Origin of the sequence: Rhodococcus sp. NPDC059179 (assembly GCF_042754885.1) — a bacterium.
In the GTDB taxonomy this organism is placed as follows: Bacteria; Actinomycetota; Actinomycetes; order Mycobacteriales; family Mycobacteriaceae; genus Rhodococcus_G.
Genome location: NZ_JBHZBV010000014.1, coordinates 1 through 55932, shown reverse-complemented (window position 1 = coordinate 55932; position 55932 = coordinate 1). Strand labels below are relative to the sequence as shown.

At 69.8% G+C, this 55932-nt stretch carries 53 protein-coding genes (1 of these 53 only partly in view); 27 read left to right on the top strand and 26 right to left on the bottom strand.

Annotation, left to right across the window (positions count from 1 at the left end):
- The 3 genes in view from ACFXMV_RS20625 to ACFXMV_RS20615 are tightly spaced (at most 21 nt apart) and all read right to left on the bottom strand, a layout consistent with a single transcriptional unit that may run on beyond the window.
- On the bottom strand, positions 1-527 hold the 5' portion of the coding sequence (locus tag ACFXMV_RS20625; RefSeq protein ID WP_378499266.1) for an alpha/beta fold hydrolase. It extends 109 nt beyond the left edge of the window; the window shows 527 of its 636 coding nt (coding positions 1-527); the start codon lies at positions 525-527; the stop codon falls past the left edge of the window.
- Positions 528-548: 21 nt separating this feature from the next.
- The gene (locus tag ACFXMV_RS20620; RefSeq protein WP_378503503.1) at positions 549-1424 is read right to left on the bottom strand and encodes a DUF4873 domain-containing protein; all 876 of its coding nucleotides are present in this window, start codon (positions 1422-1424) and stop codon (positions 549-551) included.
- Positions 1424-2320 carry a diiron oxygenase gene (locus ACFXMV_RS20615; protein WP_378503519.1) on the bottom strand — a complete coding sequence of 299 codons (897 nt, stop codon included), beginning with the start codon at positions 2318-2320 and terminating at the stop codon, positions 1424-1426. The genes ACFXMV_RS20620 and ACFXMV_RS20615 overlap by 1 nt, the downstream gene beginning before the upstream one ends.
- 205 nt (positions 2321-2525) lie before the next feature.
- On the opposite strand from ACFXMV_RS20615, the gene ACFXMV_RS20610 reads away from it, so the two are divergent.
- Positions 2526-3155 carry a TetR/AcrR family transcriptional regulator gene (locus ACFXMV_RS20610; RefSeq protein ID WP_378501912.1) on the top strand — a complete coding sequence of 210 codons (630 nt, stop codon included), beginning with the start codon at positions 2526-2528 and terminating at the stop codon, positions 3153-3155.
- A 19-nt stretch (positions 3156-3174) separates the two neighbouring features.
- Here ACFXMV_RS20610 and ACFXMV_RS20605 read toward each other — a convergent pair whose 3' ends face one another.
- The 3 genes from ACFXMV_RS20605 to ACFXMV_RS20595 all read right to left on the bottom strand — a co-directional run bounded on the left by ACFXMV_RS20605 (position 3175) and on the right by ACFXMV_RS20595 (position 4838).
- Entirely contained in the window at positions 3175-3507 is a 333-nt protein-coding gene (locus tag ACFXMV_RS20605; protein WP_378501911.1) for a cupin domain-containing protein, read from the bottom strand.
- Between the two features lie 87 nt (positions 3508-3594).
- Positions 3595-4080: a dihydrofolate reductase gene (locus ACFXMV_RS20600; RefSeq protein WP_378501910.1), complete on the bottom strand. Its 486-nt coding sequence runs from the start codon at positions 4078-4080 to the stop codon at positions 3595-3597.
- Positions 4080-4838 carry a thymidylate synthase gene (locus ACFXMV_RS20595; protein WP_378503518.1) on the bottom strand — a complete coding sequence of 253 codons (759 nt, stop codon included), beginning with the start codon at positions 4836-4838 and terminating at the stop codon, positions 4080-4082. The genes ACFXMV_RS20600 and ACFXMV_RS20595 overlap by 1 nt, the downstream gene beginning before the upstream one ends.
- 123 nt (positions 4839-4961) lie before the next feature.
- On the opposite strand from ACFXMV_RS20595, the gene cobF reads away from it, so the two are divergent.
- A complete protein-coding gene (cobF, locus tag ACFXMV_RS20590) occupies positions 4962-5702 on the top strand; it encodes a precorrin-6A synthase (deacetylating) (protein WP_378502504.1) in 741 nt (246 codons plus the stop codon).
- Positions 5703-5795: 93 nt separating this feature from the next.
- Positions 5796-6674, top strand: coding sequence for an Fpg/Nei family DNA glycosylase (locus tag ACFXMV_RS20585; RefSeq protein WP_378501411.1), 879 nt, complete (start codon positions 5796-5798; stop codon positions 6672-6674).
- 90 nt (positions 6675-6764) lie between these two features.
- On the opposite strand, the gene ACFXMV_RS20580 is transcribed toward ACFXMV_RS20585, so the two are convergent.
- On the bottom strand, positions 6765-8255 hold the full coding sequence (locus tag ACFXMV_RS20580) for a carboxylesterase/lipase family protein (protein ID WP_378503502.1): 1491 nt from the start codon (positions 8253-8255) through the stop codon (positions 6765-6767).
- The gene (locus tag ACFXMV_RS20575; protein WP_378501410.1) at positions 8248-9720 is read right to left on the bottom strand and encodes a dihydrolipoyl dehydrogenase family protein; all 1473 of its coding nucleotides are present in this window, start codon (positions 9718-9720) and stop codon (positions 8248-8250) included. Before ACFXMV_RS20575 ends, ACFXMV_RS20580 begins: the two co-directional genes overlap by 8 nt.
- 139 nt (positions 9721-9859) lie before the next feature.
- Here ACFXMV_RS20575 and ACFXMV_RS20570 point away from each other — a divergent pair, with 139 nt between their 5' ends.
- Together ACFXMV_RS20570 and ACFXMV_RS20565 are read left to right on the top strand one after the other, a co-directional pair.
- Positions 9860-10321 (top strand): nuclear transport factor 2 family protein, encoded by a 462-nt coding sequence (locus ACFXMV_RS20570; RefSeq protein ID WP_378503501.1) that lies wholly within the window; start codon positions 9860-9862, stop codon positions 10319-10321.
- Positions 10322-10381: 60 nt separating this feature from the next.
- On the top strand, positions 10382-11116 hold the full coding sequence (locus ACFXMV_RS20565; protein WP_378503500.1) for a Clp protease N-terminal domain-containing protein: 735 nt from the start codon (positions 10382-10384) through the stop codon (positions 11114-11116).
- Between the two features lie 15 nt (positions 11117-11131).
- Here ACFXMV_RS20565 and ACFXMV_RS20560 read toward each other — a convergent pair whose 3' ends face one another.
- Positions 11132-12103 carry an NAD(P)/FAD-dependent oxidoreductase gene (locus tag ACFXMV_RS20560; protein ID WP_378498740.1) on the bottom strand — a complete coding sequence of 324 codons (972 nt, stop codon included), beginning with the start codon at positions 12101-12103 and terminating at the stop codon, positions 11132-11134.
- Between the two features lie 95 nt (positions 12104-12198).
- Between ACFXMV_RS20560 and ACFXMV_RS20555 the strand changes: the two genes are divergently transcribed.
- Both ACFXMV_RS20555 and ACFXMV_RS20550 read left to right on the top strand, forming a co-directional pair.
- Positions 12199-12783 carry a helix-turn-helix domain-containing protein gene (locus ACFXMV_RS20555; RefSeq protein WP_378498741.1) on the top strand — a complete coding sequence of 195 codons (585 nt, stop codon included), beginning with the start codon at positions 12199-12201 and terminating at the stop codon, positions 12781-12783.
- 17 nt (positions 12784-12800) lie between these two features.
- The gene (locus tag ACFXMV_RS20550) at positions 12801-13565 is read left to right on the top strand and encodes an SDR family oxidoreductase (RefSeq protein ID WP_378498742.1); all 765 of its coding nucleotides are present in this window, start codon (positions 12801-12803) and stop codon (positions 13563-13565) included.
- Between the two features lie 91 nt (positions 13566-13656).
- Here the strand turns inward: ACFXMV_RS20550 and ACFXMV_RS20545 are convergent, their stop codons facing one another.
- Positions 13657-15417, bottom strand: coding sequence for an FAD-dependent oxidoreductase (locus ACFXMV_RS20545; RefSeq protein ID WP_378498743.1), 1761 nt, complete (start codon positions 15415-15417; stop codon positions 13657-13659).
- Positions 15418-15447: 30 nt separating this feature from the next.
- Entirely contained in the window at positions 15448-16434 is a 987-nt protein-coding gene (locus tag ACFXMV_RS20540) for a diiron oxygenase (RefSeq protein WP_378498744.1), read from the bottom strand.
- A gap of 273 nt (positions 16435-16707) precedes the next feature.
- On the opposite strand from ACFXMV_RS20540, the gene ACFXMV_RS20535 reads away from it, so the two are divergent.
- The gene (locus ACFXMV_RS20535; protein WP_378498745.1) at positions 16708-17517 is read left to right on the top strand and encodes an FAD:protein FMN transferase; all 810 of its coding nucleotides are present in this window, start codon (positions 16708-16710) and stop codon (positions 17515-17517) included.
- A gap of 1 nt (position 17518) precedes the next feature.
- On the opposite strand, the gene pgi is transcribed toward ACFXMV_RS20535, so the two are convergent.
- Positions 17519-19168 carry a glucose-6-phosphate isomerase gene (gene pgi / locus ACFXMV_RS20530; RefSeq protein ID WP_378498746.1) on the bottom strand — a complete coding sequence of 550 codons (1650 nt, stop codon included), beginning with the start codon at positions 19166-19168 and terminating at the stop codon, positions 17519-17521.
- Positions 19169-19397: 229 nt separating this feature from the next.
- Between pgi and ACFXMV_RS20525 the strand changes: the two genes are divergently transcribed.
- On the top strand, positions 19398-20849 hold the full coding sequence (locus ACFXMV_RS20525; RefSeq protein WP_378498747.1) for an NAD-dependent succinate-semialdehyde dehydrogenase: 1452 nt from the start codon (positions 19398-19400) through the stop codon (positions 20847-20849).
- Positions 20850-20967: 118 nt separating this feature from the next.
- Entirely contained in the window at positions 20968-21918 is a 951-nt protein-coding gene (locus ACFXMV_RS20520; RefSeq protein WP_378498748.1) for an esterase/lipase family protein, read from the top strand.
- A 32-nt stretch (positions 21919-21950) separates the two neighbouring features.
- On the opposite strand, the gene ACFXMV_RS20515 is transcribed toward ACFXMV_RS20520, so the two are convergent.
- Positions 21951-22844: a hypothetical protein gene (locus tag ACFXMV_RS20515; protein ID WP_378498749.1), complete on the bottom strand. Its 894-nt coding sequence runs from the start codon at positions 22842-22844 to the stop codon at positions 21951-21953.
- A gap of 32 nt (positions 22845-22876) precedes the next feature.
- Complete coding sequence (locus ACFXMV_RS20510; protein WP_378498750.1) at positions 22877-23170, bottom strand: chorismate mutase; 294 nt, start codon at positions 23168-23170, stop codon at positions 22877-22879.
- Positions 23171-23297: 127 nt separating this feature from the next.
- Between ACFXMV_RS20510 and ACFXMV_RS20505 the strand changes: the two genes are divergently transcribed.
- Positions 23298-25790 carry a UvrD-helicase domain-containing protein gene (locus ACFXMV_RS20505; protein ID WP_378498751.1) on the top strand — a complete coding sequence of 831 codons (2493 nt, stop codon included), beginning with the start codon at positions 23298-23300 and terminating at the stop codon, positions 25788-25790.
- Between the two features lie 53 nt (positions 25791-25843).
- Here ACFXMV_RS20505 and ACFXMV_RS20500 read toward each other — a convergent pair whose 3' ends face one another.
- Complete coding sequence (locus ACFXMV_RS20500; RefSeq protein WP_378498752.1) at positions 25844-26521, bottom strand: response regulator; 678 nt, start codon at positions 26519-26521, stop codon at positions 25844-25846.
- Positions 26518-27711 (bottom strand): sensor histidine kinase, encoded by a 1194-nt coding sequence (locus tag ACFXMV_RS20495; protein ID WP_378498755.1) that lies wholly within the window; start codon positions 27709-27711, stop codon positions 26518-26520. Before ACFXMV_RS20495 ends, ACFXMV_RS20500 begins: the two co-directional genes overlap by 4 nt.
- A gap of 183 nt (positions 27712-27894) precedes the next feature.
- Between ACFXMV_RS20495 and ACFXMV_RS20490 the strand changes: the two genes are divergently transcribed.
- Genes ACFXMV_RS20490 through ACFXMV_RS20475 form a run of 4 tightly spaced genes read left to right on the top strand, consistent with a single transcriptional unit; the run spans position 27895 to position 31822 of the window.
- A complete protein-coding gene (locus ACFXMV_RS20490) occupies positions 27895-28314 on the top strand; it encodes a hypothetical protein (RefSeq protein WP_378498753.1) in 420 nt (139 codons plus the stop codon).
- Positions 28311-29048, top strand: coding sequence for an ABC transporter ATP-binding protein (locus ACFXMV_RS20485; RefSeq protein WP_378503499.1), 738 nt, complete (start codon positions 28311-28313; stop codon positions 29046-29048). The genes ACFXMV_RS20490 and ACFXMV_RS20485 overlap by 4 nt, the downstream gene beginning before the upstream one ends.
- Positions 29045-31537 carry an ABC transporter permease gene (locus ACFXMV_RS20480; protein WP_378502104.1) on the top strand — a complete coding sequence of 831 codons (2493 nt, stop codon included), beginning with the start codon at positions 29045-29047 and terminating at the stop codon, positions 31535-31537. The genes ACFXMV_RS20485 and ACFXMV_RS20480 overlap by 4 nt, the downstream gene beginning before the upstream one ends.
- Positions 31538-31582: 45 nt before the next feature.
- Positions 31583-31822 carry a hypothetical protein gene (locus tag ACFXMV_RS20475; protein WP_378501100.1) on the top strand — a complete coding sequence of 80 codons (240 nt, stop codon included), beginning with the start codon at positions 31583-31585 and terminating at the stop codon, positions 31820-31822.
- On the opposite strand, the gene ACFXMV_RS20470 is transcribed toward ACFXMV_RS20475, so the two are convergent.
- Positions 31797-32870 (bottom strand): M23 family metallopeptidase, encoded by a 1074-nt coding sequence (locus tag ACFXMV_RS20470; protein WP_378501101.1) that lies wholly within the window; start codon positions 32868-32870, stop codon positions 31797-31799. The two genes, ACFXMV_RS20475 and ACFXMV_RS20470, sit on opposite strands and share 26 nt — an antisense overlap.
- A 231-nt stretch (positions 32871-33101) precedes the next feature.
- On the opposite strand from ACFXMV_RS20470, the gene ACFXMV_RS20465 reads away from it, so the two are divergent.
- The 7 genes from ACFXMV_RS20465 (at position 33102) to purH (ending at position 42227) form a co-directional block, all read left to right on the top strand.
- Positions 33102-35009 carry a hypothetical protein gene (locus ACFXMV_RS20465; RefSeq protein WP_378501102.1) on the top strand — a complete coding sequence of 636 codons (1908 nt, stop codon included), beginning with the start codon at positions 33102-33104 and terminating at the stop codon, positions 35007-35009.
- 145 nt (positions 35010-35154) lie between these two features.
- Positions 35155-36324: an ADP-forming succinate--CoA ligase subunit beta gene (gene sucC / locus ACFXMV_RS20460; RefSeq protein ID WP_378501103.1), complete on the top strand. Its 1170-nt coding sequence runs from the start codon at positions 35155-35157 to the stop codon at positions 36322-36324.
- A gap of 13 nt (positions 36325-36337) precedes the next feature.
- Positions 36338-37252 carry a succinate--CoA ligase subunit alpha gene (sucD, locus tag ACFXMV_RS20455; protein ID WP_378503498.1) on the top strand — a complete coding sequence of 305 codons (915 nt, stop codon included), beginning with the start codon at positions 36338-36340 and terminating at the stop codon, positions 37250-37252.
- Between the two features lie 213 nt (positions 37253-37465).
- Complete coding sequence (locus ACFXMV_RS20450) at positions 37466-38356, top strand: DUF5336 domain-containing protein (RefSeq protein WP_378498720.1); 891 nt, start codon at positions 37466-37468, stop codon at positions 38354-38356.
- Between the two features lie 102 nt (positions 38357-38458).
- Positions 38459-39976, top strand: a complete 1518-nt coding sequence (locus tag ACFXMV_RS20445) for a DUF6350 family protein (protein WP_378498719.1) — start codon at positions 38459-38461, stop codon at positions 39974-39976.
- A 56-nt stretch (positions 39977-40032) separates the two neighbouring features.
- Positions 40033-40674, top strand: coding sequence for a phosphoribosylglycinamide formyltransferase (gene purN, locus ACFXMV_RS20440; RefSeq protein WP_378498721.1), 642 nt, complete (start codon positions 40033-40035; stop codon positions 40672-40674).
- Positions 40671-42227 carry a bifunctional phosphoribosylaminoimidazolecarboxamide formyltransferase/IMP cyclohydrolase gene (gene purH, locus ACFXMV_RS20435; RefSeq protein WP_378498718.1) on the top strand — a complete coding sequence of 519 codons (1557 nt, stop codon included), beginning with the start codon at positions 40671-40673 and terminating at the stop codon, positions 42225-42227. The genes purN and purH overlap by 4 nt, the downstream gene beginning before the upstream one ends.
- A gap of 137 nt (positions 42228-42364) precedes the next feature.
- On the opposite strand, the gene ACFXMV_RS20430 is transcribed toward purH, so the two are convergent.
- The 6 genes from ACFXMV_RS20430 to ACFXMV_RS20405 all read right to left on the bottom strand — a co-directional run bounded on the left by ACFXMV_RS20430 (position 42365) and on the right by ACFXMV_RS20405 (position 47678).
- On the bottom strand, positions 42365-42556 hold the full coding sequence (locus ACFXMV_RS20430; RefSeq protein WP_378404093.1) for a hypothetical protein: 192 nt from the start codon (positions 42554-42556) through the stop codon (positions 42365-42367).
- Between the two features lie 426 nt (positions 42557-42982).
- Positions 42983-43852, bottom strand: a complete 870-nt coding sequence (locus ACFXMV_RS20425; RefSeq protein WP_378498717.1) for an endonuclease domain-containing protein — start codon at positions 43850-43852, stop codon at positions 42983-42985.
- A gap of 153 nt (positions 43853-44005) precedes the next feature.
- Entirely contained in the window at positions 44006-44971 is a 966-nt protein-coding gene (locus tag ACFXMV_RS20420; RefSeq protein ID WP_378498716.1) for an alpha/beta hydrolase family protein, read from the bottom strand.
- A gap of 116 nt (positions 44972-45087) precedes the next feature.
- Positions 45088-45657 carry a DUF4126 domain-containing protein gene (locus tag ACFXMV_RS20415; RefSeq protein ID WP_378498715.1) on the bottom strand — a complete coding sequence of 190 codons (570 nt, stop codon included), beginning with the start codon at positions 45655-45657 and terminating at the stop codon, positions 45088-45090.
- Positions 45658-45711: 54 nt separating this feature from the next.
- Positions 45712-47391 (bottom strand): monocarboxylate uptake permease MctP, encoded by a 1680-nt coding sequence (gene mctP / locus ACFXMV_RS20410; RefSeq protein WP_378498714.1) that lies wholly within the window; start codon positions 47389-47391, stop codon positions 45712-45714.
- A complete protein-coding gene (locus ACFXMV_RS20405; RefSeq protein ID WP_378498713.1) occupies positions 47388-47678 on the bottom strand; it encodes a DUF3311 domain-containing protein in 291 nt (96 codons plus the stop codon). The genes mctP and ACFXMV_RS20405 overlap by 4 nt, the downstream gene beginning before the upstream one ends.
- A 183-nt stretch (positions 47679-47861) precedes the next feature.
- On the opposite strand from ACFXMV_RS20405, the gene ACFXMV_RS20400 reads away from it, so the two are divergent.
- Together ACFXMV_RS20400 and ACFXMV_RS20395 are read left to right on the top strand one after the other, a co-directional pair.
- Positions 47862-49259, top strand: a complete 1398-nt coding sequence (locus ACFXMV_RS20400; protein ID WP_378498712.1) for a sigma 54-interacting transcriptional regulator — start codon at positions 47862-47864, stop codon at positions 49257-49259.
- Positions 49256-51268 carry a VWA domain-containing protein gene (locus ACFXMV_RS20395; RefSeq protein ID WP_378498711.1) on the top strand — a complete coding sequence of 671 codons (2013 nt, stop codon included), beginning with the start codon at positions 49256-49258 and terminating at the stop codon, positions 51266-51268. The genes ACFXMV_RS20400 and ACFXMV_RS20395 overlap by 4 nt, the downstream gene beginning before the upstream one ends.
- Positions 51269-51287: 19 nt before the next feature.
- Here ACFXMV_RS20395 and ACFXMV_RS20390 read toward each other — a convergent pair whose 3' ends face one another.
- Positions 51288-52331, bottom strand: coding sequence for a helix-turn-helix transcriptional regulator (locus ACFXMV_RS20390; protein WP_378498710.1), 1044 nt, complete (start codon positions 52329-52331; stop codon positions 51288-51290).
- 86 nt (positions 52332-52417) lie between these two features.
- Between ACFXMV_RS20390 and ACFXMV_RS20385 the strand changes: the two genes are divergently transcribed.
- Both ACFXMV_RS20385 and ACFXMV_RS20380 read left to right on the top strand, forming a co-directional pair.
- Positions 52418-52876: a hypothetical protein gene (locus ACFXMV_RS20385; protein ID WP_378498709.1), complete on the top strand. Its 459-nt coding sequence runs from the start codon at positions 52418-52420 to the stop codon at positions 52874-52876.
- Positions 52873-53277: a DUF1304 domain-containing protein gene (locus tag ACFXMV_RS20380; RefSeq protein ID WP_378498708.1), complete on the top strand. Its 405-nt coding sequence runs from the start codon at positions 52873-52875 to the stop codon at positions 53275-53277. Before ACFXMV_RS20385 ends, ACFXMV_RS20380 begins: the two co-directional genes overlap by 4 nt.
- Before the next feature lie 9 nt (positions 53278-53286).
- On the opposite strand, the gene ACFXMV_RS20375 is transcribed toward ACFXMV_RS20380, so the two are convergent.
- Positions 53287-53757 (bottom strand): hypothetical protein, encoded by a 471-nt coding sequence (locus ACFXMV_RS20375; protein ID WP_378498707.1) that lies wholly within the window; start codon positions 53755-53757, stop codon positions 53287-53289.
- 212 nt (positions 53758-53969) lie between these two features.
- Positions 53970-54896: an AEC family transporter gene (locus tag ACFXMV_RS20370; protein ID WP_378498706.1), complete on the bottom strand. Its 927-nt coding sequence runs from the start codon at positions 54894-54896 to the stop codon at positions 53970-53972.
- A 123-nt stretch (positions 54897-55019) separates the two neighbouring features.
- Here ACFXMV_RS20370 and ACFXMV_RS20365 point away from each other — a divergent pair, with 123 nt between their 5' ends.
- Positions 55020-55808 (top strand): RsiV family protein, encoded by a 789-nt coding sequence (locus ACFXMV_RS20365; RefSeq protein WP_378498705.1) that lies wholly within the window; start codon positions 55020-55022, stop codon positions 55806-55808.
- The last annotated feature ends 124 nt before the right edge of the window (positions 55809-55932 follow it).

The following is a 55932-nucleotide window of genomic DNA, read 5'->3' as shown; positions in this document are numbered from 1 at the left end:
GCGGTGACGAGTGCGAGGGCGGCCCGCATCTCGTCCGGGGTGCCGAACGGATCCCGGGTGCCGTGCACGAACACGCAGGGCACGCGCAGATCCGGCAGGTGCGCGGTCCTGGCCTTCTCCGGCTTGCCCGGCGGGTGCAGCGGATACGAGAACAGCACCAGCCCGTCGCAGACCAGGGGCTGCTCGGCGGCGAGCATGCTGGACTGGCGTCCTCCGTACGAGTGTCCGCCGAGAATCACTGGGCCCGAGGCGAGTTCGCGCATCGCCTCCGCCGCGGCTGCGATGCCCCGGCGATCCTGATCCGCGGTGGACGGGCTCGGGGGACCCTTCGGTCGACGCTGGCGGAACGGCAGGTCGTAGCGGAGGACGAGCAGCCCGCGCTCCGCGAATTCCGTTGCCGCCCGCTGCAACATCTTGGCGTCGCGGTTGCCGCCCGCGCCGTGCGCGAGAAGCAGGGCGCCCGCAGGACCCCCGGCCGGCCGATGCAGTACGCCGCTCACGCCCTCGCGTTCGAACAGCTCAGTCATGACCCTGAACCTAACGCTGTGTCAATTCGCCCGAGTACCCGAGGTCGACCGGGCCACGACCTCCACCCGCTCGAGCGGGAACGGGGGCGCGCCAACCCCGGTGATCCGGTAGTTGCCCCAGGGATCCTGCTCGCCCAGGGTCGCGGCCGTCTCGGGTCCACCAGGGATGGTGAGGTGGAGCGCGGAGCGGCCGCGCCGCTTCAGCTCGGTCAGGCCGTCGCCCGCGACCCGGCCGTACCAGTGGTAGTTCCCGTCGAGCGGCTCGAAGTGCCCGCTCAGATGGACCTCCACCGCCAGGGCCAGCTCAGTCGTCGACAGCCTCGCGGCGCCCGCGTAGGCGGCGTCATCCTCGCGCTCCTCGAGATTGCTGAGTTCGAAGGCGTTCCGCCGGGGGCCGTGGACGGCGCGGCGTCTCGACCTCCACAGCGAGCCAACGGGTGTGCGATTGATGATCCTGTTGAAGTCCCGCTGCGCGCCCGCCCGCACCTCGATCCGGGTCGCCGCCTCGGAGTCCATCATTTTCAGGCAGGCGAGGATGTGGTGCGCCGCCTGGCCGGCGTTCCGGTCGGTGATGAGGAAGAAGTTGGGGAACCCGGCCAGCGAGACCCCGAGGTACGCGACCGCGTCCCGCATGGACTCCTCGAGGCTCACCCCGCCTCGGCCCAGCGCCGGGACGGCGAGTCCCGCCGCCACGATGCGCGGGCGGTGGACGTCGCCCGATGCGGTCCGCACCCGCCATCGGTCGGCCGCCTCGTCGAACTCGCAGGAGGTGACCGCAGCCCGGTCCGACTCGTCGACCACGACGACGACGCCGTGCCGTCCGGAGTGCTCGAGCAGGCGCGCGATGCGCGGTCCGGTCGATCCGGCGCCGACGATGAGCACCTCGGTCCCGGGCATCACAGGAACCCGCCGCGCCGCCACATCGCGCGGGAACTCGACCGCATCAACCCGTTCTCGTCGAGGAACGCGGCCAACGACTCGAACCCCCGGCGTTGGGTCTCCCTGAAGTGCGGGTTCGTCCGCGCCTGCCTGACCGCCTCCTTCGGATCGAGCCCGACCCGCGCGTACATCGCCGGGTTGGTGAACAGTCGCTGGAACAGCGGCCCGCCGATGCCCTGCACCGATCCGACCCACAGTTTGTCGATCCGATGGCTCTCCGCGACGCGGCGACGCACCCCCTCGCGGGCGAAGCGGATGTGTCGCGACTCCTCGGTGACGTGGATCTGCATCAGGCGCGAGATCATCGGCTGCAGCTGCGGATCGTCGAGTACGCGGCGCTGGGTGGCGTCGAAGATCTCCTCGCCGATCAGGGCGGCCACCCAGAGCATGGTGCCGCGGAAGGTCTTGGGCAGCAGGTTGACCACGACGGCCTGGTGTCGGCGCAGCTGGAACGGCTTGGCGCCCATCTTCTCGATCGCGCGGCCGAACATGGTCATGTGTCTGCACTCGTCGCCCATCTCGGTGAGCATGTAGCGCGAGTGCAGCGAGCTCGGGTCGTTGTGCAGCAGGGCGCGCAGGAGGGCCTGGTTGAGGATGTTCTCGAACCAGATCCCGACGCTGAGGATGTTCGCGGACTCCTGTCGGGAGAGTTCGATCCGCTGCGCCTCGCTCATCGACTCCCACATCGGCGTGCGGTACAGGGAGAGCACCTGCGGGGGCAGGAAGTACTTGTCCTTCGCCAGTGGCGCGTCCCAGTCGATGTCCACGATGGGGGCATAGGAGCGCTTGACCGATCCGGCCAGTAGGCGGCCGGCGACGGTTTCCCGGCCCGTCGGGGTGGTGGCATGCGACATCGCATCTCCTTGATCGAGCTCGAGCCCGCCACGGCCGATCCCGGTTGCGGTGCCGGGCATTTCACGTGCATGTTTTCGTTCTCACTAAAAACGTAAACCGCTCGGAGGGTGGGGTCAATAGATACCTGTGAACTGAATTCACACTGGAGCTCGCTCCAGTGCAGTCGGCGCCGCGGCGTGGAGGTGTCGCCATAGACTCGGGCCGGTGAGGCCTTCAGCGAGACCAGCGGATCCGGACGCAATTCGGGAGCAGATCCTGGATGCGGCGAAGGAGTGCGTGATCGAGTTGGGGTACACCAGCAGGCTGCACGCGGCGATCGCGCAACGCGCGGGTCTGTCCCGGCCGACCGTGTACAAGTACGTCGGGGATCAGAACGCGATCTTCGGGGCACTGTTCCAGCGGGAGATCACGCAGTTCTTCGTGGTGCTCGATCCGGTGCTGCGGGGGCAAGAGCGGGATCTGCGGGTCGGGTTCGTCGACGCCATCGTGTTCGCCGTGCAGTACGCCCGCGCGCACCCGTTGCTGCAGAAGGGGCTGCGCGACGACCCGGACGTGGTCCTGCCGTGGTTCACGGTGCGGGCCAAGCCCTTCGTCGAACTCGGCGCGAACCTGCTCACCCCGCATTTTCAGCGACTGTTCTCGCCCGAGCAGCTCGCAGAGGTCAGTCCGAATGCCATCTCCGAGTGGGCCTTTCGGATCATCGGGTCACTCATCGTCACCGAGGGGATCGTGGACACCACGCAGGAGAAGTCGCTGCGCGAGTTCGTCAGCTCACTGCTGTCCATCGCGTTCATACCCGCGCCGGACCCGGAGCTGGTGCGAGGGGCTCGGTGATTCCTGCTCGTCGGGACCGCTACTTGGATACGGCCACGGTGAGCAGGAAGGCCACGTCCTCGAGTGCCTCGACGCTGTGTCTGGCCGCCGGGATGACCAGCATGTCGCCGGTCGAGCCCTTCCAGGAGTCCTCGCCGCTGATCAGCGCCAGCTTGCCGCTGAGCACCAGCAGGGTGGCCTCGCCCGGACTGTCGTGTTCGGCCATCACCTCGCCCGCGCTCAGTCCGACGACCGTCTGACGGAGGCTGCGCTGATGGCCCCCGTAGATGGTCTGCGAGCTGCGGCCGCTGGTGGCCGCGGCCGCCAGCTTGAGCTGCTGCCGTGCGACTGCTGTCAATGACTTCTTGTCCATGAAGCGCCTCTCCTTGGGCTGGGGGAAAGACCTGCCCTTGGAGTATGACGCACCGCCACACCGGTGGGGCGTTACTGGCCGAACCGATCAGTCGCGGATGTAGGTGCGGAACCGGAACCGCAGTCCGTCCCGCTCGGAGGCCTGCCAGTCCCCGGTGGTCGCAGGCGTCCACTCGGTGCTGATCGTCGGCGCGTAGGCGTCGCCCTCGACGTCCACATCCACCTCGGTCACCAGCAGCCGGTCGGCGAGCGGCATTGCGACGGCATAGATTTGGCCGCCGCCGATCACCCAGGTCTCGGCCGGGCCCGTCATGGCAAGTGCGGCCTCGACCGAGTTCGCGGTCTCGGCGCCCGCTGCCCGCCAGTTCGCGTCGCGGGTCACCACGATATTCCGCCGGTCCGTCAGCGGCCGGAACCGCGGCGGCAGCGAATCCCAGGTCTTGCGGCCCATCACCACCGGATGGCCCGTAGTCGCGTCCTTGAAGTAGGCCATGTCTTCGGGGATCCGCCACGGGATCGTCCCGTCCTTCCCGATGACTCCGGTCCTGCTCTGCGCCCAGATGAGTCCGATCATCAGATCGCCACCGGCGCCTTGATGGCGGGGTGGTGGCGGTAGTCGACGATCTCGATGTCCTCGAACTCGTAGTCGAAGATGGAGTCGCGGGGCGCCAGTACCAGCTTCGGGTACTCGTAGGGTTGACGGCCGAGCTGCTCGGTGACCTGATCCACGTGGTTGTCGTAGATGTGGCAGTCGCCGCCGGTCCAGATGAAATCGCCGACCTCGAGGCCCGTCTGCGCCGCGACCATGTGGGTGAGCAGCGCGTAGCTGGCGATGTTGAACGGCACACCGAGGAACAGGTCGGCGCTGCGCTGGTAGAGCTGGCAGCTGAGCTTGCCGTCGGCCACGTAGAACTGGAAGAAGGCGTGGCACGGCGCGAGCGCCATCTGCGGGATCTCGCCGACGTTCCACGCCGAGACGATCATCCTGCGCGAATCGGGGTTGGTCTTGAGGGTCTCGACGACCTGGGCGATCTGGTCGATGTGCTCGCCGCTCGGGGTGGGCCAGTTTCGCCACTGCACGCCGTAGACCGGGCCGAGTTCACCGTCGGGCGAGGCCCACTCGTCCCAGATGGTGACGCCGCGATCCTGCAGCCACTTGACGTTCGACTCGCCGCGCAGGAACCACAGCAGCTCGTAGACGATGGACTTGAGGTGCACCTTCTTGGTGGTGATCAGCGGGAAGCCCTCGGACAGGTCGAAGCGCATCTGGTGGCCGAACACGCTGCGGGTGCCGGTGCCGGTGCGGTCCGCCTTCGGGGTGCCGGTCTCCATGACGAGTCGCAGGAGGTCTTCGTAGGGCGTGTGCACGGCCGCCAGTTTAGGCGGCTCCGCCGCCGGTGAGTCCTTTCGGCCCCGTGGCGGACCAGAAGGACTCACGGGCGATAGCCTCGCGGCATGCGTGAACTCCTCGTGATCGGCATCGGCGCCGGCGACCCCGACCAGGTGACCGTGCAGGCGATCAAGGCCATGAACCGCGCCGAGGTGTTCTTCGTGATCGGCAAGGGCGCCGAGAAGCAGGACCTCGTCGACCTGCGCACCGGCGTCCTCGACGAGCACATGCGCGGGCCGTACCGGATCGTCGACATCGTCGATCCGCCGCGTGAGCGGACGCCGTCCGATTACGAAGGCGTCGTCGACGACTGGCACGACCGGCGGGCCGCGATCTTCGAGGAGCGGTTCGCGGAGGTCGAGGGCGTCGGCGCGATCCTGGTGTGGGGCGATCCGTCGCTGTACGACAGCACCCTGCGGATCGTCGAGCGGGTGCTCGCCCGCGGCGCCCTGACGTTCGACTACTCGGTGATCCCCGGGGTCACCAGCGTGCAGTCACTGGCCGCGCAGCACCGCATCGTGCTCAACCGGATCGGCGAGCCCGTGCACATCACCACCGGCAGGCGGCTTCGCGACGGCCTGCCCGACGGGGTGCGCGACGCGGTGGTGATGCTCGACGCGGATTGCAGCTTCACCGAGGTGCAGGGCGATGGCGTCGAGATCTGGTGGGGCGCGTACCTCGGCACCGCGGACGAGGTGCTGATCTCCGGGAACCTGCGCGAGGTCGAGGCCGAGATCGTCCGGGTGCGGGCCGAGCTGCGGGAGCGCAAGGGCTGGATCATGGACACGTACCTGATTCGGCGCTGACCTGATTCGGCGCTGACCCGGACTGTGCGCGATTTGTACCCCGACCGGGGTAAGAATCGCGCACGGGCGGCGAAGCCGCTCTACTCTGTTTTCATGCCCGAACTGCCCGAGGTAGAGGCCCTGGCACAGTTCCTGCGCACGCATGCCGTCGGCTCGGTGGTGGGACGAATCGACATCGCGGCGCTGAGCGTGCTCAAGACGTTCGACCCGCCGATCACCGACCTGCAGGGCAAGGACGTCGTCGGGGCCGCCCGGTTCGGCAAGCACCTGGGGATCCGGTGCGGCGACGAGGATGGGCTGTGGCTGATCACGCACCTCTCGCGCGCCGGCTGGCTGCGTTGGGCCGAGAACCCGAGCGCGACGCCGCCGAAGCCAGGCGGCAAGAGTCCGCTGGCGTTGCGGGTGCACCTGTTCACCCCCGACGGCGGGACCCCGGCCTTCGACCTCACCGAGGCGGGAACCAAGAAACGGCTCGCGGTCTGGGTGGTGCGCACCCCCGGTGAGGTGCCGGGGATCGCGAAGCTCGGACCCGACGCGCTCGACATCACCGAGCCGGCCTTCGCCGCGTTGCTCGGCAAGACCTCGCAGCGGATCAAGACCGCGCTCACCGACCAGTCCGTGCTCGCCGGGATCGGCAACGCGTACTCCGACGAGATCCTGCACCTGGCAAAGCTGTCGCCCTTCGCCACCGCGAACAAGCTGACCGCGGACGAGGTGGCCACGCTGCACGCCGCGATGCGGGCCGAGCTGACCGACGCCGTGGAGCGCTCGGTGGGCCAGGACGCCGCGCGGCTCAAGGGCGAGAAGCGTTCCGGGATGCGGGTGCACGCCCGGACCGGCATGCCCTGCCCGGTGTGCGGGGACACGGTCCGAGAGGTGTCCTTCGCGGAGCGGTCCTTTCAGTACTGTGCGACATGCCAGACCGGCGGCAAGATCCTCGCCGACCGCAGGCTGTCGCGGTTGCTGAAGTAGTTCCGGCGCAGTGGTCTCACACTGTGACGGCGAACTGACGGGTTTCGCGCATTCGGGCAACAGAGTGTGAGAAGAGTCCGGCGCCCGGGCTCAGCGCCGGTGCCGGTACCCGATCCACGCCCGGCGCAGGTCGCCGTGCGGGTCGTTCTCGATCCGCGCCGTCGTGTCGACGATCAGGGTCCGACGCTCCGGCACCGTGTACTGCGGCCAGGTCGACCTGGGCGCGCCGTGCCTGGCGAAATGCAGCCAGTGCGACTGCACGAGGGCCGTGGCCGCCCGCAGCCCGCGGCGGCCGCCGAGCGCGGTGACCGCACGCCCGATGGCCCGATCGCCGACACCGAACACCGCGAGCAGTTCGGAGGCGTGGGTCGCGCCAAAACCGGCGACGTTCAGCAGTCGCGGGGCGAAGTCGTACCGGTAGCTGAAGGTGGGCGCCGTCGCGGAATGAGCCTGCGCAACCAGGATCGACGGCTCCCAGAAGGTGACGTCGCCGCCGATCCGAACCGCGGCGCGGCGATCCGGGTAGCCCCGGTAGGCCCTCAGGATGCGCGCCGTGAGCTCGGGTTCGGTCTCGGCGAACATCTTCTCGATCCGCGCCGGGTCGGTGGGGATGATGTCGAGGAATCGCGGAAACATCGTTCCCTCATGGGCATTGGTGCCGATGATCAGCGGCACCTGGTGCGCGTGCCCGCCCGCGAACGCGTCGAGGGGGTGCCGCGGCAGGAGGTCGCCGTCGACGAGCGGGGCGAAGGCCCTGGTGCCCGGCGCCTCGTCGGCATCGCGGGCGGAAAGGGCGTCGCCCGCCCGGACCAGGGCGTCGGGACCGGCGGTGGTGAGTGCAAGGGCGGGATCCTCGGTGGCGCCCAGGATCTCGAGGAACTCGGCCGCCCAGGCCTTCTCCCGGTCGGGCCCGTAGGCGGAGGCAGCGGGTGGGCTCTGTGCGATCGCGTGCGCGAACAGGCCCTCGGCCGCGGGCACACACATCAGGGTGGTGACGGCGTTGGCGCCCGACGACTCGCCGAACAGGGTGACGTTGTCCGGGTCGCCGCCGAACGCGGCGATGTTGCGACGGACCCACTGCAGCGCCGCGAGCTGATCGCGCAGCCCGAGGTTGGAGTCGAACGGCCGCTCCGGCGTGGAGTATTCGCCGAAGTCGAGATACCCGAGGGGACCGAGTCGGTAGTTCAGCGACACGTACACGATGTCTCCGCGCCGGACCAGGGCGTCCCCGCCGTAGAGCGCGGTGGCCGAGGATCCACCGCTGTACGCGCCGCCGTGGATGAACACCATCACCGGCCGCGGGGCTGTGCTCCGCGTGGCGGGGCGGAGCACGTTCAGGGTCAGGCAGTCCTCGTCGGTCCTGACCCCGCGTCGCTCACCCCGCCCGGACTGGGGTGCGGCGGGTCCGAAGTGCAGCGCGTCGCGCACCCCGGACCACGGCTCGACCGGCTGCGGGGCGCGCAGCCGACGTTCGCCGACCGGCGGTGCGGCGTAGGGGATTGCGCGCCAGGACCACAGGCCGTCGCATTCCCGGCCGCGGACCTGGCCCGCATCGGTGGCGACGATCAACGGGTCAGCCACGGCGGGCCTCGAGCAGGCGCAGCCAGACCTCGCTGACCGTCGGATACGACGGGACCGCGTGCCACAGCGACTCCATCGGTACCGCGCCGACCACCGCGACGGTGGCCGCGTGGACCAACTCCGCCACCTCCGTCCCCACGAAGGTGGCGCCCACCACGGTGTCGGTGCCGCGATCGATCACCAGCTTGGCCCGACCGGCGAAATCGTCACGCGCCAGAGCGGATCCGGCCACCGCGATGTCGATCTCGACGGTCTCGGTGTCGATGCCCTCTGCCCGGGCCGTGCGTTCGGTTCGGCCGACGGAGGCGACCTCGGGGGAGGTGAACACCACCTGCGGCACCTGGGCGTGGTCGGCAGTGGCCGTGAACCGGGCACCGCGGCAGGCGCGGCCCTCCGCCCGGGCGGCGATGACGTCGCCGCACACCCGGCCCTGGTACTTGCCCATGTGGGTCAGCGCCGCACGACCATTGACGTCGCCCACCGCGTACAGCCATTCGCCGGGCACACCCTTAACGCAGAGATGGTCGTCGGTGGCGGCCCGCCCGTCAGGAAGACCGACGGCGGCGAGGCCGAGGCCGGATGTCGCGGGATGGCGTCCGGCCGCGACGATCACCTCGTCGACGGTGAGCTCACCCTGTCCCTGGCCGTCGAGGGTGATCGTCACCGGCCCGCCGTGGATGCGGCCGACGCCGGTGTCGTGGGGTTGGTCTCGGCGGACGGCGCTCGGGCTCGTGTCGAAGAGCACGGTCGCGCCCGATTCCCGCAGGGACCGTGCGACGAGCTCGCCCGCGAACGGCTCGGCGGAGGCGAGCAGCGCGGACCCGCGCACGACCAGCGTCAGCTCCCGCACCCCCAGGGCGAGCAGCCACGTCGCGCACTCGGTGGCGACCACGCCGCCGCCGATGATCGCGACCCGTTCGGGCACCTCCCGAAGGTTGGTGGCATCCCGCGAGATCCAGGGCAGCGCCTCGCGGAGACCGGGCACCGGCGGCATCGATGCGAGGGTCCCGGTGGCGAGCACCACCGCGTGCCGCGCCCGGAGGGTGCGGGTCGGAGGATCGCCGTGGCCGCCGGTGGCGACCTCGACAGTGCGATCGCCGGTGAGCGTGCCGGACCCGTGGATGACGTCGATTCCCGCCGATCCCGCCCACCGCCGCTGGCCGGAATCGTTGTGGTGGCTGGTGAATTCATCGCGGCGGGCGAGCACGGCGCGCAGTTCGAGCGGGGCGCCGTTCACGACCTCGCGGACACCAGGCATGGCGCGGGCCGCGCCCAGCACCCCGGCAGGCCGCAGTAGCGCCTTGCTCGGCATGCAGGCCCAGTACGAGCATTCGCCGCCGAGCAGTTCGTGTTCGATGATCGCGGCGGTCCGATCCGAACCGGCGATGGCGTACGCGGCGGCGTTCTCCCCGGCCGGTCCACCACCGATCACGATGACGTCGTAGTCGTCCGTCGTTGTGGCCATGTGTTCCACCGTAGATCGGGCGGCGGAGGCTGGCGAGGTATCGGCACGCCGCTGCTTGCGTGGTGCGTTCGCACCGGCCGATACTCCAGGAGGGATGACTTCCCATTCGCGAGAAGAACCCTCGAGCAGGAGGGGCGAAATGAGCACCGAATCCGGCACCGGCACCGCGGCCCACGCGGCGACTGTGGGAGCGCTCTATGCCGCGTTCGCCCGCGGCGACATCCCGGCGGTCCTCGACATGCTCGCCGAGGACGTGCGCTGGGAGGACTGGGCCGACAACTTTGCGCAGCGTGCGGACGTGCCGTGGATGCGTCGGCGGGGCGGTCGCGACGGCGCGGCCGAGTTCTTCGGGATCGTCGGCGGTTTCGACATCGGCGAGTTCGCGGTCTTGGAGATCATGGCAGGGGAGAGCCAGGTGGTCGCGGAGATCAGCATCGACGCCGTGGTCCCCGGCGGCGGCCGCTTCCGCGACGAGGAGTTGCACGTCTGGTCCTTCGACGGGAGCGGGAAGATCTCGCGGATGCGCCATTACGTCGACACCGCGAAGCACATCGCCGCCGCCAACGGCGCGGACACCACCTCGCGTGGGGCGAAGGGCTGAGGACCCCCCGATCGTCAACCGGGGGTTGACGCCGGCCCATCGTCAACCTAGGGTTGACGCATGGCGAATCCGACGCAGATGACGAACTCCGTCCGCCTCGACGACCTGATCGAGGGCATCAAGAAGGCGCACACCGATGCGCTCGACCAACTCTCCGACGCGGTCATCGCGGCCGACCACCTCGGCGAAGTGGCCGACCACCTGATCGGCCACTTCGTGGACCAGGCCCGACGGTCCGGCGCGTCCTGGAAGGACATCGGCACCAGCATGGGGGTGACCAAGCAGGCCGCGCAGAAGCGCTTCGTGCCGAAGGGGGAATCCGCTGACCTCGATCCGAGTCAGGGCTTCGGCCGGTTCACCGACCGGGCCAAGAACGTCGTGATGGCGGCGCAGAACGAGGCCCGCGCCGCCGGCAACGACGAGATCCGTCCCGCGCACCTGATCCTCGGCCTGCTCGCCGACCCCGAGGGCTTCGGTGCGACGTTGATCGTCGCCCAGGGCGTGTCGCTGGACGCGGTGCGCGCAGGCGCCGCCGCCATCCTGCCCGCGGCCACTGAGGAGCTGCCCGAACTCATCCCGTTCGACGCGCAGGCCAAGAAGGCCCTCGAGCTGACCTTCCGGGAGGCACTCCGGTTGGGGCACAACTACATCGGCACCGAGCACATCCTGCTGGCGCTGCTCGAACTCGAGGACGGGTCGGGTCTGCTCACCGATCTCGGCATCGACAAGGAAACCTCCGAGGCCAAGGTGACCACCGCGGTGGCCGCCATGGCAGCAGCCGCCGAGCAGGGGTGATCGCCCGGCCCGGCGTCAGTTGCCGACCGGCACCGTCGCGCGCCGGGCGTGCACGGCGTCGCGGGTGTCCTCGGCGATGAGGTCGGCATTGATCGCGGCGCCCGCGTTCAGCCCGGCAGCGGCCGCGACGATCACCTGGGCCTTGAGATCGGTGACGTTCCCGGCGGCCCACACCCCGGGGACCGCGGTGGCCCCCATCGGGTCGGCGGCGATGTAACTGCCGATCACGTGCCCGGCCATCGCCTGCTCGGCTGGCTCGAGGCCGAGCTCGCGCAGGAAGCCGGCGCGGGCCTCGAACCGCGGCGCGACGACCATTGCGTGGCGGGGCACGAGCTCGCCGGAACTCATTCGGACTCCGGTGAATTGGTCGTCGGCCACCTCCAGGCCTGCCACCTCGCCGCGGACGACCGTGACGCCGCGGGCGTCGAGCTGCTCGAGCTCGTCGGCGCCGGGTTCGGCCGCGGTGTGCAGGAACACGGTGACGTCCGCACTCCACTGCCGCCACATCAGCGCCTGGTGTGCGGCCAGCGGCCCGGTCGCCAGGATCCCGATCGCCCGGTCGCGGACCTCCCAGCCGTGGCAGTACGGGCAGTGCAGCACCTCGCGACCCCACCGCTCGGCGACGCCTGGCACGTCTGGCAGCTCGTCGACCAGGCCCGTGGTCACCAGCAGCCTGCGGGCAGACACCGATCGGCCGTCGGTGAGTTCCACGCGGAAGCCGTCGCCGCCGGTGGCGCGGGCAGAGGCCACCGTGCCGCTCACGATCTCGCCGCCGTAGGCCTGTGCCTCGGCCCGGCCGGCCACCAGCAGCTCGGCGGGCGGGGTGCCCTCTCGGGTCAGGTAGTTGTGCACGTGCCCGGCCGGGGCGTTGCGCGGCTCGCCCGCATCGACCACCAGCACCGAGCGGCGCGCCCGCGTCAGCGCCACCGCCCCGCTGAGACCTGCCGCACCGCCACCGACGATCACCACGTCGTACTTCTGCTCCACCGTCGTTCTCCTCCGCTTGTCGGACTCGCCATTGCACTGTCCATCCCCGGAGCGGATTCCCGCAAGCTACGTTGCCGAAGTGGCAAACTGGGTGGATGGCCGACGACCCACACGCACTCGACGACGTCCTCGACGCCGTCGGACCACGGCTGCGCGCGATCCGCAGGCAGCGCGGCGCGACGCTCGCCCAGCTCGCCGAGAGCACCGGGATCTCGGTGAGCACCCTGTCGCGGCTGGAATCCGGTCAGCGCAGGCCGACCCTGGAGCTGCTCCTCCCACTGGCCCGGGCACACCAGCTGCCGCTGGACGAACTCGTCGACGCGCCCGCGACCGGAGACCCGCGGATCCACCCCCGCCCGATCACGCGCAACGGCGTCACGATCCTCCCGCTGACCCGCAGGCCGGGCGGGATCCAGGCCTTCAAGCACATCTTCCCGGCGGGAACGCCGTCGATCGAGCCACGGCCGATGACGCATGAGGGCTACGAGTGGCTTTACGTCCTGTCCGGGCGCCTGCGGATGGTGCTCGGTGAGCACGACGTGATCCTGACGGCGGGCGAGGCGGCGGAGTTCGACACCCACGTCCCGCACTGGTTCGGCAACCCCGGCCCGGAGCCGGCCGAGATCCTGAGCCTGTTCGGCCCGCAGGGCGAGCGCGCGCACGTCCGCACCCGCCGGTGACACTAGGCTCGCCTGCTGTGACCTCCGCAGCGAAGACGCGAACCAGGATCCTGATCACCGGCGCGAGCTCCGGGCTGGGCGCCGAGATGGCACGCCAGTTCGCCGCCAAGGGGCGCGATCTCGCGTTGTGCGCCCGCCGCGTCGACCGGCTCGAGGAGCTGCGCGCGGAGCTGCTGGCCGCGCACCCGTCGATCAGGGTCGCGGTCCGCACCCTCGACGTCAACGATCACCGCGCGGTGTCCCGGGTGTTCGGTGAGCTGGACGACGAGCTCGGCGGTCTCGACCGGATCGTCGTCAATGCCGGTCTCGGCAAGGGTGCGGCGATCGGCACGGGTAGGCCCGAGGCGAACCTGGAAACCGCGCAGACCAACTTCGTCGGTGCGCTTGCCCAGGTGGAGGCGGCGATGGAGCTGTTCCGCGCCCGCGGCGCCGGTCACCTGGTGTTGGTGTCCTCGATGAGCGCGGTGCGCGGACTGCCGAGGGCGCAGACCGCCTACTCGGCGAGCAAGGCCGCGGTGTCCGCGATCGGGGAGGGTCTGTCGGCGGAACTCTCGCGCAGCCCGATCACCGTCACCACCATCCTGCCCGGCTACATCCGTACCGCGATCAACGAGACGGTGGCCAAGACGCCGTTGATGGCGGACACCGTCGCGGGGGTGCGGTCGATGGTGAAGGCGATCGAACGGGAACCGCGGCGGGCGGTGGTTCCTGGCTGGCCGTGGCGGCCGATCGACCTGGCGCTGCGGGTGCTGCCGACCCGGCTGACGGGGCATTTCCTTTAGTTGTCGCAGCCTGTAGCGCGATCCGCACCCTGTTTCTACGCGTCGCGGTCGCAATTGCGGCCGCGACGAGTCCAGCAGGGGTGCGGATCAACTACCGGTGCCTACGGAGTCGCCGGAGCACGGACGTCGCGGTCCCACGATTCGCCGCCCCGGCGATCAACGCGAGCTCGGCCGGGTCGGTGATCTTCTCGCGGATGCGACCCCGCTCGGCGCCGCGCCGGAGTTCGGCTTCGTCGATCAGCTTCCACCCCGCCCGGTCGATCACGGCCGACTGCCGCTCCCGCACCAGGCGACTGAGCGCCGACGCGCTCGACCGGGGTTCGCGCAGCCGACCCGCGTTGAAATCGTCGACGAGCCGGGTCACGGTTCCCTGAGCGCATGACTTGTTCGTGCCGATGAATCCGGTCGGTCCGCGCTTGATCCAGCCGGTGGCGTACGTGCCGGTCAGCACGGAACCGCCCGGACCGTCGAGCACTCGCCCGTCCGCGTTGGGGATCACCGCCGCCGCGTGGTCGAACGGCACCCCCTCGATCGGCACCCCGCGATAGCCGATCGAGGTGAGGACGAGCCCGGCCTCGAGCAGTTCCGTCTCGCCGGTCGGTTCGACTCGCACGGCGCCGTCCTCCCCGAGAACGAGCGCGTTTCGGGCGAACTCGACGCCGGTGACCCGGTCGTCGCCGCCGATCGCGGTGGGGGACAGCAGGTAACGCAGCGAGATCCGACGCCGCGCCGTTCCCCGCTCGCCCAGGCGCTGGGCGGATTGGAGCAGCGCCAGCTTCTGCGCGACGGAATGCGAGAGCTCGCCGTCGCGGGCGAGGCGTTCGGTCGTCGGGTCCAGCAGCATCTCGTCGGGCCGGACCACCACGTCGACGTCTGGTGCGTCGAGCAGACCGGCGAACTCGGGAACCGTGAAGGCGGACTGGGCGATTCCCCGCCGCGCGACGATGACGACCTCCTCGATCCGGCTGCCGCGCAGCGCCTCGAGGGCGGCGGGCGCGATATCGGTGCCCGCCAGCCGGTCGGGGTCCGCGGTCAGGATCCGTGCGACATCGAGTGCGACATTGCCGTTTCCGATGATGACGGCCCGCCGGTGGGACAGGTCGAACCGATCGTCGGCGTGGTCGGGATGGCCGTTGTACCAGGCCACCAGGTTCGTCGCGGAGGTCGAGCCAGGGAGATCCTCGCCGGGGATCCCGAGGCCGCGGTCGGTCGATGCGCCGACCGCATAGATCACGGCGTGGTGATGCGCGAGCAGCTCGTCGTGGGTCAGGTGTTCGCCGATCTCCACGTTCAGGAAGTACTCGAACCCCGGCTGGGCGGCGATCTTGTCGTACAGCCGGGAGACCTGCTTGGTCTTCTGATGATCGGGGGCGACGCCCGCGCGGACCAGGCCGTGCGGCACGGGAAGCCGATCGAACACGTTCACCTGCACCCCGGGCTGGGTGAGTAGCTCGTCGGCCGCGTACATCGCGGCGGGGCCCGCCCCGACGATCGCCACCCGCAGCGGTCCCCGCCCGCGGTCGACCGCGGGAGCCGCCTTGACGCGGGCGAGGGCAGGCCGGGTCGCGGTTCCGCCGATGCGGGCGCGCTCCTCCCTCGGTTCCTTGTAGAAGTCCGCGTTGATGGAGAGGTACTGGCGCTGCGGTTCGGTCAGCTTCTTCTCGGGGACGATCGCGTCGACAGGGCACGCCGAGACACACGCGCCGCAGTCGACACAGGCGGCCGGGTCGATGTGCAGCATCTCCGCGGTCAGGAAGTCGGGCTCATCCGGCGTCGGGTGGATGCAGTTGACGGGGCACGCATACACGCAGGATGCGTCGCTGCAGCAGGACTGGGTGACGACATGGGGCATTACGAACGGCTTCCGATCGTGGGGGTCTGGTCAGGCCGCGCTGCGGGACGGCTCGCTGCGGTAGCGCGAGCTCTTGCCGTCGATCTTCATTGCCTTCCACACCAGGCGGGACGCCGGGTTCATCAGCCCGCTCTCGGTGGCCAGCATGCGGACGTCCGCGAAGTAGCCGCGCAGGGCCTTACGTGCAGGCGGGGTGCGCCAGAACAGATCCTTCTTGACCTGCTTCGGGATCTCGAACTCGTCCCAGAACTGCTTCGGCGGAACCACGATGGCGTCGCACAGGATCCGCATGATCAGCGGCATGGCGAGAGAGGCGACGAAGCGGCCGGCCTTGGACATCATGGGGACGCGGCGACGCAGGAACTGATGCGCGAACGAGATGTGCCTGGCTTCCTCGGCGACGTGGATCGTCATGACACCCTTCATGATCGGGTGGATGACACCGTCCTCGCGAAGTACGGACTTCTGGAGGTGGTCGATCGGTTCCTCGCCTGCGAGCACGCCCATGAAGAAGATCACCGGCAGCGTGTTACCGGCCAACGGCAGGAACTGGGCAATAAAGCGCAGGAGCGGACCCATCCCCGGGGTGTCCTTGCCGATCCGGTTGACCATCTCCTGGAACATCATCGTGTGGTTGCACTCTTCGATGACCTCGTGAGTGCAGTAGCGGGCCTCGGCGGACCCGTTCGGGGTGGAGAAGACGTACTGCATCATGCCGCGGATCAGGATGTTCTCGAACTGGAGGCCGACCTTCGCGACGTTGGCCTGACGCCACATGCCGATCTCGATCTGCTTCTCCTGCGGCAGCGCCTGATACCAGGGGTGGCCGCCAAGGGGGTCGCTCTCCTTCTGGAGGATCCACCGGGGGTCGTTCGGGGTGACCGCGAACTCGGGAGAGTCCCAGTCGATGTCCTCAAAGGGGTCGAAGTGCCTGTGCACCGACGCTTCCGACAGCATCGTCAGGGACTCCTGGTACCGATCATGGTCGGATACGTTGGCCGCTGTCGTCAGTGTCATGGCTTCTCCCGCTGTCGCTGTCGTTGCTGAGGCGATCGCGCACGGCATCGTCTCTACGGTGCGGCCGGTGGCCGCTTGCTTCGATTCAGATAACTGTAACCGTAAGTCGCATGCAAATCTACGGGTATCCGGGATCTCGATGCCGGCGGAACGGAAATCCATCTGCCCTGGCAGGTGAGGCTCAGGAAAAGTCGCTCAGTCGCAGCTCAGAATCCTGGCGCATACTGGTTTCAGCAGACCCGCCGCACGGCGGCCGATCCGTGGAGCACGATCATGGTCCCGAGCACGCAATGGCGCACCTGGGGTAGCGAGGTGGAGATCCGGGTGACCGAGGGGGCAGCACTCGACGCTGCGGCCGACATCGCCGAGGCCACCCTGGCCGACGTCCGTGCCGCCTGCGACCTCACCCGCGGCGATGCCGAGATCCACGCCGTCAACCTCTCCCAGGGCATGCCGGTCAAGATCAGCCGGCGCCTCACCGCGCTGATCCGATCGGCGTTATGGGCGGCCCGGATGACCGGCGGCGCCGTCAACCCGCTCTCCCTCGACACGGCGGACCCGCGGCGGGTGCCCCCGATTCACCCCGATTGCACATTCGAGGACGTGCGGTTGGACGGAGATACGGTGTTCGCCCCGTTCGGCGTCTATCTCGACATCACGAACACCGCGAAGGCAGGCACCGCGGATCGGGTGGCCCAGATCGCCGCGAGCACCCTCGAATGCGGCGTCCTCGCCCGGATCGGTGACACCATCGCGACCGCCGGGCACTGTCCGATCGGGGGCTGGCAGGTGGAGATCGGGGCTGGCGCGCCGATCGAGGTGCTCACCGGGAAGTCGATGGCCTCCGCGCGGCCCGCGGTCCTGGCGGAGTGGGACGCCGACGGGGGACTGGACGGAGTCACGGTGATCACCGAGGACAGTCTGTGGGCGTATGCGGCGGCGGCCGCGGCCGTGAACCGGGGAGTGGCCGCGCTGCGCTGGCTCGACGAGAACGAGCTCGCCGGCCGCGTCGCGTACCGGCGGGGCGCCGTGCGTATCACCGATGCCTGGACGCACCTGTTGCCGCACGGGCACGTCGCGTAGGTCAGACCGCGCGGCCGCGCCTGCCGCGATACCAGCGAACCAGCGTGTCGGTGGACGAATCTCCTTGCTCTGCAGGGGCTTCGGAGTTGGTGAGGATCGGCCCGAGCTCGAGCGCCTGGGTCTTGCCCAGCTCGACGCCCCACTGGTCGAACGAATCGATGCCGAACACGACGCCCTCGACGAAGACCTGGTGCTCGTACAGCGCGATCAGCTGGCCGAGCACCGAGGGGGTGATCCGTGGCGCGAGGATGGTCGTCGAGGGCCTGTTGCCTGGCATTACCTTGTGCGGCACCAGTTCCGGCGCGGTGCCCTCGGCCGCGATCTCCTCCGCGGTCTTGCCGAACGCGAGCACCTTGGTCTGGGCGAACAGGTTGCTCATCAGGATGTCGTGCATGCTGCCCGTGCCGTCCAACGTCGGCAGATCATCGGTGGGCTCGGCGAATCCGATGAAATCGGCAGGCGAGAGCCGGGTGCCCTGATGTAGCAGCTGATAGAAGGCGTGCTGGCCGTTGGTGCCCGGCTCACCCCAGAAGATCTCCCCGGTCGGGGTGCTCACCGGTGAGCCGTCGGAACGCACCGACTTGCCATTGGACTCCATGGTGAGCTGCTGAAGGTACGCCGCGAATCGCCCCAGATCGTTCGAATAGGGCAGCACCGCACGTGAATCCGAGTCGAAGAAGCTCGAGTACCAGAGTCCGATGAGCCCGAGCAGCACCGGGGCGTTGTTCTCGAGTGGGGCCGTCGCGAAGTGCCGGTCGATCGTGTGGAACCCCTCGAGGAACTCGCCGAACGCCTCCTTGCCGATCACGCACATCAGCGACAGCCCGACCGCCGAGTCCACCGAATAGCGTCCGCCGACCCAGTCCCAGAAGCCGAACATGTTGTCGGTGTCGATGCCGAACTCGGCCACCCGTTCGGCGTTGGTTGACACCGCGACAAAGTGCTTGGCGACGGCGTCGTCGCCAAGCACCGAGGTGAGCCAGCGCCTGGCCGCCGTTGCGTTGGTGAGGGTTTCGAGGGTGGAGAAGGTCTTGGAGGCGACGATGAACAGCGTGGTCGCCGGGTCGAGGCCGGCCAGTTTGCTGACCAGATCCGACGGGTCGATGTTGGAGACGAACCGGGCCGCGACGCCCGCGTCCGCATAGTGCCGCAGTGCCCGGTACGCCATCACCGGACCCAGATCGGATCCGCCGATGCCGATGTTGACCACGGTGGTGATGCGCTCGCCGGTCGCCCCGCGCCAGTCGCCCGAGCGCAGCCGATCGGTGAAGCGTCCCATCCGTTCGAGTACCTCGTGCACGTCGGTGACCACGTCCTGCCCGTCGACCACCAGGGTCGCGTCGGCTGGCAGTCGCAGCGCGGTGTGCAGGACGGCGCGGTCCTCGGAGGTGTTGATGTGATCGCCCCGGAACATCGCGTCCCGGCGCTCCTCGACCCCGGCCGCGCGAGCCAACTCGATCAGCAGTCGCACGGTTTCGCGTTCCACCCGGTGCTTGCTGTAGTCGATGTAGAGATCACCGGCGGTGACCGTGAGCTCGCTGCCGCGCTTGGGATCCTCGGCGAAGATCTCGCGCAGGTGCCGCGTCCCGACCTGCTCGTGGTGCGCGCGAAGCTCCTGCCAGGCGGCCGTGCCGGTGATGTCGAGACTCATACGTCGAGACTAGTGGGGGCGAACGGGCCGCGCTCGGTCCTTCCCACTGCCGACGCTCCTTGATCGATTGTGTCCAACAGTTCCCGGCGGGTCCGCCGAGAGTGCACCTTTCGTCGCGTCACTCGGGCGATGCAACGTTCCCCCGAGCACTTCGTGCAGGGAGGTGCCCCCAGGTGCACAGTCGGCGGAGGCCTGCCTTTCCGCACGGGGGGCGGGCAGTATGGAGGCCATGGACGAGCGAACTCTGATCGAGTCGATCCCCACGAAACTCTGGATCGGCGGCAAACAGGTGGACGCCGCGAGCGGTGCCACGTTCACGGTGGTCAACCCCGCGACCGGGGAGCCCCTCGCTGAGGTGGCGGACGCCGGCCCGGCCGACGGCCTGCTGGCGCTCGACGCCGCGGCCGCCGCCGCGCGGGAGTGGGCGGCCACCCCGGCGCGCGCCCGCGGCGAGATCCTGCGGGCGGTGTTCGAGGCGATCACCGCCCGCGCCGACGACTTCGCGCTGCTGATGACGCTGGAGATGGGCAAGGTGCTCGCCGAGAGCAGGGGCGAGGTGGCGTACGGCGCCGAGTTCTTCCGCTGGTTCAGCGAGGAGGCGGTGCGGATCGCGGGCCGCTACACGCAGGCGCCCGCAGGCACCGGCCGGATCCTGGTCGGCAAGGCCCCGGTAGGGCCGTGTCTGGCGATCACCCCGTGGAACTTTCCGCTGGCGATGGGTACCCGAAAGATCGGACCCGCCCTCGCCGCCGGCTGCACGATGATCGTCAAGCCGGCCGCCGAGACCCCGCTGACCATGCTTCTGCTCGGACAGCTCATCGCCGACGCCGGGCTGCCCGACGGCGTGCTGTCGGTGCTGCCGACCTCGAACGCGGGCGCGCTGACCGGACCGCTGATCGACGACCCGCGGCTGCGAAAGCTCACCTTCACCGGGTCGACCGGGGTCGGGCGCAAGCTGATCGAGCAGTCCGCGAAGGGGCTGCTGCGCACCTCGATGGAGCTCGGCGGCAACGCGCCTTTCGTGGTGTTCGACGACGCCGATCTGGACGCCGCGGTCGAGGGGGCGATGTTGGCCAAGCTGCGCAACGGTGGTGAGGCCTGTACCGCGGCGAACCGCTTCCACGTGCAGAACTCGGTGCGCGAGGAGTTCGGCGCCAAGCTGACCGAGCGGATGCGGTCGATGACCCTCGGACCCGGCACCGATCCCGATTCCAAGCTCGGGCCGCTGATCAACCCCAATCAGCTCGAGAAGGTGAGCGAGCTGGTCCGGGACGCCGTCGAGGCCGGGGCGCAGCTGCGACTCGGCGGCCAGGCCCCGGGTGGGCCGGGTTATTTCTATCCGGCGACGGTGCTGGCTGACGTGCCTGCGCACGCCCGCATCCTGCGCGAGGAGGTGTTCGGTCCGGTCGCCGCGATCGCCGGCTTCGACACCGAAGAGGAGGGCATCGCCGCGGCCAACGACACCGAGTACGGCCTCGCGGCCTACATCTACACGCAGAGCCTGGACCGGGCACTGCGGGTCGCGGAGTCCCTCGAGACCGGGATGGTCGGCGTGAACAGGGGCGTGATCTCCGACGCCGCCGCGCCGTTCGGCGGCGTCAAATCGTCCGGGTTCGGGCGCGAGGGCGGCAGCGAGGGCATCGAAGAGTACCTGGAGACCAAGTACATCGCGCTGCAGTGAGGCGTCGCCTGGGTCGGTGAACCTGGCCGCAAGTTTCTCCCCGGTACGGCCTCCGGCGCGCCGCCAAGGCGGATAGTCTGTCGCGAAAATGTCGTGAAATGGGGGGATCATGCGACGAATGCTGAATCGGCGCGCGCGGGGGTCGATGCTGGTGACGGTGGTTCTCGCCGCCCTCGCGACCGCGGCGGGTGGTACCGCGCGGGCCGAGTTGCCGGTGGACTACAACTTCTTTGCGGGCGTCCCGCACGAACTCTCCAATCCCGGTGGTTCCCTGCCCGGTTCCAACGACTGGTCCTGCAAACCCTCCGCGGCCCATCCGAACCCGGTGGTGCTCGTGCACGGCACCAGCGGCGGTGCGCAGACGAACTGGGGGGCGATGGTCCCGCCGCTCGCCAACGCGGGCTACTGCGTCTATGCGCTCAACTACGGCGCACTGGATGTGCCTGCGCCGCTGTCGGCGATGGGCGGTATGCGACCCATTCCCGAAAGTGCCGGCCAGCTGGCCGCCTTCGTCGACCGCGTGCGCGGTGCGACGGGGGCGGAGCGGGTGGATCTGGTCAGCCACTCGCAGGGCAGCATCGTCGGCAACTACTTCGTCAAGCGGCTCGACGGCGCGCGCAAGGTGGACAAGTTCGTGTCGATCGCCGGGCCGTGGCAGGGCGGGTGGGGCGACCAGATGGACCTGTGGCGAGGGCTCGGGCGGCAGCTGGGCGTCGAGCCCGATGTCCTGGACGAGATGGTGTCGGGTGGCGTCTGCCTCGCCTGCTCGCAGCTGATCGGCGGTTCGGCGTTCATGCGGGAGTTGAACGCCGACGGCGTGTACGCCCCTGGCGTCAGTTACACGAACATCGCAACCGTGTTCGACGAGATCGCCTACCCGTACACGAGCGGCCTGGTGGCTGCGCCCAACGCGGTGAACATCGTGGTGCAGGACGGCTGCCCGGCCGATTTCTCCGAGCATCTGGCTATCGCGGGCAGCCCGCGGACGGCGGGCTTCGTCCTCAATGCGCTCGATCCGGCGCATCAGCGTCCGGTGGTCTGCGAGTTCGTCCCGCCTGTCACCGGGTAGCCGCGATCGGTAGCCCGCGAGCGCCCCGTCGGTCAGGGCAGGTGCTTGAGGGCGACATCCCGCCAGTGGCCGGCAGGCGCGATGTTGGTCGCCAACTCGGGTGGCCCGGCGCTGTCCCCCACGAACGCGCGCCGGGCGAGGAGGTCGCCTGCCAGCGTGTACCGCAGCCACGCCGTGACGTATCCGAGCGCCCCGGTGAGGTCGAGGTGGTCGGCGCCCACCAGCGCCGCCTTGGCCGCGGCCCCGGGAATCTGGTCGAAGTAGGTGCGCTGGCCGCGCTCGGTTGCCAGCCAGTCGTCCGTCCCGCGGACAAGGAAGATCGGGGCGGAGAGTCCGGCGGCCGTAGGCACCGGCAGGCCCACCGGCCACCACCACAGCGGGGTGGGATCCGCGAACGCGAGGGCGACGACGCTGACGACGCGGCCCGCGGACGACCTGGCCGCGGTGACCGCGCCCCCAGCCCCTTGCGAGTGCCCGACGGCCGCTATCCGGTCGGTGTCGAGTCGGTTGTGCAGCGGACTCGACGGGTCGTCGTTCAGTTCGACGACGTGGTCTACCGCCGCCAGCAGGGCGGAGCCGTCCCCGACCGCGCCGCTGTTCGGGGCGACCACGACGAATCCCCAGGATGCGAGGTGCACCAGCGCATCACGGTAGGAACACGTCGAATCGGCGCCGAAGCCTGTGCCGTTGCCCCACACGACGATGGGGTGCGGCCCGCTCGCGGGGTCGGTCGGATAGACGACGGTCTGGGCGCTTGGTTGCTGCGGTCGCGGGGCCTCGCACCCGTTTTCGCGGCCGTCGTCCCAGGTCACGGCGAGGATGCCGGGGGACTGGTAGGTGCCCTCGATCCGATCGGCCGCGTGTGCGACCGGGGCGCACAGCCCCGCGGCCGTCACGGCTACGACGGCGGCGACCGCTGCGCTCACGATCCGCGGCCGCACTGGATCGCCCCCGCGGACTACTGACCGAGTCGGCCGCGGCCGAGGCGCAGCAGCAGCATCGCCAGGGTGTGGCCTTCCTGGCCCAGGTCGCTGAAACGCTCGAGGACCTTCATCTCACGGCTGTGCACGAGGCGCGGACCGCCGGAGGCCATCCGGGTGCGGCCGATGATCTGGGAGACCTCACTGCGGCGTTTGATCGCGGCGAGGATCTGGGCGTCCAGTCGGTCGATCTCCAGTCGAAGCTCCTCGATCTCGGCCTCGCTGGTGGGGAGGTCGGGGTCGGTGGCATCCGATGGAACTGAGCCGCCCATGTGTATTACTCCTCGTGTCAGATCAGGAATCACAGTTTGCCACGGGTGTGAGGGGCTGACCACGGCCGGGGGCGCGGGCTGATCCGGGGGAGTCGCTGTCGGTGCGCGGCGGTAGCGTTGACAGACGATGAACACATTCTCAGCAGCAGGTCACGCACGTTTTGCGGAGGCGCCGCGCCGCACCTCCACGGAGACGCTCCTCGAGGGGCTCAATGCGCAGCAGCGTGAGGCGGTCGTGCATGCCGGTTCGCCGCTGCTGATCGTGGCGGGCGCGGGCTCGGGGAAGACCGCCGTGCTGACCCGTCGGATCGCGTATCTGCTCGCCGAGCGGGACGTCGCGCCCGGGCAGGTCCTGGCGATCACGTTCACCAACAAGGCCGCCGCGGAGATGCGGGAGCGGGTCGCGCACCTCGTCGGGCCGCGGGCCAACAACATGTGGGTCTCGACGTTTCACTCGAGCTGCGTGCGGATCCTGCGGATGCAGGCGGCGCTGCTGCCCGGACTGAACTCGAACTTCACCATCTACGACGCCGACGACTCGCGCCGGCTGCTCACGATGATCTCGAAGGACCTGGAGATCGACGCGAAGCGGTACTCCGCGCGGCTGCTGGCCACGCACATCTCGAACCTCAAGAACGAGCTGATCGACCCGGAGCGGGCCGCGGCCGACGCCGACAAGGATCCGAACGAGCTGGTCCGGCTGGTCGCGAAGGTGTACGGCCACTACCAGTCGCGGCTGCGGGCGGCCAACGCGATGGACTTCGACGACCTGATCGGGGAGACCGTCGCCCTGCTGCAGAACTTCCCGCAGGTCGCCGAGTACTACCGGCGCCGGTTCCGGCACGTGCTGGTCGACGAGTACCAGGACACCAACCATGCGCAGTACATGCTGGTGCGCGAGCTGGTCGGCGGGGTCGCGGGCGACGCCGCCGCGCTCGTCCCGCCCGCGGAGCTGTGCGTGGTCGGCGACGCGGACCAGTCGATCTACGCGTTCCGCGGGGCCACCATCCGCAACATCGAGGAGTTCGAACGCGATTACCCGGACGCGCGGACCATCCTTCTCGAGCAGAACTACCGGTCCACCCAGAACATCCTGTCGGCCGCGAACGCGGTGATCTCCCGAAACACCGGCAGGCGCGAGAAGCGGCTGTGGACCGATTCCGGCGAGGGCGAGCTGATCACCGGGTACGTCGCCGACAACGAGCACGACGAGGCCTACTTCGTCGCCTCCGAGATCGACAAGCTCGTCGACGGGGGAGACGCGAAGTTCGGCGAGGTCGCGGTGTTCTATCGCACGAACAACTCGTCCCGGGCGCTGGAGGAGATCTTCATCCGGCTGGGCCTGCCGTACAAGGTGGTCGGCGGCGTCCGGTTCTACGAGCGCAAGGAAGTTCGCGACGTGGTCGCGTACCTGCGCGTGCTGCAGAACCCCGACGACACCGTCAGCCTGCGCCGGATTCTCAACACCCCGCGTCGCGGCATCGGCGACCGGGCCGAGGCCTGCGTGGCCGTGCACTCGGAGCAGCGGGGGATCGGCTTCGCGAAGGCGCTTCGGGACGCCGCGGACGGCGTGGTGCCGCTGCTGAACACCCGCTCGCAGAAGGCGATCGTCGCGTTCCTGGACATGATGGACGGCATCCGCGAGACGATGCAGCCCGACGACACCGGGCTGATCGACATCGGCGAGGTGGTCGAAGCCGTGCTCGACCGGACCGGCTACCGGGCCGAGCTCGAGGCGAGCAGCGATCCGCAGGACGGCGCGCGACTGGACAACCTCAACGAGTTGGTCAGCGTGGCACAAGAATTCAGCTCCGATGCGCGCAATGCCGCGGGCGTGGAAACCGAGATCGACGAGAGCCTCGAGGGCGCGATCGCGGCCGCGGCCGACGACGACCTCGACCCGACCGAGGGCGAACCGGACCCGGGGTCGCTCGCTGCGTTCCTGGAGCGGGTGTCGCTGGTGGCCGACTCCGACCAGTTGCCCGACAACGGTGACGGCGTGGTGACGCTGATGACCCTGCACACCGCGAAGGGACTCGAGTTCCCGGTTGTCTTCGTGACCGGCTGGGAGGACGGCCAGTTCCCGCACATGCGCGCGCTGGGGGACCCGGCCGAGCTGTCCGAGGAACGACGGCTGGCCTACGTCGGCATCACCAGGGCCCGGCACCGCCTGTATCTCACCCGCGCGGTCATGCGCTCGGCGTGGGGGCAGCCGATCACCAACCCGGAATCACGCTTCCTGCAGGAGATCCCGTCGGACCTGCTGCACTGGCGGCGGGAGGACCCGGGCACCGGCGCAGGCGGTGCGATCGGCGGCGGCCGACCCCGCGGCGGTCAGGGCTACGGCGGCGGTGGGTACGGCGGCGGTCAGGGTTACGGCGGAGGCGGCGGTTTCGGAGGCGGGCAGAGCAACGCCACCCCGAGTTTCGGTGCGGCCCGGGCCCGCAACAACCACCTGGTGCTCGCCGTCGGTGACCGCGTCAGTCACGACAAGTACGGCCTCGGCACGGTGCTGGAGACCAAGGGCAGCGGACCGACGGCGACGGTCACCGTCGACTTCGGCTCGGCAGGCAAGGTGCGCCTGATGCTCATCGGCGGCGTCCCTATGGTCAAGCTCTAGCCAGACGAAACGAACCCCTTCGTACGAGACGTCAACGGAGTGAGAAACACGGGTCACGGGGTGGACTGTCCGGGTGCGACGATTTTGTTGTCGAAGGCGTAGACGATCGCGGCGGCGCGGTCGCGCAGGTCGAGCTTGAGGAATATGTGCCCGACGTGGCTCTTCACCGTCACTCCTGAGATGCCGAGGTCCTGCCCGATCTCGCTGTTGGTGCGCCCGCGCCCGATCAGTGCGAGCACGTCGAGTTCGCGCGCGGTCAGCTCCCCGAGGCCGCGACCGCCGTCGCCTGTAGGCGGTGCCGCTGTTCGATAGGTGGTCAGAACACGCCCGGTCACCGCTGGATCGAGGCACGCGCCGCCCTCCGCGACCGTCCGGACGGCGCGGATCAGGTCTTCCGCGGGTGAGTCCTTGAGGATGAAGCCGGCCGCACCCGCGCGCAGCGAACCGGACAGCAGTTCGTCGTCGTCGAAGGTGGTGAGTACCAGCACCGGCGGCGGCTGATCGCCCGACTGGAGTTCGCGGGTTGCCTGGATCCCGTCGATTCGCTTCATTCGCAGATCCATCAGTACGACGTCGGGGGCGTGCGCCGCCACCGCTTCGGGTACCTCTGAGCCGTCGGCGCATTCGCCGACGATCACGAAGCCGTCCTTGCGCCGCAGGATCCGGCGCAGCCCGGAGCGCACCAGTTCCTGGTCGTCGACCAGCAGCACCCTGACCTCGGGGGCGGTCACGACAGTCCAGGGAGGCGACGCAGGAACGAAATCGGGCAGGCTTCGCTGGAGAGTGGGACGTCGGCGTGTACCGACCATCCCCCCGCATCCGGGCCTGCCCGAAACTCCCCACCGAGCAATGCAGCGCGTTCTCGCATGCCGCGTAGGCCGGATCCGGTCGAACCGTTCGGCGACGTCGCCGGATTGCGCATGGGGTTGCGGATCGCAAGCGTGACCGAATCCGCCGCGATCGCGAGCCGTACCTCGGCGCTCGTGCCGGGCGCGTGCTTGGCGACATTGGCCAGGGATTCCTGCGAGATCCGGTAGACACCGAGGCCCGTCGCGCCGGTCACCGCGGCGGGGTCGCCCTGCATCTCGAAGTCCACCGGCAGTCCTGCCCGACGGAAGTCGTCGATCAGGTTGGGCACATCGGCTATCCCGGGTTCGGGGTGGGTGCCCGACGGTTCGGAGCCGAGCAACCCGACGGTGCGCCGGATGTCGGCCATCGCCTGACGGCCGAGTCGTTCCGCGTCGACGAGGGCCTCGACGGCGTCGTCGATGTCGCGGTCCTGCTCGAGTGCACGACGGGCCGCGGTCAGGTGTAGCAGCGTGACGCTCAGCGAATGCGCGATGACGTCGTGGACCTCTCGGGCGATCCGTTGACGCTCGAGGGTGGCCGCCTGCTCCGATTGGATGGAGCGGGAGGCCCGCTCCTGATGCAGCAGGCGCAACTGCGTCTGCAGCAGGCACCCGATAACCCAGCCCACGAACAACGCGGTGAGATACCAAGGGGCGCCGTCGAGTCGGCCCGTTGCGGCGATCGCCGACAGCACCGTCAGCGTGCCTGCCAGGGTGGCGAGGCCGACCGCCATCGTGGACGTCGCGGCGACCTCGCCGACCAGCAACACCAGGATGAGCGGGGCGACGTCGAAGGGTTGGGCGGTCGGCTGCAGTATCAGCAGCCCGGTCGCCGTGGTGACGGTGACCGCCAGGAGCGGGCGGGGAAGCAGCACGCCCGGCCTGACCATGTCCGCGAGGGGCGTCGCCACCGCGACCAGTCCGAACAGCAAGGCCCAGTCGGGTGGCACGAACGCGTCGCGCTGCGCGACGGCAACCACCGCGATCACGACGATGGAGACGTGTGAGAACACCGCAACACCGACCGGGTAGTCGTACTCGCTCGCCGCCATGCGTCGACGACAGAACTCCATGATCTGCACCTCACCAGGGTAGGCGGACTACCCCCGGTCGGCATCGTCCTTGGAGCGGAGGAGTTCTCCACCCACGGTAGGAGACGAAGACGCGACCCTGGCACGGCGAAACCGCCCGCGCGGATCCGTAGCGTTTTTCACCGACAAGCGGTGCACATGCACGGTTCAAGTGGAGGTGGCGAGATGTCCTGGAACGATTTCCACGCCCGGCAGGCGGTCCTCGAGGAGGTGTTGACGCGAGCGCGCGTCGACCCGGACTCGGCGTTGCCGTTCGACGAAATTCCCGGCGCGGTCCGTCATTTCGGTTCGCGCGACAATCTCCTGCTGGCATTGCAGCACCGGTGGAGCAACCACCTCGCAGCCAAGCTGGATCAGGCGGGCGCGGACGGCACGCCGTTCGAGGGTGCGTGGCGTCAATTGGCCGCGGAGCAGCCGACGCTGCGGGCACTGCTCGACGCGGGTGCCGCCACGTCCCAGCCGCTGCGCCACGAACAACGATACGAGCGCCGGATCGTCGACTCCTACGTCACCGGACGACCGGCCCGCGAGGGGATCGGCCACCCCGCGATCGTCGCTGCGAAGGCGGCAGGGGCTCGCTCATGACGAATGGGACCGATACCCGCGGCAGTGTCATGGAGCTGACCGACGTGGTGCGCGAATATCACGTCGGTGGGCAGGCGGTCCGGGCCCTGGACGGCATCAGCCTGGCGCTGACCGGCGGTGAGTTCGCCTCGGTCGTCGGCCCTTCCGGCGCGGGCAAGAGCACCCTCCTGCATCTGCTCGGCGCGCTGGACTCCCCGGACTCGGGTTCGATCCGGTTCGGCGGCAACGAGATCGGGACGCTGGGCGACGAACAACAGTCGGAGTTTCGGCGCCATCAGGTCGGCTTCATCTTCCAGTTCTTCAATCTGCTGCCGACCATGTCGGCGTGGGAGAACGTCGCGATCCCGAAACTCCTCGACGGGGTCAGGATGAGCAAGGCGAAACCAGAGGCGCTCGCCCTGCTCGACATGGTCGGGCTCGGGAACCGCACCGATCACCGGCCCGCGGAGCTGTCCGGCGGGCAGATGCAACGGGTCGCCGTCGCGCGGGCACTGATGATGAACCCACCGCTGATCCTCGCGGACGAGCCGACGGGCAACCTTGACTCCAAGACCGGCGCCGCCGTCATGGACCTGCTGTCCGAGGTCGCACACCAGGGCACCGGCCGAGCCGTCGTGATGGTCACCCACAACCTGGACGCCGCCGAGGCGACCGACCGGATCATCACCATGCGTGACGGCCGGGTGTCGTCCGACGAGTCGGTCAGAGCGGTCCCGGTCGGGGTCAGCCGATGATCGGTGCGGCGGCCTCGCGACTGCGGTTGTTCAACCTGCGCGAATTCGCAACACACCCCGGCCGCACGGTGATGTCGCTCGCGGTCGTGGCGGTATCGGCGGCACTGTTGGTCGCGGTCTTCGGGATCTCGGGGTCGGTCACCGGCTCGGCCGATCGGCTCGCGACCAGCATCGGGGGCAATGCGGATCTGGAGGTCTCCGGCATCACGGACAGCGGATTCGATCAGGGGTTGGTGGGGGAGGTCGCCGAGGTTCCCGGTGTCGAAGCAGCCGTACCGATGATCCGGATGCCCCTCGGCACCCCGTCCGAGCGCGTCGCACTGTTGGGCGCGGACGCGCGACTCGCGGCGTTGAGCAGCGACCTGCAACGCACTGTGCAACCCCAGCTCGGATCGCTGGTGAGCGTTCCTGGCGGTGTCGCGATCGGTGCACGCATGGGGCTGACTCGGGGCGAATCCCTGAACCTGGGGTCCGAGTCGGTCACGGTGGCCGCGGTACTCGAGGGCGACGACGTGGACCGGATCAACGGGGGACATTTCGTGATGGCTCCGCTGCCGCTTGCGCAACGCATCGCCGGTCGCGAGGGGCAGATCGATTCCATTCTCGTGGTCGCGGCGCCGGATGTGGACGTCTCCCAGGTTCGCGCGGATGTCGCCGACGTGGTCGGAGGGCGGGCCATCGTGGCCGATCCGAGCCTGCGGACGGCGCAGGCGGGCGGGGGGATCGCACTCCTGCGGTCGCTGACCCTGTCCGCTGCCTCCGGGGCGTTGGTGGTCGCGGCATTCCTGATCTACAACGCGACGAGCATGGCGATCACCCAGCGCCGCCCCGTCATCTCGATGCTCCGGGCCATCGGCGGCCGCCGACGGGTCATCGTGCGCGATGTGCTCGTCGAGGCGGCGCTGCTCGGACTGGTCGGGGGTGCGATCGGCGGGATACTCGGGGTGTTTGTCGGCCGGCTTGCGATCGGTCAGCTCCCGACCGCACTGGTGCAGTCCGTCGAGGCGAGGACCGAGTACCTGCTGCCCGGCTATGCGATTCCGGTGGCTGTCGCCGCCTGCGTCGCCGCCTGCGTCGCGGCGGCCGCGCTGGCGTCGCGGCAGGTCTACAAGGTGGCCCCGGTCGAGGCACTGGCACCGATCGGCGCCGGGCGAGCGGACGAGGTCGGCAGGAAGGTGCGCGTGCTCGCGGGTCTGGCCGGTGCCGCGTTGCTCGCCGCGGCGATCGCCGTCGCGACCGCCGACCTCGGGCGCCTGGGTGTCGGTGCGATCGCATTGGCGTCGGCCGCCCAGATCGCGCTGTGTTTTGCCTTCGGCCCCGCAATCGTCCGGGCGACGTCCGCGGCCGCTCGAACGTTCGGCGCGCCCGGCGCCCTGGCCGCGGCGACGATCGACCGCGCGCCGCGCCGGGTGTGGGCCACCGTGATGACCGTCCTGATCGGCGTCTCGATGACGGTGTCCACCACCGGATCCAATGCCAACGTGGTCGATTCCGCCACCGCGAGCTTCGCCTCGCTCGGCGACATCGACATCTTCGTCAGCTCGACAGACCCGGGCGTGTTCCCCACCTCGCCGCTGCTGCCGGAGGGCGTGGAATCGAGGGTCGCCGAGGTCGCGGGTGTGGCTCAGGTGGTCCCAGGGCAGATGGCGTATGCGACGGTCGGCGGCACCAGGGTGATGATCTCCGGGCTGACGACGGGGAGCGCCGGGCCCCCGTCCAATGCCATGGCCCAGCGGGTCCGCGAACGAGTGCTCGCAGGCGAGGGCGTCGTCCTGTCCCGCGATGTCGCTCGGTCACTGGGACTGTCGGCGGGCGACCAATTGGAGCTGCCCACACCGAGCGGCGTGCATCGCGTCGAGGTGTTGCAGGTGGTCCCGTTCTTCTCGGCGCTGGGCGGCGTACTTGCGATGGACCTGCCCCGGATGCGGGACTGGTTCGACCGGCCGGGCGCCACCATCCTGGGCATTTCCACCTCGCCAGGAGTGGATCGCGATCAGGTCGCAGCCGACATTCGCGCGACGGCGCCAGCCGGTGTCCGCGTGTTCTCCGGTGAGGAGAGCGTCACGGCCGTCAGCGCCTCGGTGCGCGGCGCCACCGTGCTGATCGGAATCATGGCCTGGATCGTCGTCCTCGTCGCGGCGGTGGCCCTCCTGAACACCCTGATGCTCTCGGTTCTCGAGCGCAGGCGAGAACTGGGTGTGCTGCGGGCAATGGGGTCCAGTCGCCGCTTCGCGCTTCGGACGGTCCTCGCCGAGGCCGCCGCCATCGGCGTCGTCGGTGGCGGGCTGGGCGTCGCGTTCGGGGCGGCGAACCAGTATCTGATCTCGATCGCCATGACAAACGTGGTCAGTATCGATGTGGCCTACCGGGCCGGCCCGATGCTCATCGTGTTCGCAACCGCCGCAATCGCATTGAGCCTGTTGGGTTCGATTCCGCCTGCCGTGCGGGCGGCGCGGCTGAACATCATCGAGGCGGTGAGTGTCGACTGACCGGCGGCACGGGTTCTGAATCCCGCGAACGACGGGCCGGACCGGATGCAACCCGCCGTGAACGCGGCGCTGCGGCTGCGGCGCTCGGGAGCCGACAGCGAGGTGCTGCGCATGCTCACGGTCGACGGCAACGTGGTGGTACTCCGCGCAGGCAGGCTCGACGGTGGCGGGCGGGTGGTTCGCGGGCAGCCCGTCACCGTGACGAGAAACGGGCCGCCTCCCAAGGGAAGCGGCCCGTTCGGTGAGGTTCGGTTCAGTCTCAGTCGCGCTCGACGCCGAGGCTGATGCCGCGGGTGGCCAGCCAGGGCAGCGGATCGATCTTGTCATTGCCGCCCAGGTGCACCTCGAAGTGCAGGTGCGGGCCGGTGGAGAAGCCGCGATTGCCCATCCGCGCGATCTGATCGCCTGCCATGACCTGCTGGCCGATCGAGACGTTGGACGAGTCGATGTGCCCGTAGACGGTGACGGTGCCGTCGGCGTGCCGCAGGCGCACCCACATGCCGAAGCCCTGCGCCGGACCGGAGTCGATGACGACGCCGTCGGCGACCGCGTAGATCGGGGTGCCGATGGCGTTCGCGATGTCGACGCCCGCATGCAGCGTGCCCCAGCGGGCGCCGTAGTGCGAGGTGAACGAGCCGACCGCGGGCAGTGCGAACAGGGGGCGGCGGGCGGCGGCCTCGCGGGCGGCGCGCTCCTCGCTGAACCGCTGGCCCTTGGCGAGCAGGTTCGAGAACTGGCTGAGGTCGGTCGGTGCCGCGATGTTCAGGACCTGCGGAGCCTGTGAGGCCGGGTCCGTGGCGGTGTCGGCGGCGAACTGTGCGGCCTGCGGCTCTGCGGTCGCGGCGGTGCTCGATGCGCTGTCGCCCGACGCGAGGTTGAGCTCGGCCGTATCGGTGCTGCTCGGGCTGTCGAGGCCGGCCTGGCCCGCGGCGACGACTGCGCCTGCGGCGACCGCGATGACTGCGGCGCGGCCCTTGAGGGCGGTGGGGGGAGTGGGGATTCGGTGCGCTCCACCGCGGCGAGCGGGAGCTGCGAGATCCGGATCGAAGGAGGTGTCTGGCTGGTCGAGCGAGGTGGAACGGTAGGTCGTGGCGCGCGGGGCTCCGAGACTTGCGGACCCGATGTAACGATCCGGCATGCGATTCGAATATGTCTGCGTGGATGCGTTGTCGCCTGCGTAGTCGAAGCTCGGTCTACTGGGTTCTACCTGCGTCCGGTAGCGAGTTTCTACGGCGTGACCTGCGGGAATCGAATAGACCGTCGTTGCGACCTCGTCGACCGGCTGCTGCGGGACGGAGGCGCCGGACTGGAAGGGTGCGCGATGTCTGGACAACTTGCCGCCTTCCTGTTCGTGATCTGTCTGTGACTTTGACCGAAGCGACGGTAACGAAACGGTTGCGAGGGCCGCAACTCCTAGCGCCATCTCTTTTGGATATGTGAGATGCATCACAGTGTGATAACGGCGGGGCCTGGGAATACGCTGAAACGAGGTTGAAACCGGGCGGGCCGGATTCTTGAGAAGTTCGGTCGAGACCGGCGCCGGCGACCCGCTAGCGTCGTCTTCGTGGCGCCCTCACCCGATCTCAGAACCAGTTCTCGTGCCCGGCCCGAACGCATCGAGGCGGGCGACGGGTTCGATTCGTTCGTTCCATCGCGCAGGCCGGGCCCGATTGCGGTCGCGGCGGTCGTGCTGGCATTACTCGGTGTCGCCGCGATGGCAGTCTCCCCGGCGCTCGGCGTCGTCCGACCCGACACCGGACCTGCCGTCGCCGCGGCTGCGGTCACAGCCCTCGTCTGCGCGGCGCTGGCGCCCGCGTTGGCCGTGCTGGCCTTGTTGGGCCGCAGGCCCGCCGTCGCGGGAACAGTGCTGGCGGGCGCAGGCGCGGTGTCCGTCGGACTGGTGGTACTCGACCTCCACCTCCTCGACGACCCGATCAACGCGAACCGGCTCGAGCTGTTCCGTCCCCTGACTGCCGCGTCGCTCGGCGCGGGTCCCGGTGCCTACGCGATCCTGGCGGGACACGGCCTCGCGGCGGCGGCCGGGTTGCTCGGACTCGTCGCGGCGGCCAGGGCCTCGCACGCCGACGGCTACGGACACTCCGACTACCCGGATCACGACGGGGCGAGCGTCGGTGGCCGGATCGGCAGCGGACTCTCGACTCTCGCGGTGGCGGCCGCGGCGGTCCTCGCCGCGGCGCTCTTCGCGCCGCCACTGCGGTCGACCGATCCGGTGCTGCTCGTACCCGCGGTCATCGAGTCCGCAGCCGCGAACTCGTTGGGCGTGGGCATGATCGGGGTGGCGGTGCTGATCGTGGTAGCCGCTGCACTGGCCGCGATCTCGCCGCTCGCCGCGGCAGGTGCGGTTGTCGGGGCCGCGGTGGCCGCGCTCGGTGTGGCCGGGCCGCGGCTGGTCGCGGGTCTGGTGGCAGGCGACGGTGTCTCTGTCGGTCCTGGCTCGGTGGTGGCGGTCGCCGCGTGTGCGTCGCTGATCGCGGTCGGGTGTGCGATCCCGATGACGGCGGCGGCCCGCGCGCGCCGCGGCCTGGCGCAGCTCCTGGCGCGTTCCGAGGCGGCGGCCGAGGCGGCACCTGCGGTGGAGCGCACTTCCAAGTCCTCCAAGTCCGCCAAGTCCTCCGCCCGCGCACTCGCCGCGGCGGCCGAGCGGACCAGGGTCGGACGCTGGCACGTCGCCACCGCGGTGGTCGGGATCGGCGCCGGCCTGCTCGGCGCGGTCGGCGCGCTGCTACCGGTGCTGTCGGTTCCTGGCGGGGCGCAGGAGCCGACGATCCTGGCGACCCGGGTGGTGCTCGTGGCGGGTGTGGTCCTCGTGACCGCCTGCCTCTGGCTGCTGCTCTCGGAGTTCGCGGCCGTGGTGCGCCCGGCGGTCGGGGTGCTGTGGGCCGCTCAGGTGATGGCGGTCGCGGCGGTGCTGCAGGCGGTCGTGCTCGCCGAGGACCTGCCGGGGGTCGGGCCGGGCCCCGGCGCGGCGCTGCTCGCCCTGTCCGCCGTCGCGGCGGCCGCGACCGGGCTGCTCGCGCTCTGTGCGGGCTCGGCGGAGCGCGACGGCATCGACACCTCCGTCGACCTGCCGGTGCGGCTGCCCGTCCTGATCGTGGGCTCGGTCGCGGCGCTCGCGTCGGTGGCCGCGCTTGGCCTGCCGCTGTACCGCGGCGTCGACTTCGGTCCCGACTCGTTCGCCCAGTGGCCGTGGGGCTGGGACCTGTGGGGGCGCGCTCTCCTCGCGGTCGCGGTGATCGCCGCCGTGCTCGTCGCCGGGCGATCCCGGCCCGCTCGGGGCGCTGCCCTGCTGGTCGGCGCGGCGACGGGAATGTCCGTCTATCTGATCGGGTGGCCGCTGACCAGTGCCCGGGTGGCGGAGCCGGCGATGGGCGTTGGCGCGCTCTGCGCGGTCGTCGCGGTGGTGCTGCTCTCGGTGTCGGCTTTCGTCGCCTTTCGTCAAAATCGCCGGTGAGCTGACCGTCACGACCCCTTGCGCCGTGAGATATGCCACATAGCATCAATGCGGGCGATAGACGATTGATTCAACTAGATAAAGTCCCGAACGGACCCGCTCTTACCCCTCGAGCGGGCGTCAACGCAGACGAGACGGTGAGCAGATGGATCTCTTCGAATACCAGGCGAAGGAACTCTTCGCGAAGCACGGCGTGCCGACGTCGGCAGGACGTGTTACCGACACTGTCGCCGGCGCACGCGAGATTGCCGAGGAAATCGGCAAGCCCGTGATGATCAAGGCGCAGGTCAAGGTCGGTGGCCGCGGCAAGGCCGGCGGCGTGAAGTACTCCGCCGACGTCGACGCGGCCGTCGCGAACGCCGAGGCCATCCTCGGGCTCGACATCAAGGGCCACGTCGTCAAGAAGCTGCTGGTCGCAGAGGCGAGTGACATCGCCGAGGAGTACTACATCTCCTTCCTGCTCGACCGCACCAACCGCACCTACCTGGCCATGTGCTCGGTCGAGGGTGGCGTCGAGATCGAGGTCACCGCCGAGGAGAACCCCGACGCCCTCGCGAAGATCCCGGTGGACGCCGTCAAGGGCGTCGACCTCGCGTTCGCGCGCAGCATCGCCGAGGCGGGCAAGCTCCCGGCCGAGGTGCTCGACGCGGCGGCCGTGACCATCCAGAAGCTCTGGGAGGTCTTCATCAACGAGGACGCGATCCTGGTCGAGGTCAACCCCCTCGTGCGCACCCCCGATGACCAGATCCTCGCCCTCGACGGCAAGGTCACCCTGGACGAGAACGCCGGCTTCCGTCAGCCCGGCCACGAGGCCTTCGAGGACCGGGACGCCACCGATCCCCTCGAGCTCAAGGCCAAGGAGAACGACCTCAACTACGTCAAGCTCGACGGTTCCGTCGGCATCATCGGCAACGGCGCGGGACTCGTCATGTCGACCCTCGACGTGGTCGCGTACGCGGGCGAGAAGCACGGCGGCGTCAAGCCCGCCAACTTCCTCGACATCGGTGGCGGCGCCTCGGCTGCGGTCATGGCCGCCGGCCTCGACGTCATCCTGAACGACGCTCAGGTCAAGAGCGTGTTCGTCAACGTCTTCGGCGGCATCACCGCCTGTGACGCGGTCGCCAACGGCATCGTCGGCGCCCTGCAGACCCTGGGCGATGAGGCCAACAAGCCGCTCGTCGTGCGCCTGGACGGCAACAACGTCGAAGAGGGCCGTCGCATCCTCGCCGAGGCCAACCACCCGCTGGTGACCGTCGTCGCCACCATGGACGAGGCCGCCGACAAGGCTGCCGAACTCGCCTTCGCAGCGAAGTAAAGGGACTAGAACAATGGCAATCTTCCTCACCAAGGACTCCAAGGTCATCGTCCAGGGCATCACCGGCGGCGAGGGCACCAAGCACACTGCCCTGATGCTCAAGGCCGGCACCCAGGTCGTGGGCGGCGTCAACGCCCGCAAGGCTGGCACCACCGTCTCGCACACCGCCGCCGACGGTTCCGCCGTCGAGCTGCCGGTCTACGCGACCGTCGCCGAGGCCATGGAGAAGACCGGCGCGGACGTCTCCATCGCGTTCGTTCCCCCGGCCTTCTCCAAGGACGCCATCGTCGAGGCCATCGACGCGGAGATCCCGCTCCTCGTGGTCATCACCGAGGGCATCCCCGTGCAGGACTCCGCGTTCGCGTGGGCGTACAACGTCGAGAAGGGCAACAAGACCCGGATCATCGGCCCGAACTGCCCCGGCATCATCACCCCGGGCGAGGCGCTGGTCGGCATCACCCCGGCCAACATCTCCGGTAAGGGCCCGGTCGGCCTGGTCTCCAAGTCCGGCACCCTGACCTACCAGATGATGTTCGAGCTCCGTGAGTACGGCTTCTCGACCGCCATCGGCATCGGCGGCGACCCGGTCATCGGCACCACCCACATCGACGCCATCGAGGCGTTCGAGCAGGACCCCGAGACCAAGATCATCGTGATGATCGGTGAGATCGGCGGCGACGCCGAGGAGCGCGCGGCCGACTACATCAAGGCCAACGTCACCAAGCCGGTCGTCGGCTACGTGGCAGGCTTCACGGCCCCGGAGGGCAAGACCATGGGCCACGCCGGCGCCATCGTCTCCGGCTCCTCGGGCACCGCGCAGGCCAAGAAGGACGCCCTCGAGGCCGCAGGCGTGAAGGTCGGCAAGACGCCGTCCGAGACCGCCGCTCTCGCGCGCGAGATCCTGCAGAGCCTCGTCGTCGAGGCCTGAGTGAACTGAGCGGCTGAGCCCGCTCCGGCTTCACCGAACGAGGGGCACCTGCCCGCGCTCACCGCGCGGACGGGTGCCCCTCGGATTTTTTGGGTGTGACAGTTGGTGTGACAGGTGGGGCACAGCGCGCCCAGGTCCGGATACCTCGATATGCGCTAGCGTTCAGTGAGGAATTGACCAGTCGCTCGATGCGGACCCTCCCGAGGAGATGTCATGACTTTCACGCCTGCCGGACCCGGGTACGGTCCGAGCGAGCCGCCGTCCGGACTCGGCTCGAAGGGCCTGCCGTATCTGCTCACCCTCGCCGTCCTGGCGCTCGCCCTCATCAACTTCCTGCTCGGGTTCGCACCGTTCGCGAAGGTGACCACCTTCGGCGACGAGACGCTGACGCAGAGCTCCTTCGAGGCCGGGTACCCGATCCTGGCCCTGGCCTTCCTGCTCTTCGGTGGACTTCTGGCGGGCCTGTCGCTGCTGCCAGGGCAGCCGTACAAGGGAGCGGCCGCGGCCGCGTCCCTCGTGGGGTTCCTCGTCGCGCTGTTCTTCATGTTCAGCCTCTCCGAGGGCGTCTCGCTGGCCGTCGGCGGCGTCACCGGCCTGATCCTGGCGTTCGTCCAGGCGGTGCTCGCAGTCGCGGTGTTGCTGTTCTCGGTGGGACTGCTCAAGCCGCCCGCGCCGAAGCCGGTCGGCTACGCACAGCAGGGCTACGGCCAGCAGCCTCAGGCTTACGGTCAGCAGCCGCAGGGGTACGGCCAGCCGCAGGCACCCGGCCAGCAGGGTTACGGGCAGCCGCAGCCGGGCTACGGTCAGCCGCAGGCGCCGGGCCAGCAGGGTTACGGGCAGCCGCAGCCCGGCTACGGCCAGCAGCCGTACCCCGGCGGCTACGGCCAGCCGCAGGGCTACGCCCCTCCCACGAACCCATACGCCGCACCCGTGCCGCAGCCGGGCTACGGCCAGGCGCCGCAGGGGTACGGCCAGCCGCAGCACGCCGCCCCGCAGGACGCAGCGCCAGCCGCGCCCCAGCAGCCCGAGACCCCGGCCCCGGACGACGGCACCGCGGCCCCGACCCAGGTCTTCGGATCCACCCCGAAGCGGGACTCGGAGTAGCGACACCTGACGCCCCCCGGTGAGCCGGGGGGCGTCGGCGTGTCCGGCGGATGTCGGCGCGCCTGGCGGTCCGCCCCGAACACAGATGTCACCCTCGAGGAGATGAGTTCCTTGCGCAGCAGCGACACCCTCCGCCGCCCGAGTGGGCGGCGGGCACCGGTGGCACCCCGGCCGACGCCGAACGCCGAGCAGATCCGCACCCTGCTGGCGGTGGCGCTGCGGCCCGCGCTCGTGGCGCTTGCGCTGATCGCCGCCTGCATCCTCGTGACGCTCGTCGCGGCGAACAGCGACCTCACCGGCACCAGCGGCGCGGTCGCGGCGAGCTGGCTGGCGGTGCACCAGGTGCAGCTCACCATCGGCGGCGCGTCGCTCGGGGTGCTGCCGCTGATCCCGACCATCCTGATGATCTGGTCGGTCGCGCGCGGCTGCGCGAACGCCGTCGGCGAGCACACCCCGCGGCACGAACAACTGTGGGTGCTCGGCGCCGCGCTCGCAGGTCCGCTCCTGGTCACCGCGCTGGCGCTGGCCGTCATCAAGGATGCGTCGTCGGTGATCGCGCTGGCCCCGCCCAACGCGCTTGCCGCCTTCGCCTGGGTGCTGGCGGTGCACCTGATCGGCGCCGGGATCGGGATGGGCAGCAAGCTCTGGCGCCCGATCTGCGCGCGCCTCGGCGTCCCGGAGTGGGTGCGCGCGGCCGCCAGGCCCGCCCTGCGGGCCGGGCTTGCCCTGCTCGCGTCCGGTGCGGCGCTCACCGCGGTGGCGCTGATCTCGTCGTGGGCGGCGGTCGGCGAACTGCTCGAGGCCGGTGACGGCTTCGGTGGCGCGCTCGGACTCACCCTGCTCTCGATCCTGTACCTGCCGAACCTCGCGGTCGGGTGCGCGGCGATGCTGGTCGGGTCGACCGCGCACCTCGGCGAGGCGTCGCTGAGCGTGTTCAGCGTCGTCGAGGGGCCGTTGCCGTCGCTGCCCCTGCTCGGGGCGGTGCCCGCCGGGCCGAGCGGGGGTGGCTGGCCCGCGCTGCTGGTGATCCCCGCGGTCCTGGGCATCCAGCTCGGACGGGACTGCGCGCACCGCGCGGGCGGTCCGTCGGAGGCGGTGCGCAAGGTCCTGGTCGCAGCCTTCGCGGCGGCCCTCGCCCTGGGGGCGCTCGGCTTCGCAGCAGGCGGCGAGCTCGGTTCTTTCGGGACGGTCGGGGTGGACCTGGCGACGTTCACCGGACTGTCCTTCGCCTGGCTCGCGGTGTTCGGTTCGCTGACCGCGCTCGTCGCGGTCAGGCGTGGGGGACGCGGCAGGGAGCACGAGTCGCGGCAGCCAGCCGAGCAGCCCGATCCGCCGCGGACCTACACGTTGGCCGCCCGCATGCTCGACCGCCCGGTGGATGCGCAGCCTGTGAAGGCGCTGCCCGGCGCCTCGTTCATCGAGGGCGAGGTGCTCGAGGCCGAGCTGGTCGATTCCCCGTCGGACGAGGGGAACACGGCGGCGAGCGGGGTCGCGGACGAGGCGGCCGACGCGGTGGACGCCGAGATCGATGATGCGGTGGTCGATGCCGAGGTGGCGGACGTCACGTCCGATCCGACCGAAGCGGACCTGCCCGACGGCACCCGGACCAGCAGCGACTAGGCTTCTTCCCGGCCGGGGCGCACTCCGGTCGCTGGCCCGCACACAGGAGTAGAGCGCTGACTGCCTCGCGTGAGTACTTCCGCCCCGGCTCGATCGAGCCGGTCCGAGTCGTGGTCCTCGCTTCCGGTACCGGGAGCCTGCTGCAGTCGCTGATCGCGGCCGCGGTCGACGACTATCCCGCCCGTATCGTCGCGGTCGGGGTGGACCGCGACTGCGACGCCGCCGGGCATGCGGAGGCCGCAGGCATTCCCACTTTCCGGGTCGGCCTGCGCGACCACCCCGACCGGGCCGCATGGGATCGGGCCCTGACGAAGGCCACCGACGCGCACCAGCCGGACCTCATCGTCTCCGCCGGGTTCATGAAGATCCTCGGCCCCGAGTTCCTGGACCGCTTCGGCGGCCGCATCATCAATACCCATCCCGCGTTGCTGCCCTCGTTCCCCGGCGCGCACGCGGTGCCCGATGCCCTGGCCTACGGCGTGAAGATCACCGGTTCGACCGTGCACCTGGTCGATTCGGGGGTCGACACCGGACCGATCCTGGCCCAGGAGCCGGTGCCCGTGCTCGAGTCCGACGACGAGTCGAGCCTGCACGAGCGAATCAAAACCGTGGAACGGCGACTGCTGGCGGAGGTTCTCGCCGCCGTCGCCACCCGAGGTGTTATTTCCGATGGACGAAAGGCCGTGATCCCGAAGTGACCGAACGTAAGGCTGTGCGCCGCGCATTGGTGAGTGTCTACGACAAGACCGGCCTCGTCGAACTGGCCACCGGGCTGCACCAGTCCGGGGTGGAGCTGGTCTCCACCGGCTCCACGGCCTCGAAGATCGCCGACGCGGGCATCCCCGTCACCAAGGTCGAGGACCTGACCGGGTTCCCGGAGACCCTCGACGGCCGCGTCAAGACCCTGCACCCGCGCGTGCACGCAGGCATCCTCGCCGACACCCGCAAGGACGAGCACATCGATCAGCTCGTCGAGCTGGGCGTCGAGGCGTTCCAGTTGGTGGTCGTGAACCTGTACCCGTTCACCGCGACCGTCGCCTCCGGCGCGACCCCCGACGAGTGCGTCGAGCAGATCGACATCGGTGGACCGTCGATGGTGCGCGCGGCGGCCAAGAACCACCCGTCGGTCGCGGTGGTCGTCGACCCGGCTCGTTACGCGGACGTGCTGACGGCGGTCGCCGGCGGCGGTTTCACCCTGGCCGAGCGCACTTCCCTTGCCGCGCAGGCGTTCCAGCACACCGCGTCCTACGACGTCGCGGTCGCGAGCTGGATGACCTCGGTCCTCGTGACCGCGGAGGACTCCCAGTTCCCGGAGTGGGTCGGCGCCAGCTGGGACCGCACCGCGGTGCTGCGTTACGGCGAGAACCCGCACCAGGCGGCCGCGCTGTACGAGAACCCGGCGGGCCCCGCGGGACTCGCACAGGCAAAGCAGTTGCACGGCAAGGAGATGTCGTACAACAACTACACCGACGGTGACGCCGCCTGGCGTGCCGCCTTCGACCACGCCGAGCCCGCGGTCGCGATCATCAAGCACGCCAACCCCTGTGGCATCGCGGTCGGCGCCGACATCGCCGAGGCGCACCGCAAGGCGCACGCCTGCGATCCCGTCAGCGCGTTCGGCGGCGTCATCGCCGCGAACCGCGAGGTGACCGTGGAGATGGCCGAGCAGGTCGCCGACATCTTCACCGAGGTCGTGATCGCGCCGTCCTACGCGCCCGGTGCCGTCGAGGTGCTGGCCCGCAAGAAGAACGTGCGGGTGCTCGAGGCCGCGGTTCCGACCGCGACGGGCGTGGAGCTGCGTCCGATTTCCGGCGGCGCGCTGCTGCAGGAGCGGGACGTGCTCGACGCCGAGGGTGACGACTCGGCCAACTGGACCCTCGTCACGGGTGATGCCGCCGACGCCGCGACGCTGAAGGACCTCGAATTCGCTTGGCGCGCATGCCGGGCCGTGAAGTCCAACGCGATCCTGCTCGCCCACGACGGTGCCTCGGTCGGCGTCGGGATGGGGCAGGTCAACCGCGTCGACTCGGCGCACCTGGCCGTGCAGCGTGCGGGGGAGCGGGTCGCCGGTTCGGTGGGCGCGTCGGACGCGTTCTTCCCGTTCCCGGACGGCTTCCAGGTTCTCTCGAACGCGGGCGTCAAGGCGGTCGTGCAGCCCGGTGGTTCGGTTCGCGACAACGAGGTGATCGAGGCCGCCCGCGAGGCAGGCGTCACGATGTACCTGACCGGGGCGCGCCACTTCGCGCACTGACGGTCCGTCACGCACTGAGGTTCCGACCCGAGGTGCACGCTCGGCTTGCCGCCGAGTGTGCACCTCGCGTCGTTTCACCTCGGGCGATGCCCCGGTATGTGCACACTCGACCCGCTGCCGGCGCCTGGCGCGACCGCTCAGGCGGCCGAGCCGGAGATCACGATCCGGGCAGCGCCGCGCTCGAGCAGCTCGCGGGCCAGGTCGGTCGCGGCCGCGCGCTGGGCGGCGTCGGTGTGTGACAGGTCGAGGGTGACGGCGTGACCGGTGAGGTCGGCGGGCAGGGAGGTCAGCGGCGGCGCCGTCGACAGTTGGCTGATGCGTAGTTTCATGTGGAGCTCCTTGGATTGGCTCTTCGGTACCGAGTGTCTCGGGGTGAGGTGTTCGGCAGGTTTCGCCGGGATGCGATCGGGGTAAAGAAAAGGCACCCGGGCGGTGTGCCCTGGGTGCCGAGAACGGATCCGCTACGTCAGGATCGTTCTCGGGCTATGCGCTTCGACATGTGGCAATGCCACGCGGGTACGGCGCGCAGATGTGCAATGCGTGAAGGCGCGTGATGCGACATGGTGGCCGTCCCTTCGGTCTAGGCGTCGTTGGTTAGGCGAGAACGGTACAGCACGCCGACGGCGAGCGCATCTCGGTTTCCCTGGCAGGTCTCGATTCTGGCCGCCGTGACTCGGCCGCCGGGCACCGCCGAGCGTGCACTTGCCGTCGCATCGGCCGAGGTGGGGCGACGGAAAGTGCACACTCGGCGGGGGTCAGACCGGAGCGCCGGCATCTTGTAGCTTTGCGCGGGCGCGGGCGACGACGGTGTGCGGACGTAATCGCAGCTGTGCGGAACTGACGCGGATCACCTGCCACCCGAGACTTCCCAGCAGCTCGAGCCGGTCGATGTCCCAGGTGCGTTGTTCCTCGTCGGTCCAATGGTGGTCGCCGTCATACTCGACGACCACTTTCCAGCGCTTCCAACCCATGTCGCAGTGGGCGACGATGCGACCACCTTTGTCGCGTACCTCCACCTGTGTGCGGGGCCGCGGCAGCCCGCCGTCGATCAGCAGGAGTCGGGTTCGCGTCTCCGGCGGGGATTCCGCGCCGCCGTCGACGAGGTCGAGGACCTGACGTAGCGCAACGATTCCCCTTGCCCCGCGGTGGTTCTCGGCCAGAGTGCCGATCTCCTCGGGCTTCAGGTCGGTGGCGTTGCACAGTGCGTCGAGCATCTCGACGGCCCGGACGAACGGCAGTCGGCGCCCCAGGTCATATCCGGTGCGGGCCGGGGTCGACGCGATCCACCCACCCGCGATACAGATCTCGTCGGGGCCAAGTGCGTCGCCGTGGATCAGGACTCCCCGCGTGCTGCGCCTGCTGCCGGTCCGGAACAGCTCTGCGCGAGCGCCCGGGTCGATCCATTTCGTACCGTGCGCCGCGGCCGCGGACAGTCCGGCGAGGATGCCGTCCTCGCCTGCCCAGAGCGCCGCTGCTCGGGCCCTGAGCATGGCGTCGAGCGCAATTCCCTTGGCGATGTATACATCTCGATGTATCCGGTGGTAGTCCTTGCGGAGCTGCCTGTCGGTCACGGCGCCTGCCGCGACGGCCGTGCTGCCGAGAAACGGTTCGTCGAAGTCCCCCATCCATCGACACTGACCGACGACCTACGGCTGCGGAAGGTCCTCCGGCGATCTGTGGAGAACCGATTTGGTTGTCCACAGATCGGTCGAAAGTGCATCTGTCGGGGCATCGGTCGGGTAATGGTGACGGTAAGTGCGCACTCGGCGACGGCCGGACTACAGCCCCGCGAGCCACTTCCGGAACCCGGCGCCGAACTCCGCGGAGTAGGGCAGGTCCTCGACGTAGTCGGCGCCGGTCGAGGCCCGCTCGCCGATCTCCTTGAGCACGTGGTTGGCCGTGGTCATCCGCACCGACGTCAACGCGGCAGCGTCCAGCGCCGCGTCCAGCGCGTCCACGTCCGCGTCCGCGACCTGCGTGTCCCGCGCCGAGCAACTGGTCAGGACCGGCAGCCCCGCCGGCAGCGCGGCGGCCAGCACCCGGGGGTCGAGCGCATCCTCCTCGGCGAGTGCCTTGGCGTTCACCGGGACGAAACCGGCCATCCGCAGCGGCTCGGGCAGGTCGTCGGGGAGGGTGCCGTCGGCGCGCAACGACTCGATCGCCTCGGTCAGCGCGGTGCGCAGCTCGTCGGCCAGTTCGAGTGGGAGGGCCCCGCCGTCGACGGCGGCGTCGACCTGCGCGTTGATCTGCCGGGTCAGCAGGTCCAACAGCCGGACCGCGAGTGGCTCGAGCAGACCGAGTCCGGCGAGGGCGGGGGTGTCATCGGCGACGGCAAGCGCGAGCCCGACCAGTGCGCCCTCGCTGTGCCCGATCACCAGCAGTCGTCCGGCATCGATATTCGGTTGCGCGGCAAGGTAAGCCAGTCCGTCTGCGGCCGCGTCGACGAAGGTCGAGAAGCCGAGTCCCGCGACATCTTCGACCTCGTATGGCCCGAGTCCGGTCTCCCCGCTGCCGAGCTTGTCGTAGCGCAGGCTCGCGAAGCCGGCGTCGGCCAGCGTCTCGGCGAGGTAGCGGAGGGTGCCGATGGACCCCGGCATCAGGGCGCTGTCCCCGTTGCGGTCGGTGGGTCCGCTGCCCGCGAGCAGCAGGGCCGCGGGTACCGGGCCGGACGTACCGTCGGGTATGCGCAGGCTGCCGTGCAGGGTGACGTCGCCGCTGGCAAAGGTGATCTCGGTGTCTGCCATGGCCCACTGTCTACCAGAGCGCGGGCCGCCGAACGAAGGGCGGTTCGCTCGTCGGATTCCAGACAGTACCAGGTGTGGCGCCTGGGCGCGGCGGGCGTGGAGCCTGCGGAATGCCCCTATGAACGCAGCGCCCGCACCCGGCGCGCACCCTTCCAGGCGAACCACAGCATCAGTCCCAGCACCACCGGGATGAGCAGTGGCAGCAGGAAGGCCACCAGCACCATGCCGAAGGAGACGCCGTCCTCGATCACGGACAGCGCCGGGTTCGCGAGACCGCCCGTGGTCGCGGTGCTCACCGCACGGGTCCCGGTCTGCGCCGCGCTGAACGCGAGCGCGGTCGGCGCGCCGACGATGATGCCCGCGATCACCGCGGTGGACGGGTCGAGGTGGGTGAAGACCGCACCGGCCGCGACGGCCGCCGCGATCGGCCGGGAGACGGTGCCGAACACCCCGAGTGCGTTGTCCACCACCGGAATGAGGTCGGCCAGCAGTTCGGCGGCGGTCGCGATCGCGAGGGCGACCAGTGCGCCCGTCGAGCCGACCCAGGCGAAGCTCTCGCCGAGGGAGATGCCGAACAGTTCGAAGTGTGCGGCGGCGCTGAGCATCAGCAACGGTAGGAAGGTGCGCAGCCCGGTGGCCGCGGCCAGGCCGAGTCCGAGCAGTGCGGGCAGCAGCCAGGTCTCCATGGGCAGATTCTAGGAGTCGGGGCGACGGATCCGCCGGATACCAGGCCGAACTCATCAGGGGCTGGGGGTGGCCTCCGCTGGGGTCGGCGGCAGCGGCTCGACCCGGGGGTCGCCCGTGTCGGCGAAGTAGTCGCCCTTGATGGTCGCGTCGACCCCGTCGGGTGCCTTGACCGCCCGCATGACCAGCGTCGCCGCCGCGGCGACGACGATGTTGACGACGAACGCGGTCAACGCGATGTAGCCCATCTGCGCGATGCCGGGGATCGAGGCGAGCGAGCCGGCGAAGTGCGCCGCGCTCGCGGACGAGACGTTGTACGCGGCGATCGTGCCGTACACCATGCCGACCGCCCATCCGGCGAGCAGCGCCCACCGATGGAACCAGCGGGTGTAGAGCCCGAACACGATGGCCGGGAACGTCTGCAGGATCCAGATGCCGCCCAGCAGCTGGAAGTTGATGGCGTTCTGCTTGTCGAGTGTCAGCACGAAGATCAGGGCGACGAACTTGACGAACAGCGAGGTCAGCTTGCTGACCTTGGCCTCCTGCGCAGGCGTCGCACCGGGCTTGAACCATTCGCGGTACACGTTGCGGGTGAACAGGTTCGCCGCCGCGATGGACATGATCGCCGCGGGGACCAGCGCTCCGATCGCGATCGCCGAGAACGCCACCCCGGCGAACCAGGACGGGAAGGCGTCCTCGAACAGTTGCGGGACCACCAACTGCGCGTTGGGTTTCCCGTCCAGCCCGATCGGCTTGGTGCCTGCGGCGATCGCCACCCAGCCGAGCAGGGCGAGCAGGCCAAGCAGGAACGTGTAGGCAGGCAGGATCGCGGCGTTGCGTCGAATGGTGTTGCGGGACTTCGACGACAGGGTCGCGGTGATCGAGTGCGGGTACATGAACAGCGCTAGGGCCGAGCCGAGGGCCAGGGTGGCATAGGCCCAGTACTGCTGGCTGTTCGGGATGAACGTCCCGGACGGCTTGCCGGTGGCGGGATTAGGGGTGGTCATCTTCGCCTCGGCGGCGTCGAAGATGTGGCCCCAGCCGCCGTAGCGGGACGGCAGGTAGATCACCGCGACGATGATGACCAGGTAAATCAGTGCGTCCTTGACGAACGCGATGATCGCCGGGGCCCGCAGCCCCGACGAATAGGTGTATGCGGCCAGCACCGCGAACGCGATGAGCAGCGGCAGGTCCCGGGCGATCACGTTGTCCGCGCCGCCGATGCCGATGACCTCGAGCACCGCCTGGATGCCGACCAGTTGCAGCGCGATGTACGGCATGGTCGCGAGGATGCCGGTCAGCGCCATCGCGAGCGAGAGCCACCGTGAGCCGTACCGGCCGCCGACGAAATCCGCGGTGGTGACGTAGCCGTGCCGGTGGCTCACCGACCACAGCCGGGCCATGAACACGAAGATGATCGGGTACACCACGATCGCGTACGGGATCGCGAAGAAGCCGCTGACCGAGCCGAGCGCGAACATCGCGGCAGGCACCGCGATGAAGGTGTACGCGGTGTAGATGTCGCCGCCGATCAGGAACCACGTCACCCAGGTGCCGAAGCTGCGGCCGCCGAGCCCCCACTCGTCGAGGGTCTGCAGGTTCGACGCCCGGCGCCAGCGCGAGGCCATGAATCCCATCACCGTGACGAGGGCGAACAGGGCGATCAGGACGGCGAGGGCCACCCCGTTGACGCCGGTGTGGTTGTCGTCGGCGGCGAGGATCGTCGCCGCGTTCACCGGTCCGCCCCGTCGTCGGACGTGCCGGTGGCGGTGCCGGTCATCGGCCGGTGCGGGCGGGCCTTCAGCACGATCTTGTAGGCCGACCAGGTGGCGCCTGCACAGAGGAACACCCAGAGGAACTGATACCAGAAGAAGAAGGGCACACCGCCCAGTTCGGGACCCGTTCGCGCGTAACTCGATACCCACAGGATCGCGACGATGGGCAGCAGCAGCAGTACCGCGGCGAGGACCAGAAGGGGTTTGTTCGCAGGTGGGGTGGTGTTGTGATCCGGCTCCGCAGTCATGATGGGTTCTCCGCATCTCGACGCGGCGGACTGCCGAGTGCAACCCGCACTCGCGGGAAATTACCCGCAGGGGCGACGACGCGTCGGCGATCGGAGGTCTCGAATCGGCCACGCGTCGGGGTCGGTCGAAGGTGCCGATTTGGCGACACACGTGCCGAATCGGCCGAACGCTCGTAGCGTGAAGTGGTGACTGCCACGGCCCCCGACGGTTTTCCGCGCACGCTCGGCGAGCTTCGCGCGTCCGGACACGTGCAGCGCACGGTCCGCGAGGAGCTACGGGAGAACCTGCTCGCGGCGCTGCGCGACGGACGCGAACCATGGCCGGGGATCGTCGGCTTCGGGGACACGGTGTTGCCGCAGCTCGAGCGGGCCCTGATCGCCGGGCACGACGTGGTGCTGCTGGGCGAACGCGGCCAGGGCAAGACCCGGCTGCTGCGCACGCTGCCGCTGCTGCTCGACGAGTGGACCCCGGTGATCGAGGGCGCGGAGCTGGGGGAGCACCCGTACGAGCCGATCACGCCCGCCTCGATCCGCCGGTCCGCCGCGCTGGGTGACGAGCTGCCGGTGGCGTGGCGGCACCGCGACGCGCGCTACTCGGAGAAGCTCGCGACCCCGGACACCTCGGTGGCGGACCTGGTCGGTGACGTGGACCCGGTGAAGGTCGCGGAGGGTCGCAGCCTCGGCGATCCGGAGACCATCCATTTCGGGTTGGTCCCGCGTGCGCACCGCGGCATCGTCGGCATCAACGAGCTGCCCGACCTGGCCGAGCGAATTCAGGTCTCGCTGCTGAACGTGATGGAAGAGCGCGATATCCAGGTGCGCGGGTACACGCTGCGGCTGCCCCTCGACGTTCTGCTGGTGGCCACCGCGAACCCCGAGGACTACACGAACCGCGGGCGCATCATCACCCCGCTCAAGGACCGGTTCGGTGCCGAGATCCGTACCCACTACCCGGCCGCGCTGGAGGACGAGATCGCGGTCATCGAGCAGGAGGCACACCTGCGGGCCGAGGTGCCGGGTCACCTGCTGGAGATCCTGGCCCGGTTCACCCGGCTGCTGCGCGAGTCCGCCTCGGTGGACCAGCGGTCGGGGGTGTCCGCCCGGTTCGCGGTGGCAGGGGCAGAAACCGTCAGCGCGGCCGCCGTTCACCGCGGCGCCGTGCTCGGCGAGGCCGACCCGGTTGCGCGGCCGGTCGACCTGGGCACGGTGATCGAGGTGCTGCGCGGCAAGGTGGAGTTCGAGTCGGGCGAGGAGGGACGCGAGTTGGAGGTGCTCGAACACCTGTTGCGCCGGGCCACCGCGGACACGGTGCGCGAGCGGCTCGCCGGCATCGACCTTGCGCCCCTGGTGGCGGCGGTCGAGGCAGGCGGACCCGTGGTGACCGGTGACCGGGTGACCGCGAAGGACCTGCTCGGCGAGCTGCCCGAGATCGACGTGCTCGACGAGGTCGCGGCGCGGCTCGACGCCGAGAGCACGGGGGCGCGGGCGTCCGCGGTGGAGCTGGCGCTGGAGGGGTTGTACCTGGCCAGGCGGATCGCGAAGTTCCCCGACGACGACGGACAGCCGGTGTACACGGGATGACTCCGCCGCCGCGGCCGTGGCCCCGGGGCTCTGGTCCCGGGGGGCGCCGTGGCGACCCGCACCGGTCGCGGTACGGGGCGTACCAGGGTGGCCCGGACCCGCTGAGCCCGCCGGTCGACCTGCGCGAGGCGCTCGAGGCGATCGGTGAGGATGTGCTCGAGGGCGCGTCCCCGCGGCGGGCCATGCGGGAGATGTTGCGACGCGGCACCGAGACCATCCGCGGCCTCGACAACCTCGCCGCGCGGGCGAACCGGCGCAGGCGAGAACTGTTGGAGCGCAACCATCTCGGTGGCACCCTCGACGAGGTGCGCGAGCTCCTCGCGCGGGCGTTGCTGGCCGAGCGCAAGGAGCTGGCGCGAGCCCTGGACGACGACGCCCGGTTCTCCGAGCTGCAGCTCGAGGAGCTGCCGCGGTCGACGGCGCAGGCCGTCCGGGACCTGTCGGAATACCGCTGGCGCAACGCGTCGGCGAGTGCGGACTACGAGAAGATCCGCGAGTTGCTCGGACGGGAGCTGCTCGATCAGCGGTTCGCCGGCATGAAGCAGGCCCTGGTCGATGCCACCGACGAGGACCGCGATCGCATCGACGAGATGCTCGGCGATCTGAACAACCTGCTGGACAAGCATTCTCGTGGCGAAGACACCCAGGCGGACTTCGACGAGTTCATGGCCGCGCACGGCGACTACTTCCCGGAGAACCCGCGCAACACCGAGGAACTGCTCGATTCGTTGGCACGACGGGCCGCGGCGGCGCAGCGCCTGCGCAACTCGCTCACCCCTGACCAGCGTGCGGAGCTGGACGCGTTGGCGCAGCAGGCGTTCGGCAGTCCGAGCCTGATCGACCAACTGGACCGGTTGGATGCGAATCTGCGGGCGGCGCGTCCCGGTGAGGACTGGGACGGCACCCAACGGTTCCGGGGTGACGACGGCATGGGGCTCGGTGAGGGCACGGCGGCCCTGGCGGACATTGCAGAGCTGGAACAGCTGTCCGAGCAGCTCTCGCAGCAGTACGCGGGCGCGCAGCTCGACGACATCGATCCCGAGGCGCTGGCCCGCCAGCTCGGTGACGGGGCCGCGGCGGACGCCCGCACACTGGCCGAACTGGAGAAGGCGCTGCAGCAGCAGGGATTCCTCGACCGGGGCCCGGACGGCCAGTGGCGACTCTCGCCGAAGGCGATGCGGCAGCTCGGCCAAGCGGCGTTCCATGATGTGGCACAGCAGCTTTCGGGTCAGCGCGGGGAACGTGACACCCAGCGGGCCGGGGCGATGGGAGAGCCGACGGGGGCCAGTAGAGGCTGGGAGTTCGGCGATACCGAGCCGTGGGACGTGACCCGCACGGTGACGAACGCGGTGCTCCGTGCGGCCGCCGGTCGATCCGCGGGCTCGTTGCCGGTGCGACTGCGGGTCTCGGATGTCGAGGTCGCCGAGACCGAGCAGCGCGTGCACGCCGCGGTCGCCCTGCTCGTCGACACCTCGTTCTCGATGGTGATGGACGGCAGGTGGGTGCCGATGAAGCGCACGGCCCTGGCGTTGAACCACCTGATCACCACGCGATTTCGCGGCGACGACCTCCAGTTGATCGCCTTCGGCCGACTGGCGCAGCAGCTCAGCCCGGCCGAACTCGCGGGGCTTGACGGTGCCTGGGACCAGGGCACCAATCTCCATCACGCGTTGCTGCTCGCGGGTAGGCACCTGCGGCGCAACCCGAACGCGCAACCGGTGGTGCTCATCGTCACCGACGGCGAACCGACCGCGCACCTGGAGCGGGACGGCCATGCTTTCTTCGACTATCCACCGCATCCGAAGACGTTGGGGCTCACGGTCCGTGAGCTCGACAACATCGCGAGGCTCGGCGCTGCGGTGACCATCTTCCGGCTCGGAGACGATCCGGGTCTCACTCGCGTGGTGGACCGGATGGCGCAGCGGGTCGGTGGCCGGGTGGTGGCCCCGGACCTTGACGGGCTCGGCGCGGCGGTGGTCAGCGATTACATGCGGCTGCGCCGCAAGTGAACCGCGGTGCGTTGGCCGTCTAACGGTCCCGACCGCGGTGCAGTCGCGCGGAGAGTTCAGCTCGGCTGCGGACCCCCGCCTTCGCGTACACCGACTTCAGGTGATCATGGACGGTGTTCACGGTGATGCCGCGACGATCCGCGATCTCGGCCGTCGAGTACCCGGCCATCAGCTCGGCGCAGATGTCGCGTTCGCGCGCGGTGAGTGCATAGGCCGCGAGCAGCAGCCCGGTGAGCTCGCCGCCCGTGGCCGGTTCGATGGTGACCACGGTCTGCGGCTCGTCGCCGCCGATCAATGCGGTGGCGCGCACCAGGATCCAGTCGCCGTCGGCATCGCGGATGCGGGCCCGGAAGTTGCCCGAACCGCTGGACCGGGCCCCGAAGGTGGCGGCCCGCAAGACCACGGCCAGCCGTCCAGGGGCGATCTCGTCGAACCGCTCCTGCCACTCGCGCGCCGCCGTGGTGAGCGCGATCGGATCACCCGTGGCGCCCGTCAGCACCACCGCAGGGCTCTGGTCACCTCGAGGGGAGAGCGCCGGGGCGTGCACGGCGGCGGCCCTGGTCGCCGCCGCCAATCCCGGCGCCACCAGAGTCAGGAACTCGATGTCGCGGTCGGTGAAATCCGGCCCCGACCGGACGAACCCGGCGCCACCCCAGCACACGCCGTCGATCCGGAACACCACCCGGACCTCCCGGTCGAGTCCCAGTGGCCGCCAGACAGTGCTGTGTCGGATGCTGCGGGCGATCTCCGCTGCGGGCACGTCGGAGGCTCGGGCGACGCTGTGGCCACCGCGCGCCAGGTCGGCGAAGGTGGTCGGATCGTCCCCGCCGTACTCGGCCTCCGCGAGCAGAGGCTCATACTGCTGCGGTATGCGGTTTCGCCCGCTGGTCATCGAGCTGATCGTCAGCGACTCGGGGTCGAGCATTGCCCAGCAGGTCAGATCGCTGCGCACGGTGTCACCGACCAGTTCGATGGCGCGCTGGTGCAACTGGGTGACGCCTGCGCCTGTGCCCGCGATCGCGATGACGTCCCGGCGCAGTCTTTCCGCCCGGACCTCCAACATGGACCAAGTATGCGCTGGTCAGGTCGGTACCTCCATCCCCGATTCCGGGGATGGGCGGTCAGCCGTGTCGGCCATAACGTCGGGGTATGTCCAACAAAGTCCATGTCAGAAGGGCGGGTGACGGTCAGCGCCTCACCTTGCCCGACGCCTTCGTCACCGTCCTGGTCGCCGGCGATCACGCCGGTGGGGCGTACGAACTCTTCCTGATCGAATCCGAGCAGAGTGGACCCGGCCCGTTGCATGCCGAGCCGTGGGCCAAGACCTATCACGTGCTGCGCGGCCGAATACTCGTCCAGACGGCGGACACCGGATACGAACTCGAACCAGGGGAATCGATCACCATCGAGGCGGGGACGATGAACACGTTCTCCGTCCTCGGTGCAAGCACCGAATTCCTGCTGGTGTCCGCGGCGACGGCGATGAGCCGGTTCTTCCGCGATCTCGACGCCGTGGGCCACCGGCGGTCTCCGGCGGAGGAATCGGACCGGCGCACAGTCGTCGGCCGGTACGGCATCGATCTCGCGGCAGGGGCCGGTGCGTCATGATCATCCTCGCGCAGGTTGCCACGCTGATCGCAGCCGGCGTGCACCTGCTGGCCTTCGCTTGGGAGTCGCTACTGTTCCTCCGTCCGTCGGTGCACGAGGGGGTGTTCCGCATCCCCGGTGGGGACGTACCCGCCGTGCGGATGTGGGCGTTCAACGTCGGCTTCTACAACCTGTTTCTCGGCTGCGGTGCCCTCGCGGGTCTGGTCCTGTGGTGGACCGGTCACGAGACGCCGGGGCGCACCCTTGTGGTCTACGTCTGCACCACCATGTTCCTGTTGGGGATCGTGCTCGCGATCTCGGACCGTCTGGCGATGAGCCGCCCGCGCGGGTCCGGCATCGGTGGCGCGGTCGCCCAGAGTGGGCCACCGTTTGTGGCCCTGGTTGCGCTGGCGCTGGCGTAGGGACGTGCCCTACCCGCTGATGACCTTCCGGTCGCCGAGGGGTGCCGCGAGCTGCACCTCGAGGGTGCCCTGCACCGCGATCATGATGCACGCCTTCCCGACCGCGTCCGCCCTGGTGCCGGTGCGCAACGCGATGGTGACCGAGGTCGCGGACTCGGTGACGGTCGCGTCGGCCCCGAAGCACTCGGGAGTGCCGGTGGTGAAGTGCACTGCCACGCGATCGCCCGCCTCGCCGACCACGGTGTAGGAGCCGAAGGGGGTGGGCTGCGCATCCACGATGGTCGGGTCCGCCGTGAACAGCGTGCCGGGTTCGGCGTCCGGGTCGTTCGCCGGCGGCGGAGAAGGGCTGGGCACCTCGACGATCGGTGCCTGCGTGGTGACGGCGGGTGAGCTCGCGGCGGTGGCCGGGTCCGAGGAGTCGCTGCCGGCACAACCGGCCAGTGCCAGGCTCAACAGGGTTGCGACGACGAGGGTGCGCATGACCCACCCTAGCGCCCCGCGCCCGAGGTCTTCTCGCGGTTGCCGGGGCCCACGCGGCGCCTCGCTGCGTTGTCGGAGTCCCAGGTAGAAACCCGCTACCTGGGACTCCTCCGCCTTGCGATTCATCCACGTGGATCCCCGGCAACCATCAATTGACTTCGGGCACGAGGCACTAGCGTCCGCGGCGCCGTCGAGCCGGTCGCAGGTCGCGGTCAGGCCAGCGCCCAGGCGACCAGCGCGATGGTGGGGATCGAGGCCAGGGTGGTGACCAGGGCGGTGTCCCGGGCGAGCACCGTGCCGCGCTGGTATCGGCTCGCGTAGACGAACACATTCTGTGCCGTCGGCAGCGCCGAGACGACGACTACCGCGAACAGGTCATGACCGTCCAGGCCGAGCAGGAAACGGGCCATCAGGTAGGCGAGCACCGGTTGGACCGCGATCTTGAGCACCGAGGCCAGCGCGATCTCGCGGCGCGGGCTGATGCCGCGCTGCAGCACCCTTACCCCGTACAGCGACAGCCCGAAGGCCAGCAGCGCACCCGGGACCGAGGCGCCGCCGATGATCCGGAACGGCTGGATCAGCGACTCCGGCAGCGTCCAGCCTGCGATGGCCACCACGAGCCCGGCGATCCCGGCGACCACGATGGGGTTGAGGAACGGCGTGATGAGGGTGTCGCGGAGCGAGGCGCCCTTGCGGGTGGTCGTCAGGTCGAGCGCGGTCAGCGCGATCGGGGAGTAGACGACGATCTGGAACAGCAGCAGGGGCGCCACGAACGATGCGTCGCCGAGCACGAACACCGAGATCGGGATGCCGAGGTTCGCGGAGTTCACGTAGGAGGCGGCCAGCGCGCCGATGGTGGACTCGGGCAGGGGTTTGCGCATCCAGCCGAGCGCGACGGCCAGGTACAGCCCGCCGACCGCGAAGGCCGTGGCGGCGGCGACAGCCAGGGTGGGGGAGAAGACCGTCGCCAGGTCAGCGGTGGCGAGGGTGTCGAAGAGCAGGGCGGGGGTAGCGACAAAGAACACCAGCCGGCCGAGCACGAACTCGCCGTGGTCGCCGAGGACGCGCGTTCGTCCGAGCACATAGCCGATCGCGATGACGACGAAGATGACCGTGAAGCCGGCGAACACACCTGACACCCGCCGACCTCCTCGTAGAACCCCGAAGAGTCTAGTCGCTAGCCATGCAAAGGACTCCGGTGCGCCGCGCAATCCGGGCCCGGGCGCGCATCATGGACCCACCGCCGTCGACAGGAGAGCCCGATGCCAGTGTCCCGTGTCTCGCGCCGCAGGGCCGCACCCGTCGCCGCCGTCGTGCTCCTGATGGGGCTGGCCGCCTGTTCCTCGGGTGGGGGTGGCATCGCGGTGCCCGAGCCGTCGGCACCGTCGTCCTCGGAGGCGTCCTCGGAGGTGGCGTCGACCCAGGCAGCCCCGCAGGCGGCGGCCCCCTTCACCGCGACCACCAAGCAGTTGACCGGCGCCACCGGGCGCGTCCGCTACGACGTCACGGTCCCTCAGATCGAGGGCGGGAACCCCGCCGTGGCCGCCGAGTTCAACGAATCCATCCGGGCTGCGCTCCAGGACCAGATCGACGGCCCTGGCGACGACCGGTTCACCCTGGAGGGCCGGGACGCCGTCGCCCGCATCGGGGGACGGGTGGTCAGCGGTCTGCTGGTGACATCGTGGAACGCCGATCCGCCGGGGGCGCACCCGACCCCGCTGGTCGCGACGGTCGTGGTCAATGCCGACGACGCGCGGCCGATCACGCTGTCCGCCCTGTTCCCCGACCTGCGCGCCGGGCTGGTCAGGCTCTCCGAGGAGTCCGCGCGGTTGTTGCCCGCCACGGCGGCCGGCGAGGACTTCGAACGCGAGGGGATCGAGCCGACCGAGCCCAACTTCGCGAACTGGCTGCCGACGCCCGCCGGGATGGAGATCCATTTCTCGGACTACCAGGTGGGCCCGCACGCGGTCGGGTTGGTCGTGATCACCGTGCCTTGGGACCGCCTGGCCGACGTCATCGCGCCGGAACTGTTCGACGTGGTCCGCAGCTGACCGCCGAGCGTGCAGTTGTCGGGGCAAACGCCGAGGTGAAGTCAAGCAGTCAGGGCAACATCTCCTGCGATGAGGGCGCGGAGCCGATCGGCGGGGGTGTCGTAGTCGAGGGTGGGACGCGGCC

Bases quoted from the DNA above. Each gene is read 5' to 3' on its own strand.
- ACFXMV_RS20450 (WP_378498720.1), top strand. From the start codon at position 37,466: ATGACTTTCACGCCTGCCGGACCCGGGTACGGTCCGAGCGAGCCGCCG.
- ACFXMV_RS20385 (WP_378498709.1), top strand. From the start codon at position 52,418: ATGTCCAACAAAGTCCATGTCAGAAGGGCGGGTGACGGTCAGCGCCTC.
- ACFXMV_RS20600 (WP_378501910.1), bottom strand. From the start codon at position 4,080: ATGATCGGACTCATCTGGGCGCAGAGCAGGACCGGAGTCATCGGGAAG.
- pgi (WP_378498746.1), bottom strand. From the start codon at position 19,168: ATGAGTCTCGACATCACCGGCACGGCCGCCTGGCAGGAGCTTCGCGCG.
- ACFXMV_RS20565 (WP_378503500.1), top strand. From the start codon at position 10,382: ATGGCGAATCCGACGCAGATGACGAACTCCGTCCGCCTCGACGACCTG.
- ACFXMV_RS20485 (WP_378503499.1), top strand. From the start codon at position 28,311: ATGACGAATGGGACCGATACCCGCGGCAGTGTCATGGAGCTGACCGAC.
- ACFXMV_RS20395 (WP_378498711.1), top strand. From the start codon at position 49,256: ATGACTCCGCCGCCGCGGCCGTGGCCCCGGGGCTCTGGTCCCGGGGGG.
- ACFXMV_RS20535 (WP_378498745.1), top strand. From the start codon at position 16,708: ATGGTCCCGAGCACGCAATGGCGCACCTGGGGTAGCGAGGTGGAGATC.
- ACFXMV_RS20430 (WP_378404093.1), bottom strand. From the start codon at position 42,556: ATGAAACTACGCATCAGCCAACTGTCGACGGCGCCGCCGCTGACCTCC.
- ACFXMV_RS20585 (WP_378501411.1), top strand. From the start codon at position 5,796: ATGCCCGAACTGCCCGAGGTAGAGGCCCTGGCACAGTTCCTGCGCACG.
- ACFXMV_RS20475 (WP_378501100.1), top strand. From the start codon at position 31,583: ATGCAACCCGCCGTGAACGCGGCGCTGCGGCTGCGGCGCTCGGGAGCC.
- cobF (WP_378502504.1), top strand. From the start codon at position 4,962: ATGCGTGAACTCCTCGTGATCGGCATCGGCGCCGGCGACCCCGACCAG.
- ACFXMV_RS20545 (WP_378498743.1), bottom strand. From the start codon at position 15,417: ATGCCCCATGTCGTCACCCAGTCCTGCTGCAGCGACGCATCCTGCGTG.
- ACFXMV_RS20615 (WP_378503519.1), bottom strand. From the start codon at position 2,320: ATGTCGCATGCCACCACCCCGACGGGCCGGGAAACCGTCGCCGGCCGC.
- ACFXMV_RS20555 (WP_378498741.1), top strand. From the start codon at position 12,199: ATGGCCGACGACCCACACGCACTCGACGACGTCCTCGACGCCGTCGGA.
- ACFXMV_RS20415 (WP_378498715.1), bottom strand. From the start codon at position 45,657: ATGGAGACCTGGCTGCTGCCCGCACTGCTCGGACTCGGCCTGGCCGCG.
- ACFXMV_RS20510 (WP_378498750.1), bottom strand. From the start codon at position 23,170: ATGGGCGGCTCAGTTCCATCGGATGCCACCGACCCCGACCTCCCCACC.
- ACFXMV_RS20595 (WP_378503518.1), bottom strand. From the start codon at position 4,838: ATGGAGACCGGCACCCCGAAGGCGGACCGCACCGGCACCGGCACCCGC.
- ACFXMV_RS20405 (WP_378498713.1), bottom strand. From the start codon at position 47,678: ATGACTGCGGAGCCGGATCACAACACCACCCCACCTGCGAACAAACCC.
- ACFXMV_RS20375 (WP_378498707.1), bottom strand. From the start codon at position 53,757: ATGCGCACCCTCGTCGTCGCAACCCTGTTGAGCCTGGCACTGGCCGGT.
- ACFXMV_RS20425 (WP_378498717.1), bottom strand. From the start codon at position 43,852: ATGGGGGACTTCGACGAACCGTTTCTCGGCAGCACGGCCGTCGCGGCA.
- ACFXMV_RS20620 (WP_378503503.1), bottom strand. From the start codon at position 1,424: ATGCCCGGGACCGAGGTGCTCATCGTCGGCGCCGGATCGACCGGACCG.
- ACFXMV_RS20575 (WP_378501410.1), bottom strand. From the start codon at position 9,720: ATGGCCACAACGACGGACGACTACGACGTCATCGTGATCGGTGGTGGA.
- ACFXMV_RS20490 (WP_378498753.1), top strand. From the start codon at position 27,895: ATGTCCTGGAACGATTTCCACGCCCGGCAGGCGGTCCTCGAGGAGGTG.
- ACFXMV_RS20495 (WP_378498755.1), bottom strand. From the start codon at position 27,711: ATGGAGTTCTGTCGTCGACGCATGGCGGCGAGCGAGTACGACTACCCG.
- ACFXMV_RS20520 (WP_378498748.1), top strand. From the start codon at position 20,968: ATGCTGAATCGGCGCGCGCGGGGGTCGATGCTGGTGACGGTGGTTCTC.
- ACFXMV_RS20365 (WP_378498705.1), top strand. From the start codon at position 55,020: ATGCCAGTGTCCCGTGTCTCGCGCCGCAGGGCCGCACCCGTCGCCGCC.
- sucC (WP_378501103.1), top strand. From the start codon at position 35,155: ATGGATCTCTTCGAATACCAGGCGAAGGAACTCTTCGCGAAGCACGGC.
- ACFXMV_RS20380 (WP_378498708.1), top strand. From the start codon at position 52,873: ATGATCATCCTCGCGCAGGTTGCCACGCTGATCGCAGCCGGCGTGCAC.
- ACFXMV_RS20570 (WP_378503501.1), top strand. From the start codon at position 9,860: ATGAGCACCGAATCCGGCACCGGCACCGCGGCCCACGCGGCGACTGTG.
- ACFXMV_RS20540 (WP_378498744.1), bottom strand. From the start codon at position 16,434: ATGACACTGACGACAGCGGCCAACGTATCCGACCATGATCGGTACCAG.
- ACFXMV_RS20420 (WP_378498716.1), bottom strand. From the start codon at position 44,971: ATGGCAGACACCGAGATCACCTTTGCCAGCGGCGACGTCACCCTGCAC.
- ACFXMV_RS20445 (WP_378498719.1), top strand. From the start codon at position 38,459: ATGAGTTCCTTGCGCAGCAGCGACACCCTCCGCCGCCCGAGTGGGCGG.
- ACFXMV_RS20525 (WP_378498747.1), top strand. From the start codon at position 19,398: ATGGACGAGCGAACTCTGATCGAGTCGATCCCCACGAAACTCTGGATC.
- ACFXMV_RS20390 (WP_378498710.1), bottom strand. From the start codon at position 52,331: ATGTTGGAGGTCCGGGCGGAAAGACTGCGCCGGGACGTCATCGCGATC.
- sucD (WP_378503498.1), top strand. From the start codon at position 36,338: ATGGCAATCTTCCTCACCAAGGACTCCAAGGTCATCGTCCAGGGCATC.
- ACFXMV_RS20480 (WP_378502104.1), top strand. From the start codon at position 29,045: ATGATCGGTGCGGCGGCCTCGCGACTGCGGTTGTTCAACCTGCGCGAA.
- ACFXMV_RS20605 (WP_378501911.1), bottom strand. From the start codon at position 3,507: ATGGACAAGAAGTCATTGACAGCAGTCGCACGGCAGCAGCTCAAGCTG.
- ACFXMV_RS20505 (WP_378498751.1), top strand. From the start codon at position 23,298: ATGAACACATTCTCAGCAGCAGGTCACGCACGTTTTGCGGAGGCGCCG.